The following is a 56502-nucleotide window of genomic DNA, read 5'->3' as shown; positions in this document are numbered from 1 at the left end:
CTGCTCAAGGGCGTGGAAGCGCGCATCCCGTTTGCCAGTGATATCGAGATCACCCTGGAAGCCAACCCCGGCACCTTCGAGCAAGAGAAGTTCGTCGCCTATCGCAAGCTGGGGATCAACCGCCTGTCCATCGGCATCCAGAGTTTCCAGCAGGAAAAACTTGAGGCATTGGGGCGTATCCACAACGGCGATGAAGCCGTGCGCGCGGCGGGTATGGCGCGCCAGGCCGGGTTTGATAACTTCAACCTGGACCTGATGCACGGTTTGCCCGATCAGTCCCTGGACGACGCCCTGAGCGACTTGCGCCAGGCCATCGCGTTGAAGCCAACGCACTTGTCCTGGTACCAGCTGACCCTGGAACCCAACACCGTATTCTGGAACCAGCCGCCCACGCTGCCGGAAGACGACACGCTGTGGGATATCCAGGAAGCCGGCCAGGCGCTGCTTGCCGAACACGGTTACGCGCAATACGAAGTGTCGGCCTATGCCCAACCGGGTCGCCCGGCGCGGCATAACCTGAACTACTGGAGCTTCGGCGACTTCATCGGCATCGGCGCCGGTGCCCACGGCAAGCTCAGCCACCCCGACGGGCGCATCGTGCGCACCTGGAAGACCCGAGCACCGAAGGACTACCTCAACCCGGCCAAAAGCTTTCAGGCCGGCGCGAAGGAACTGACCAATGAAGAACTGCCATTCGAGTTCCTGATGAACGCGTTGCGCCTCACCGAGGGCGTCGAGGCCAGGCTCTACGCCGAGCGTACCGGCCTCGATCTCGCGAGCCTCGATGAAGGCCGCCGCGAGGCCGAACAAAGTGGCTTAATGCAGGTCGAACCGTCACGCCTGGCGGCGACCGACCGTGGGCAACTCTTTCTCAATGACCTGTTGCAGACGTTTTTGAGCTGATCGCTCTTAAGGAAATCGAATGGATTTGGTACTCGACCTGCTCGCCACCGTGTCCCGCTGGAGCCGTAGCAACCTGTCGGAAATCTCACTGGCTCTCGTCGGCTGCCTGCTGGTGCTGTTCGGCGCAGATATCAAAGGCTGGGTGGAAGCGCGCTTGGGCAGCATCGCGGGCGCGTTGCGCGTACCGCTGATGGCGCTGGTGTGCATGATCGGCAGCGGCGCCGCCTTGATCTACGCCACGCCGTGGATTGTGCGGGGGTTGAGCCAGTTCAATAACTACAGCCTGGCGCCGGTGTTGGTGGTGGTGCTGGTGTTGATTGGCGTCGTTGCAGACCGGCGCTGATCCCAAAGCCAACACAGATACAAATGTGGGAGCGGGCTTGCTCGCGAATGCGGTGCATCAGTCAACATTTCCGGTGACTGACACTCCGCTTTCGCGAGCAAGCCCGCTCCCACATTTTTGACCGCGTTCCAAGCCAATAGCTTGTCAGTCAACCTTCTCAAACTTCAAATCCCATACACCATGCCCGAGTCGCTCGCCGCGACGCTCGAACTTAGTGATCGGACGCTCAGCCGGGCGTGGCACGCATTTGCCATCTTCGGCGATGTTGCGGTAGCCGGGGGCGACGTTCATCACTTCCAGCATGTATTCCGCATACGGTTCCCAGTCGGTGGCCATGTGCAGGATGCCGCCCACTTTCAGCTTGCTACGTACCAGCTCCGCGAAGGAGGCCTGGACGATGCGGCGTTTGTGGTGACGGGCTTTGTGCCATGGGTCCGGGAAGAACAGCATCAGGCGGTCGAGGCTGTTGTCGGCGATGCAGCGGTTGAGCACTTCGATCGCGTCGCAGTCATACACGCGCAGGTTGGTCAGCCCTTGGGTCAGCACGCCATTGAGCAGCGCGCCCACACCTGGGCGGTGCACTTCCACCCCGATAAAGTCCTGGTCCGGCGCAGCGGCGGCCATTTCCAGCAGGGAATGGCCCATGCCGAAGCCGATTTCCAGGGAACGCGGGGCCGAACGGCCGAACACCTGGTCGTAATCCACCGGCGCATCGGCCAGGGGCAATACGAACAGCGGCGTACCTTGCTCCAGGCCCTTTTGCTGGCCTTCGGTCATGCGACCGGCGCGCATCACAAAACTCTTGATGCGGCGGTGCTTGGACTCGTCGCCTTCTTCCAGGGTATTCGGCGTTTCGTTTGATTCAGTCATCAATGGCTCTTACTTGATCAGACCATCCAGCGGCGAGGAGGCGCTGGCGTAGAGTTTTTTCGGCATACGACCGGCGAGGTAGGCCAGGCGGCCCGCGACGATGGCGTGGTTCATGGCTTGCGCCATCATGATCGGCTGCTGGGCGTGGGCGATGGCCGAGTTCATCAGCACCGCATCGCAGCCCAGCTCCATGGCGATGGTCGCGTCGGAGGCGGTGCCCACGCCGGCATCCACCAGCACCGGAATCTTGGCTTCTTCAAGGATGATCTGCAGGTTGTACGGATTGCAGATACCCAGGCCGGAACCGATCAGGCCGGCCAGCGGCATGACGGCGATACAGCCGATTTCTGCCAGTTGGCGCGCGATGATCGGGTCATCGCTGGTGTAGACCATCACGTCGAAACCTTCCTTGACCAGCGTTTCAGCGGCCTTGAGGGTTTCGATCACGTTGGGGAACAGGGTTTTCTGGTCGGCCAGCACTTCCAGCTTCACCAGGTTATGGCCGTCGAGCAGCTCACGCGCCAGGCGGCAGGTGCGCACGGCTTCGATAGCGTCATAGCAACCGGCGGTGTTCGGCAGGAAGGTGTAGCGATCCGGCGACAGCACTTCGAGCAGGTTCGGCTCGCCTTCGATCTGGCCGAGGTTGGTGCGGCGCACGGCGAAGGTAACGATCTCGGCGCCCGAGGCTTCGATGGCCAGGCGGGTTTCTTCCATGTCGCGGTACTTGCCGGTGCCGACCAGCAGACGGGACTGGAAGGTACGACCGGCCAGGACGAAGGGCTTGTCGCTACGAACGATGCTCATGGGAAATCCTCGAAATGGGGTGAGGTTCTGCAGAATTCAGGAAGCTGCGCGACTAGCCGCCGCCGATGGCGTGGACCACTTCGACCTGGTCACCTTCGGTGAGCGCAGTTTCGGCGTGCAGGCTACGCGGGACGATATCCAGGTTGAGTTCCACTGCGACACGACGCCCGGTCAGGTCCAGACGGGTCAGCAGGGCCGCAACGGTTTCACCGTCGGGCAGTTCAAAGGATTCGCCGTTCAACTGAATGCGCATGCCACGGGCCGCCATCGTTTTAAGGGGCCCGCATTCTAGCGCGATTGGGACCTGAAGGTCAGCTCCAAGCGTCAAGCGGTCAGCTGCAAGCGCCAGGCTGCGAGGCCCAGGAAGAACCACCCAAGCAGAAATGCCAGCCCGCCAAACGGCGTGATAATCCCGAGTTTACTGATCCCGGTCAGGGTCAGCACATACAGGCTGCCGGAGAACAACAGGATACCGACAGTAAACGAGATGCCCGCCCAGCTGACCAACCGGCCAGGAATATGCGCCGCCAGCAACGCCACACCGAACAATGCCAGGGTATGCACCAGTTGGTAGGTCACGCCGGTATGGAAGATCGCCAGGTACTCAGCGCTCAAGCGGTTTTTCAGGCCATGGGCGGCGAACGCGCCGAGCGCGACACCGGTGAAGCCGAAAAAGGCAGCCAACATCAGAAAGCCACGCAACATGAGGAACTCCAGTCAGACTCAAAGGGCCGGGTCTGTATAATGGCCCGCTCAACGGGTTCGGCCAAGCCATCTCTATGCTGCGTCTCCTCTTCAAACGCTTTCTCAACGTCGTGAAATGGTTTGCCATCGGCAGTGTGCTGCTGGTGTTGCTGTTTCGTGTCGTCCCGCCGCCGTTCACCGCGCTGATGGTGGAACGCAAGGTTGAATCCTGGTTCGACGGCGAACCCATTGACCTGCAGCGCAGCTGGGTGCCGTGGGATGAGATCTCCGACGACCTCAAAGTGGCGGTGATGGCCGGCGAAGACCAGCGCTTCCCGCAGCATTGGGGTTTTGACTTCGGTGCGATCCAGGCGGCGATCCTGCACAACGAGCGCGGCGGCTCGATTCGCGGCGCCAGTACCTTGAGCCAGCAGGTGTCGAAGAACCTGTTCCTGTGGGCCGGCCGCAGTTATTTGCGCAAAGGCCTGGAAGCCTGGTTTACCGGGTTGATCGAGGTGTTGTGGCCCAAACAGCGGATTCTTGAGGTGTATCTCAACAGTGTTGAGTGGGATGAGGGGGTGTTTGGCGCGGAAGCGGCAGCTCGGCATCACTTCGGCGTGAGCGCTAAGGGATTATCGCGCCAGCAGGCCAGCTATCTGGCGGCAGTGTTGCCTAACCCTCGGGTGTGGAGTGCCAGTCATCCGACGGCGTATGTGGCGCGGCGCGCAGCGTGGATTCGGCAGCAGATGAGTCAGTTGGGTGGGGATGGCTATTTGGTCGAACTGAACAACTCGCGCAAAGCACCATGGTCTGACTGACCCTAAGTCCCAAACAAAAAATGCCCCGACCTTTCGATCGGGGCATTTTTTTGTCTTTTCGCTGCGTTTTAGGCGGCGATCGACAACTTCAGCTTGTTCATCGCGCTTTTCTCAAGCTGACGAATCCGCTCGGCCGACACGTTGTACTTCTGCGCCAAGTCGTGCAGCGTGGCTTTGTCTTCTGCCAGCCAGCGCTGGTAGAGGATGTCACGGCTGCGGTCGTCCAGCACTTCCAGCGCTTCGTGCAGGTTGTGGTTGGAGTTGTCGCTCCAGTCCGCATCCTCCAGTTGACGCGCCGGGTCGTACCGGTGGTCTTCCAAGTAGTTGGCCGGCGATTGGAAGGCGCTGTCGTCGTCCGCTTCAGCGGCCGGGTCGAAGGCCATGTCATGGCCGGTCAGGCGGCTTTCCATCTCGCGCACTTCACGGGGCTCCACGCCGAGGCTTTCGGCCACGCGGTGGACTTCCTCATTGTTCAGCCACGCCAGGCGTTTTTTCTGGCTACGCAGGTTGAAGAACAACTTGCGCTGGGCCTTGGTGGTCGCCACTTTCACGATGCGCCAGTTGCGCAGGATGAACTCGTGGATTTCCGCCTTGATCCAGTGCACAGCAAACGACACCAGACGCACACCCATTTCCGGGTTGAAGCGTTTCACAGCCTTCATCAGGCCAACGTTGCCTTCCTGGATCAGATCAGCCTGGGCCAGGCCGTAGCCGCTGTAGCTACGGGCGATATGTACAACAAAACGCAGGTGGGCGAGCACCATCTGCCGAGCCGCCCCCAAATCCTGCTCATAGTAGAGACTCTCGGCCAGTTCACGCTCCTGCTCGGGCGTCAGCAATGGAATGCTGTTGACCGTGTGCACATAGGCTTCCAGGTTCGCACCCGGGACCAAGGCATAAGCAGGTTGCAAAGAAGTGGTCATACGAAAAAACCTCCGACTCACATAACTCGTGCAGTGAAGCACTGCGAAAATTGACCGGGAACCGTAGGACAAGTTCCCTAAACCGCCAATACGGTCAATACAAACGAAACCACATTAATCTGACATTAACTACTTCGGTGCCAACTCGCGTAAATGACGAGCGACCGCAATCCAAGCACCGATATACCCCAACAATACCGCGCCAAGCAAGAGACTCAGACCATCGGCTACCGGCACACCGGCCAGCGCAAAATCACTGCCGTAGAGTCCGGCCAGCCCGACCACCGCGTCGTTCAGCCAGTCCAGGCCGAAAGCCAGCACGCCCCAGGACAAAATCCCGGCACCAAAGCCATAAAGCGCGCCCATGTACAGAAAAGGACGACGCACATAGCTGTCCGTGCCGCCGACCAGTTTAATCACTTCTATCTCGGTGCGACGGTTTTCAATATGAAGACGAATGGTATTACCTATCACCAAAAGTAATGCAGACACCAACAGCACCGTCAGACCGAACACAAAGCGGTCGCCCAGCTTGAGGATCGCCGCCAGGCGCTCTACCCAGACTAGATCAAGTTGCGCCTGTTGCACCTTGGGCATCTCTGCGAGTTTTTGCCGCAGGGCTTCCAGCGCCGGCTTGTCCACTTCATTCGGCGTCACCAGCACCACGCCCGGCAGCGGGTTCTGTGGCAGCTCTTTAAGCGCCTCGCCCAGGCCGGATTGTTGCTGGAACTCTTCAAGGGCCTGGTCGCGGCTGATGTACTCGGCATCCGCCACACCTGGGATGTTCTTGATGTCGTCGCGCAACGCTTCGCCGTCTTTGGCGCTGGCGTCGATGTTCAGGTACAGCGAGATCTGCGCCGCGCGCTGCCAGGAACCGCCGAGGCGCTCCACATTATTGAGCAGCAGCGACAAACCCATCGGCAGGCTGAGGGCCACTGCCATCACCAGGCAGGTGAAAAAGCTGCCGATCGGCTGCTTGCCCAGGCGGCGCAGGCTGTCGACCAGGCTGGCGCGATGGCTTTCGACCCAGGCGCGCAGCAGGGTGCTGAAGTCCGGGCCGTCATCGTCGTGATCGTGTTTTTTCTTCGGCGGCTGCGGATCGGCCGGTTTCGGCGCCACGCGCTCGGAGACTTTAGGGCTGCGGGTCGCACTCATACGCCAGCCTCCCCGTCACCGATCAAGCGGCCGCGTTGCAAAGTGAGCATGCGATGGCGCATACGCGCGATCAGCGCCAGGTCGTGACTGGCGATCAGCACGCTGGTGCCCAGGCGGTTGATGTCTTCGAACACGCCCATGATCTCGGCCGCCAGGCGCGGGTCGAGGTTACCGGTAGGTTCGTCCGCCAGCAGCAGGGCCGGGCGATGGACGATGGCGCGGGCGATGCCGACGCGCTGTTGCTGGCCGGTGGACAGGTCGCCGGGATAGAGGTCGGTCTTGTCCGACAGCGCCACACGCTCCAGGGCCGAATCCACGCGCTTGACGATCTCGGCCTTGGACAGTCCGAGGATCTGCAACGGCAACGCCACGTTATTGAACACAGTGCGGTCGAACAGCAACTGGTGGTTCTGGAACACTACGCCGATCTGGCGGCGCAGGAACGGAATCTGCGCATTGCTAATGGTGGCCAGGTCCTGGCCCGCCAGCAACAACTTGCCGGTAGTCGGGCGTTCCATGGCCAGCAGCAGGCGCAACAGGGTACTTTTGCCGGCACCGGAGTGCCCGGTTACAAACAGAAACTCGCCGCGACGCACTCGAAAGCTCAGCTCATGCAAGCCCACATGCCCGTTGGCATAGCGTTTACCGACCTGCTCGAATCGAATCATGAACGCTCCCGCTCGGCAAACAGTGCCTGTACAAAGGGTTCGGCTTCAAAGGTGCGCAGGTCGTCGATGCCTTCACCGACGCCGATATAACGAATCGGCAACCCGAACTGTTTGGCCAGGGCGAAGATCACGCCGCCCTTGGCCGTGCCGTCGAGCTTAGTCAATGCCAGGCCGGTCAGTTGCACCGTCTGGTTGAATTGTTTGGCCTGGCTGATGGCGTTCTGGCCCGTGCCCGCGTCAAGCACCAACAGAACCTCGTGCGGCGCGTCTGCATCGAGCTTGCCGATCACGCGACGGACTTTCTTCAGCTCTTCCATCAGGTTGTCTTTGGTGTGCAGGCGACCGGCGGTATCAGCGATCAACACGTCGATGTTGCGGGCCTTGGCGGCTTGCACGGCGTCGAAGATCACCGAAGCGGAATCCGCGCCAGTGTGCTGGGCGATCACCGGGATCTTGTTGCGCTCGCCCCACACCTGCAACTGCTCAACCGCTGCGGCGCGGAAGGTGTCACCGGCGGCCAGCATGACTTTCTTGCCTTCGGATTGCAGCTTCTTGGCCAGCTTGCCAATAGTGGTGGTCTTGCCAGCGCCGTTGACGCCCACTACTAGGATCACGAACGGTTTGTTCGGGGTGATCACCAGCGGTGCCTCAACAGGCTTGAGCATGGCGGCCAGTTCGGCCTGCAGGGATTTGTACAGCGCATCGGCGTCCGTCAGCTGCTTGCGCGCGACCTTCTGGGTGAGGCTCTGGATGATCACAGCGGTGGCTTCGACGCCCACGTCGGCGGTGAGCAGACGGGTTTCGATGTCTTCCAACAGTTCGTCATCAATGACCTTTTTGCCGAGGAACAGGCTGGCCATGCCTTCGCCGATGCTGGCGCTGGTCTTGCTCAGGCCTTGCTTGAGACGGGCAAAGAAGCCGGTCTTGCTGGTTTCGACGGCAGCTGCCACGGGCTCTGGCTCGATCACCGCGGGCGCAGCGACCTCGACCACAGCCGGAATCGGCGGAGTCACGTGCTCAGCCTGCACATTTTCGACCAGGGCCACGGGCTCTTCGGCCACCGGCAGTTCCGGCCACGGCTTGTGCTCTGGCTCTGGCTCCGGCTCCGGCTCAGCTTCGACCACCGGCTGCAACACCGGCTCGGCCATCGGCAACACCACCGGTTCCGGAGCTTGCGCGACCGGTTCGGCTTCTACTATAGGCTCAGGGATGGGTTCAGGTTGAACCGGCGGCTGTTCGTCGACGGTTTCCTGCGGCTTTTTGCGCAGCCATCCGAACAGGCCTTTTTTCTCGCCAGCCGCAGCTGGGGTCTTCTTGTCGTCGTTGGAACCAAACATGGAGACGGCTATCTCAAGGTAGCGACGCGCCAGTAGGCGCGTCGGTAAATAAAATTCGATGCGTAACAGACTGTTTTTTAGCCAGCTCGTTCATGCGCAACATTTTGAAGGCCAAAATAGGGCCTCAACAAGACAGCCGCAGTGGCCGTCACTCAGTCGGATCAGTATCCTAGCACCTCCTCGCCCGCCGACGCTAAGACCAAGCGGGCAGCCCAACAGGTTTAAAAACGAATGAATGCTCTAGCCCGCCGCGCCGCAGGCCTGCTGTTCAGCACAGTTTGTCTGCCTCTTTCAGCCTTGGCTGCCGACCCACAACCCACCCATGAATTCACCCTGGATAACGGCCTGAAGGTGGTCGTACGCGAAGATCATCGCGCGCCTGTGGTGGTTTCCCAGGTCTGGTACAAGGTCGGTTCGAGCTACGAAACCCCGGGCCAGACCGGTTTGTCCCACGCCCTGGAACACATGATGTTCAAGGGCAGCGCCAAAGTCGGCCCCGGCGAAGCCTCGCTGATCCTGCGCGACCTGGGCGCCGAAGAGAACGCCTTCACCAGCGACGATTACACCGCCTACTACCAAGTACTGGCCCGTGATCGCCTGGGCGTCGCCTTCGAGCTGGAAGCCGACCGCATGGCCAGCCTGCGCCTGCCGGCCGACGAGTTCAGCCGCGAAATCGAGGTCATCAAAGAGGAGCGCCGCCTGCGCACCGACGATAACCCGATGTCCAAGGCCTACGAGCGCTTCAAGGCCATGGCCTTCCCGGCCAGCGGCTACCACACGCCGACCATCGGCTGGATGGCCGACCTGGACCGCATGAAGGTCGAAGAGCTGCGCCACTGGTACCAATCCTGGTACGTGCCGAACAATGCCACCTTGGTGGTGGTCGGCGACGTCACCCCGGACGAAGTGAAAAACCTGGCCCAGCGCTACTTTGGCCCGATTCCCAAGCGTGACGTGCCACCGGCCAAGATCCCGATGGAATTGGCCGAGCCCGGCGAGCGCCTGCTGACCATGAAGGTGCAGACCCAGCTGCCGAGCGTGATCCTGGGCTTCAACGTGCCCGGCCTGGCCACCGCCGAAGACAAACGTTCAGTGCAGGCGCTGCGCTTGATCTCGGCGTTGCTGGACGGCGGCTACAGTGCACGGATCTCCGAACAGTTGGAGCGCGGTGAAGAGCTGGTCTCTGCCGCCTCCACCAACTACGACGCCTACACCCGTGGCGACACCCTGTTCATGCTGACTGCCACCCCCAACCAGCAGAAGAAAAAGACCGTCGCCCAAGCTGAAGCCGGCCTGTGGCGCCTGCTGGAAGAGCTGAAGGCCAAGCCGCCGACCGCCGAAGAACTGGAACGCATCCGCGCCCAGGTGATTGCTGGCCTGGTCTACCAGCGTGATTCCATCACCAGCCAGGCCACGGCCATTGGCTCCCTGGAGACCGTTGGCCTGTCCTGGAAACTGATGGACACCGAGCTTGCCGACCTGCAAAGCGTGACCCCGGACGATATCCAGAAAGCCGCGCGCACCTATTTCACCCGCGAACGTCTCAGCGTCGCCCATGTCTTGCCTCTGGAGACCGCTCATGAGTGATCGCAAAAGCAGCCGCCTGATTTTCCCCGGCCTGATCGTTGTCACCCTGATCGCCGCCAGCGCCGTGTATTTCCTGCGCCCGAGCGACTCTGTCGCCAGCCCGGCGCTGGAAAAAGCCCAGTCGAGCAACAAACTGCAATCCCTGGCAGAGCTGGACGACAAGGCACCGACCAACCGCAAGCTCGACGTACAAACCTGGACCACCGCCGAAGGCGCCAAGGTGCTGTTCGTCGAAGCCCATGAACTGCCGATGTTCGACGTGCGCATCCTGTTCGCCGCCGGCAGCAGCCAGGACGGCAACGTGCCGGGCCTGGCGCTGATGACCAACGCCATGCTCAACGAAGGTGTGCCGGGCAAGGATGTGAGCCAGATCGCCCGTGACTTCGAAGGCCTGGGCGCAGACTTTGGCAATGGCGCTTATCGCGACATGGCGCTGGTATCCCTGCGCAGCCTCAGCGACAGCGATAAACGTGACGCCGCCCTGAGCCTGTTTGATCAGGTGATCGGCAAGCCAACCTTCCCCGCCGACTCCTTGGCGCGGATCAAGAACCAGATCCTCGCCGGCTTCGAGTACCAGAAGCAGAACCCCGGCAAGCTGGCGAGCCTTGAGTTGTTCAAGCGCCTGTACGGCGATCACCCTTACGCACACCCGAGCGAAGGCACGCCAGAGAGCGTTCCGAAGATTACCCTGGCGCAGTTGCAGGCATTCCACGCCAAAGGCTATGCGGCCGGCAACGCGGTGATCGCGGTGGTGGGTGACCTGACCCGCGCCGAGGCCGAAGCCATGACCGGCAAGATTTCCGCCTCGCTGCCTAAAGGCCCGGCCTTGCCGAAAATCGCCCAGCCGACCGAACCCAAGCCAGGCTTGAACCGCATCGAATTCCCGTCCAAGCAGACGCACCTGCTGTTCGCCCAACTGGGCATCGACCGTGCCGACCCGGACTATGCGGCTTTGTCCCTGGGTAACCAGATCCTTGGCGGCGGTGGTTTCGGCACCCGCCTGATGAGCGAAGTGCGTGAAAAACGCGGCCTGACCTACGGCGTGTACTCCGGCTTTTCACCGATGCAGGTGCGCGGCCCGTTCATGATCCAGCTGCAGACCCGCGCCGAAATGAGCGGCGGCACCCTGCGCCTGGTGGAAGACGTGGTGAAGGACTACCTCGACAACGGCCCGACGCAAAAAGAACTGGATGACGCCAAGCGTGAGCTGGCTGGCAGCTTCCCACTGTCCACCGCGAGCAACGCCGATATCGTCGGGCAGCTGGGTGCGATGGGTTTCTACAACCTGCCGCTGACCTATCTGGAAGATTTCATGAAACAATCCCAGGCCCTGACCGTAGAGCAGGTCAAGGCTGCCATGAACAAACACTTGAGCGCCGACAAGATGGTCATCGTGACCGCCGGCCCGACGATTGCGCAAAAGCCACTACCGCCCCCCACTGACAAACCCGCCGAGCAGCCGCTCGGGGTTCCGGAGCATTAATGGCCAGTTCATCTCGCCCGAAAAAACCTGTCCACAACGTGCATAACGGTGTGGGCCAGCTGCGCATCATTGGCGGCGAATGGCGCAGCCGCAAGCTGAGCTTCCCCGACGTGGTAGGCCTGCGCCCGACGCCGGACCGCGTGCGTGAAACCCTGTTCAACTGGCTCGCGCCGTACATCGCGGGCGCCAAGGTGCTGGACCCGTTTGCTGGCAGTGGCGCGTTGTTCCTGGAGTCGCTGTCCCGTGGCGCCGCCCAGGCTCAGGCGCTGGATGCGAGCAATATCGCAGTCTCCAGCCTCAAGGAACACCTGGGCACCCTGCGCTGCACCAATGGCCAGGTGCAAACCGCCGACGCGCTGCGCTATCTGGAAACCCAGCCGGCCAGCCCGTTCGACGTGGTATTCCTCGACCCGCCGTTCAACCAGAACCTGCTGCCGACCGTGTGCACGCTGCTGGAAGAACGTCAGTGGCTGGCGCCGGATGCATGGATCTACACTGAAAGCGAGACCGCGCCTTCGACCCTGGGCCTGCCGGCAAGCTGGCGCCTGCACCGGGAACAGAAGTCCGGACGGGTGTATTACGCGTTGTGGCATCGCAGCGTCGCTTGACCTCTGTTTATGCAGGCCAGGCTGACTGTGCTAATCGGGCTTGTTGTGGCGAGCGGGCTTGCCCCGCGTTGGGCTGCGCAGCGGCCCCAGTAAACACACTGCGCACTGTCAGTTAAACCTCACCGCCAGGATTCAGGGCCGCTTCGCGCCCCAACGCGGGCGGTGCGACGATTCGACAAGCCCGCTCGCCACAGAGATTTGCATGAACCTTTGCGCTAATACCTTCACCCCCGCCTTCGGCCTCGGCAACCCCCACCTGCAAACACTGTGGGGGCCGCTGTGGCGTCCCACCACCCACATCGACCGCCAACGCGAACGCCTGTGGCTGGAGGACGGCGACTTCCTCGACCTCGACTGGCATGGCCCCCACGACGCGCAGGCGCCGTTGGTGCTGGTGCTGCACGGCCTGACTGGCTCATCCAACTCGCCTTACGTGGCCGGCCTGCAAAAAGCCCTGGCTGCGCAAGGCTGGGCCAGCGCCGCGTTGAACTGGCGTGGCTGCTCGGGCGAACCGAACTTGTTGGCGCGCAGCTATCACTCGGGTGCCAGCGAAGACCTCGCGGCAGCGATTGCCCATCTGCGCACCAAGCGGCCGTTGGCGCCGCTGTATGCCGTGGGTTATTCGCTGGGCGGCAATGTGCTGCTCAAGCATCTGGGCGAAACCGGCGCGGCATCGGGGCTGCAAGGTGCGGCGGCGGTGTCGGTGCCGTTTCGCCTGGACCAATGTGCGGACCGCATCGGCCTGGGCTTTTCGCGGGTGTATCAGAAGCACTTCATGCGTGAAATGCTGGCGTATATCCGCGTCAAGCAGCATCGCTTTCTGCAGGACGGCCAGGCAGATGGGCTCAAAACCCTGGAAGCCTTGGGCTCACTGGAAAAGATGCGTACGTTCTGGGATTTCGACGGTCGGGTCACCGCACCGCTCCACGGGTTTCTGAGTGCCGAGGACTATTACCGCCGTGCGTCGAGCCGCTATTACCTGAGCGATATCCGCACGCCCACCTTGATCATCCAGGCCGCCGATGACCCGTTTGTGTTCGCCCATAGCCTGCCCGAGGCGAGTGAATTATCGGCGTGCACGGAGTTTGAGCTGCTGGCCAAGGGTGGGCATGTCGGCTTTGTCGATGGCACCCTCAAGCGCCCCGGTTATTACCTGGAGCGCCGTATTCCCGCCTGGTTGCTCAGTCGCCGGTAGCGATTGCCCGCGCTGGATCAGTAATCCACTCGCTCCACGACCCCGCATACAACTTGCCCAACGGGTAACCCGCCAGACTCAGGGCGAACAGGTTGTGGCACGCCGTCACGCCGGAACCGCAATACGCCACCAGTTCATCCGGCGAGCGACCTTGCAGTTGCGCGGCGAAGCGCTGCTTGAGCTGTTCAGCCGGCAGGAAGCGGCCGTCCGCGCCCAGGTTTTCGTTGAAGGCCGCACATTGCGCGCCTGGGATGTGCCCGGCGATCGGGTCAATCGGCTCCACTTCGCCACGAAAGCGTGGTTGAGCGCGGGCATCGATCAGCGTCAATCCCGGCTGGCCCAGGCGTTTTTGCAGGTGTTCGGCGTCCAGCAACAAGCGGTTGTCCGGCGTACCGGCGAACGTCCCAGGCTCAACCAGCGGCGCGTCCAGGCTCAGCGGGAAACCTGCGGCGTGCCAGACCTTGAGGCCGCCATCCAGGATAAACACGCCATCGCGCTTGCCCAGCCAGGCCAGCAGCCACCAAGCACGCGCGGCATAGGCGCCGGGGCCGTCGTCGTACAGCACGATTTCGGTATCTGCGCTGATGCCCCACGCCCGCAATTGTTGAATCAAGGTGTCCGCCGCTGGCAATGGGTGACGACCGGTGACGCCCTTGGTCACCGGGCCACTGAGGTGTCGCTCCAAGTCGGCGTATTGCGCGCCTTCGATATGCCCTTCGGCATAGCTGCAACGCCCGTAGTCCGGGTCTTCCAAGGCAAAACGGCAATCCAGGATCACCACCCCGCCGGCCTTCTGGCGCTCGGCCAGTTGCTGGGGGCTGATCAGTTGGGCAAGCGGCATGACGGACTCCTAGTGAACAGATTCGGGAAAGGTCCTACTTCACTTCTTCCAATGCCTGATTCAACGGCACGTAAAACTCTTTGAACAATGCATCCACGGCGTCTTTGGCTTGAGGGGTGACAAACCCGGCCTCCAGCACCAGCACCTGATACACCCCACGCTTGATCGCCTCGGCGCTCAAATGGGCAGAGTTTTCATTGGTGGTGCACAAGAAACGCACCCAGGAGGTGAGGATGATCCAGGCGTTGAGGGTCAGGGCTTCGGTTTGCACCGGGTCCATGTTGAGGATGCCGGCATCGACAAACCCTTGGTAAATAGCCCCGCCCTGGGTCAGGCAGCGCTGGGAAAAGCGCCGATAGCCGGTGGCCAATTCCGGGTCGCTTTCCAGCAGGTGTTCGAGGTCACGGTGCAGGAAACGGTAGCGCCACATGCCGGCCAACACGGCCTGCAGGTAAAAACGCTTGTCTTCGACGGTGACGGCACGGCCTTGGGGCGGGCGCAGGAAACTGTCCACCAGCGCTTCATATTCGCGAAACAGCACGGCGATGATCGCCTGCTTGTTGGGGAAGTGGTAGTACAGGTTGCCCGGCGAAATTTCCATATGGGCGGCGATGTGGTTGGTGCTCACACTGCGTTCGCCCTGCTGGTTAAAAAGCTCCAGGCTAGTTTGCACAATGCGCTCGCTGGTCTTTACTCGTGGTGCCATAGGGGATCAGCTTCTGTACACGTGATGGAGCATCTTACGGCCTAATCTTGCGAGGATAAATCCGCATCTGCGTAATGATATTTGACAATTTAGAGCAATGACTCTAAAAATCCAGGCAGACCTATAACAATCGGGAACGCCGCCATGTCTGCCAACGTTGCCTATCTGCAAGATTCCCAGGTGCTGGACCAGCTCCAAGAGCTGTTCGACACCCAGCGCCGTGCCTACGCCGCCAACCCGATGCCGCCGGCCGCACAACGCCAGCAATGGCTCAAGGCCCTGCGCGACCTGCTCAGCGACGAGCGCCAGGCGCTGATCAACGCTATCAGCCAGGACTTCAGCCACCGCAGTGCGGACGAAACCCTGTTCGCCGAACTGATGCCCAGCCTGCATGGCATCCATTACGCCAGCAAACACCTCAAGGGCTGGATGAAACCTTCCCGTCGCGCCGTAGGCATTGCCTTCCAGCCCGCGTCAGCCAAAGTCATCTATCAACCCCTGGGCGTGGTCGGCGTGATCGTGCCCTGGAACTACCCGTTGTACCTGGCCATCGGCCCGTTGGTCGGTGCACTGGCGGCGGGCAACCGGGTGATGCTCAAGCTCAGCGAGTCGACACCCGCTACCGGCGAGTTGCTCAAGTCGCTGCTGGCGAAGATCTTCCCCGAGGACCTGGTGTGCGTGGTGCTGGGTGAAGCCGAAGTCGGCATGGCGTTCTCCAAGCTGCCCTTCGACCACCTGCTGTTTACCGGCGCCACCAGCATTGGCAAGCATGTAATGCGTGCAGCCGCCGAACACCTCACGCCGGTGACCCTGGAATTGGGTGGCAAGTCGCCCGCCATCGTGTCCGCCGATGTACCGCTCAAGGACGCCGCCGAACGCATCGCCTTCGGCAAAGCGCTGAACGCGGGGCAAACCTGCGTAGCACCGGACTACGTGTTGGTGCCAGAAGATCGCGTCGAGGGTTTCGTCGAGGCCTACACCCAGGCCGTTCGCGGGTTCTATCCGACCCTGGTCGACAACCCGGACTACACGGCCATCATCAACGAACGACAACTGGCCCGGCTCAACGCCTACGTCAAGGACGCGACCGACAAAGGCGCCACCTTGATTCCGCTGTACGACCAAGGCCAGGCGCGGCGCATGGCCCACAGCCTGTTGTTGAATGTCAGCGATGACATGACCGTGATGCAGGACGAAATCTTCGGCCCGGTGCTGCCGATCGTGCCCTATCGCGGCATCGACCAGGCCTTCGCCTACATCAACCAACGACCTCGCCCACTGGCCCTGTATTACTTCGGCTACAACAAGGGCGAGCAGGATCGTGTGCTCCACGAAACCCATTCCGGCGGCGTCTGCCTGAACGACACCTTGCTGCATGTGGCCCAGGACGATATGCCGTTCGGCGGCATCGGCCCGTCGGGCATGGGCCATTACCACGGCCACGAAGGCTTCCTTACCTTCAGCAAAGCCAAAGGCGTGCTGGTGAAACAGCGCCTGAACGCGGCGAAGTTGATCTATCCGCCCTACGGCAAATCGATTCAGAAGTTGATCCAGAAGCTGTTCGTCCGCTGAAACCGCCACCCACGGGATAACAATAACAATGAACCCTAGCCTGACTGAAACACCCGCGCTGTCGCGGCGCGGCGTCCTGAAAATCGGCCTGTGCGCCAGCGCCTTCCTGGCCACCGCCGGGCTGGGCGCCAGCCTCAGCGGTTGCTCCAGCAGCACGCCGGCCAGCGGTTTCGTGATGTTGCGTAGCAGTGACCTGCCGTTCCTGCGCGCGGTGATCCCGGTGCTGCTGGAAGGTGTGGCCAGTGCCCAGGCCGTTGCCAGCGGCATTGAAGACACTCTCAAGAAACTCGACTTCAGCCTGCAACGCCTGTCGCCGGAGATGTTCAAGCTCACCCAGCAACTGTTCGACGTGTTGGGCATGGCCATCACCCGTGGCCCGCTGACCGGGATCTGGGGCAGCTGGGAAAACGCCAGCAGCGAGCAGATCCGCAACTTCCTGCACCGCTGGGAAAACAGCTACCTCAACCTGCTGCGCATGGGCCAGGGCTCGCTGCTTAAGCTGGTGATCATGGCCTGGTACTTCCAGCCGGCGTCCTGGGCCCATTGCGGTTACCCCGGCCCGCCGAAAATTTGAATCGCCTCCCCCCACAATAAAAACTAGAGACGACCCTGATGCCCGTACCCGATCCCTTCCGCGACGGCATGGCCCGTGGCTGGAAAACCCACAATGGCGCCGCCCTCGACAACGACCTGACGCTGGAAGCCGATGTGGCGATCATCGGCAGCGGCGCCGGTGGCGGCACCACCGCCGAAATCCTCAGCGCCGCCGGCTACAAGGTGCTGCTGATCGAAGAGGGTCCGCTCAAGACCAGCAGCGATTTCAAGTTGCTGGAAGACGAGGCCTACACCAGCCTGTATCAGGAGGGCATCGGCCGCATGAGCAAGGATGGCGCGATCACCATCCTTCAGGGCCGTGCAGTGGGCGGCACGACGCTGATCAACTGGACGTCGAGCTTCCGTACCCCGGACGCCACCCTGAGCCACTGGGCCAGCGAATATGCGGTGAAGGGACATAGCAGCGCCGAAATGGCACCGTGGTTTGAAAAAATGGAGCAGCGCCTGGGCATCGCGCCCTGGGCCCTGCCGCCTAATCCCAACAACGATGTGATCCGCAAAGGCTGCGAGAGGCTCGGCTACAGCTGGCACGTGATCCCGCGCAATGTGCGCGGCTGCTTCAACCTGGGGTATTGCGGCATGGGCTGCCCGGTGAATGCCAAGCAGTCGATGTTGGTAACCACGATTCCGTCCACCCTGGAAAAGGGCGGCGAACTGCTCTACCTGGCCCGCGCCGAACGCCTGATCTACAGCGGCGACACGATCAGCAGCCTGGAATGCGTGGCCATGGATAACCTGTGCGTGACGCCGACTGGCCGCAAAATCACCGTGAAAGCCAAGCACTATGTGCTCTCCGGCGGCGGCATCAACAGCCCGGCGTTGTTGATGCGCTCGGATGCGCCCGACCCGCACAAGCGCCTCGGCAAACGCACCTTCCTGCACCTGGTGAATTTCTCCGCTGGGTTGTTCGACGAGGTGATCAACCCGTTCTACGGCGCGCCGCAGTCAATCTATTCCGACCATTTCCAGTGGCAGGATGGCACCACTGGCAAAATGTCTTACAAGCTGGAGGCACCGCCCTTACATCCTGCACTGGCCAGTACGTTGCTTGGTGGCTATGGCCCCCAGAACGCCCTGGACATGAGCCAATTGCCCAATACCCACGCGATGCTGGCGCTGCTGCGCGATGGTTTCCACCCCGACAGCCCCGGCGGCAGCGTGGAACTGCGCGGCGACGGCACGCCGGTGCTCGACTACCAGGTCTCGGATTACGCCTGGGACGGCTTGCGCCGTGCGTTCCACAGCATGGCCGAGATCCAGTTCGCCGCGGGCGCCAAGTCGGTCAAGCCGCTGCATCACGATGCGCGCTACGTAAAAACCGTGGGCGAAGCCCGCACGCTGATTGAAGGCCTCAACCTGGAACTGCACCGCACCTGCCTGGGCAGTGCCCATGTGATGGGCGGTTGTGCCATGGGTGAAGACCCGAAAAACGCAGTGGCCGACAGCCTTGGTCGCCACCACCAACTGCGCAACCTGTCGATCCACGATGGGTCTTTATTCCCCACCAGCATTGGGGCCAATCCACAATTATCGGTGTACGGTTTGACCGCCCAACTGGCGACAGCATTGGCCGAACGTCTGAAAACAGCGTGAAAAAACACGGTATTCGTGCTGTCTATAGTGCTTTCTTCTGCACAAGTTGACTTGGCCGACCGGGATGGCTGCGATACCATCCGGTTCCCCAACGGACTCCGCCAGGACGACGCGATGAACCGAGTGTTGTACCCAGGAACCTTCGACCCGATTACCAAAGGCCATGGCGATCTGGTCGAACGTGCCTCACGCTTGTTCGACCATGTGATCATCGCGGTCGCAGCCAGCCCCAAGAAAAACCCGCTGTTTCCCTTGGAACAGCGCGTGGAACTGGCGCGTGAGGTCACCAAGCACCTGCCCAACGTGGAAGTGGTAGGCTTTTCGACGCTGCTGGCGCATTTCGCCAAAGAGCAGAACGCCAATGTGTTCCTGCGCGGCCTGCGTGCGGTGTCGGACTTCGAATACGAATTCCAGCTGGCCAACATGAACCGTCAGTTGGCGCCGGACGTGGAAAGCCTGTTCCTCACGCCGTCGGAACGTTATTCGTTCATTTCCTCGACGTTGGTCCGTGAAATCGCCGCTTTGGGCGGGGATATCACCAAGTTCGTGCACCCGGCTGTAGCAGATGCGCTAACGCTGCGCTTCAAGAAGTAACACCGTTCAATCGGCGCCTGCTCGCACTGCGGGCGCCAATGCGGCACAATTGCGCGCATTAGTTTTCAGATGCCTTGGCTGACGGCCCTGGCAGGAGTTTCCATGTCCCTGATCATCACCGACGATTGCATCAACTGCGACGTCTGCGAACCCGAGTGCCCGAACGCTGCGATTTCCCAGGGCGAAGAGATCTACGTGATCGACCCCAACCTGTGCACCCAGTGTGTCGGCCACTACGACGAGCCTCAGTGCCAGCAAGTGTGCCCGGTGGATTGCATCCCGCTGGATGAAGCCCATCCGGAGACGGAAGAACAGTTGATGGCCAAGTACCGGTTGATTACCGGTAAAGCCTAAGACTGGCACTTGGGGCAAAACACGCTCGCGCGTTGCCCCAGCACCACATTGCGCAACTCGCTCCCGCAGACCTTGCACGCCTCGCCTCCCCGGCCATAGACAAACAGTTCCTGCTGGAAATACCCCGGCTGCCCGTCGCCGCCGATAAAGTCGCGCAGCGTGGTGCCGCCGCGCTCGATGGCAGCCGCCAGCACGCGCTTGATCTCGATTGCCAGCTTCAAGTAACGCGCCCGCGAAATGCCGCCCGCCTCACGACGCGGGTCGATCCCCGCCGCAAACAGCGCTTCGGTCGCGTAGATATTGCCCACGCCCACCACCACCGCGTTGTCCATGATGAACGGCTTCACCGCCATCGAACGGCCACGGGACAATTGGAACAACCGCTCGCCATCAAACAGATCCGTCAACGGCTCCGGCCCCAGGCGGATCAGCAGCTCGTGGTTGTGCGGGTCCTGGCTCCAGAGCATCGCGCCGAAACGCCGAGGGTCGGTGTAACGCAGCGCCAGCCCCGACTCCAACTCGATGTCCACATGCTCATGCTTGGCCGCCGGCATGCCGACTTCCACCAGGCGCAGGTTGCCTGACATGCCCAAGTGGCTGATCAAAGTGCCCACTTCGGCATTGATCAGCAGGTACTTGGCCCGCCGCTCCACCAGCACGATGCGCTGCCCGGACAGGCGCACATCGAGGTCTTCCGGGATCGGCCAGCGCAGGCGCCGTTCACGCACGACTACGCGGCTGACCCGCTGGCCTTCCAGGTGTGGCGCGATGCCGCGTCGGGTGGTTTCGACTTCGGGTAACTCGGGCATGTGTACCTCTTGAAGAAAGGGTCAGTGGGCGCCCAGCTCGCGGATCGACAACTTCATGCTTTCGAAGTCGTAGTCCGACAGGCCCACGTAGTCCAGCACCAGATGGCCGATGGCATTCCACTCATGGTCCACCGCCTGGTTGCCCAGCACGCGATAGGACGAGCAGATGTGCTCGGCCATCTTCAGGATCGCCAGCAGGTTTTTCAGCTGTGAATTGCGCGACGACTCATCGCTGAACACCGCCAAGGCGTTGTGGTGGTTGGCGATGGCGTCGGTCACGTGCTCCGGCAAGCGCCAGGACTTGGCGGTGTAGTAACCGACCACGGCGTGGTTGGTGTTGAACGCGTTGTTCTCGGTGTCGACCACGCGGCAGTCGGGGCCGGCATTGGCATACGCTTGCTCCAGTACCGACATGTAGTTGGGGAAACGCTTGAGCATCAGCGGCACGCCGCAATCGTGGAACAGGCCCAGGGCATAAGCCTCGTCCACCGCCTGGGCGCCGGTGCGCTTGGCCAGGGTCAGGCAGGTCATCGCCACATCCTGGGCGGTATCCCAGAAGCGGTTGAGGGTGACGATGGTGTCGTCGCTCATTTCGCCCTTGATCGACAGCGCGTTGATCAGGTTGATGATCGAACGGCTGCCCAGCAGGTTCACCGCGCGCTGGATCGAGGCGATCTTGTTGCTCAGGCCGAAATACGACGAGTTGACGATCTTCAGCAACGCGCCGGATAAGCCTGGGTCCTGGGCGATCAGCCGGGCGATCACTTCCAGGTCCGGATCGGGCATGTACTGCTCCATCTGCAAATCCACCATGATTTGCGGTTGGGGCGGCACGCTGATGCCTTGCAGGGCCTGTTGAATCTGTTCGGCGGAAAGCTCTTGGGACATAAGTACACACTCTGGGCTAGGCGAGGATTCTAACCCTTATCCGCCGTATGCCGACACCTTCCCGCACATCCGGCTACCCGGCCATTTCCTACACAACAGGGTATACTCCCGCTCTTTTTTCCGGAGCGACGTCATGTCCCTGCCAAGCCTGCGTCTCAAAGCCAACGCCGATCGTCGTTTGCGCAACGGCCACCTGTGGGTCTACAGCAACGAAATCGACGTGGCCGCCACCCCACTCCACGGCTTCCAGGCAGGCGACCAGGCTATCCTGGAAGCGGCCGGCGGCAAGACCCTGGGCATCGTGGCCATGAGCCCGAACAACCTGATCTGCGCCCGCCTGCTGTCGCGCGACATCAAGCTGCCGTTGGACAAGTCGCTGCTGGTGCACCGCCTGAACGTCGCCCTGTCCCTGCGTGATCGCCTGTTCGACAAGCCGTTCTACCGCCTGGTCTACGGCGATTCCGACCTGTTGCCAGGCCTGGTGGTCGACCGTTTCGGCGACATCCTCGTGGTACAGATCGCTTCGGCGACCATGGAAGCCCATAAAGAAGACGTGATCGCCGCGCTGACCCAAGTGCTCAAGCCGAGCGGCATTCTGTTCAAGAACGACTCCGCCGCGCGCGACGCAGAAGGGCTCAACCGCTACGTCGAAACCGTGTTCGGCCTGGTGCCGGAGTGGGTTGCGCTGGAAGAAAACGGTGTGAAATTCGAAGCCCCGGTGATCCAGGGCCAGAAGACCGGCTGGTTCTACGACCACCGCATGAACCGCGCACGCCTGGCCCCGTATGCCAAAGGCAAGCGCGTACTCGACCTGTACAGCTACATCGGCGGCTGGGGCGTGCAAGCTGCGGCCTTCGGCGCCAGTGAAGTGTTCTGCGTCGACGCCTCCGCCTTCGCCCTCGACGGCGTGGAGCGCAACGCCGCGCTGAACGGCTTTGCCGAGAAGATGACCTGCATCGAAGGCGACGTGTTCGAAGCCTTGAAAGAACTGAAAGCCAGCGAAGAGCGCTTCGACGTGATCGTTGCCGACCCACCGGCCTTCATCAAGCGCAAAAAAGACATGAAGAACGGCGAAGGCGCCTACCGCCGCCTGAACGAGCAAGCCATGCGCCTGCTCAGCAAGGACGGCATCCTGGTCAGCGCATCGTGCTCCATGCACTTGCCGGAAGACAGCCTGCAAAACATCCTGCTGACCAGCGCCCGTCACCTCGACCGCAATATCCAGATGCTGGAGCGCGGTGGCCAGGGTCCCGATCATCCGGTTCACCCCGCGATCGACGAGACGCGTTACATCAAGAGCATTACGTGCCGGTTGCTGCCGAATAGCTGATGCCGTTGGCCTGTAGGCGCTTTAGGGCTCCTACAGGCTTTTATGAAAGTTCGTACCGCTCCAGTCTTTGACTTTCCCTTACATAAACTTGATCCTCGACCGCCTCACGGAATCGAGGCCCGCCCATGTCGACGGCAATCACGCACGCTGAAAAACCCTTCATTGTTTTCTGGCTGATGACCATGACCCTGCTGGGCGTCTTCCCGCTTGACGTCGTGCTGCCTTCCTTTCCCGCCCTGGCGGAACACTTCTCCACCTCGACCACCCAGATCGCCCGCTCAGTCAGCCTGTTCGCCATTGGCTTTTCCTGCTCCATGCTGTTGATCGGCCCGCTGTCCGACCGGATCGGCCGCAAGAAGCTGCTATTGACCAGCATGGCCGTTGCTATCATTGGCGCGGCCGGGTGCCTGGCGGCCAGCAACACACCGCAATTTCTGTTCTTCCGTGTTATCCAGGCCATGGGCTGCGGCGGTTTCATATTGTCCCAAGCACTGGTGCAAGACCTGTTCTTCGGCAGAGAACAGGAGCGGTTGCGGATCGCAATGGTCACGGCCGGAGGCATCTTCATATCGATTTCCCCGCTGCTGGGCGCGTGGCTGCAACTGCACTGGGGATGGCAAGCCAGCTTCTATGTGTTTATCGCGCTGTGTGCCGCAACCTTGATCATGGCGCATCGGCTGCTCCACGGCGGCTTGCCTCAAGCAGCACCGAGCCACCAGAGCCTGCTCAAGGCCTACGCCAAGGTCTTCGCCAACCGCCACTTCGCCAGCTATGCCACGATCTCGGCCATTACGTTTGCCTGCCATTTCTCGTTCATCGTGGTGTCACCGCTGATTTTCATGGACCAATTGCAGCTGTCGCCCCATGAGTACTCCCTGACCTTGCTCCTCTACGGCGCCGCTTACGTAATGGGCGGAATCTGTGCAGGTTTCCTGCACAAACGGCTACCGGCTGCGGCCCAGATGGCCATCGGGCTGGTGCTGATCGCAATCTCTGGCGGGGTCATGTTGTTCCTGGCCTATCAGTTCGGCTTATCAATACCGACCGTGCTGGTGCCCATGCTGCTCTGCACGGCGGGCACCACCATCACCCGGCCCATCTCTAACTCTAAGGCCATGAGCTTGTTTCCAGACAATGCAGGTACGGCGGCATCAGCCGTTGCAGCGGTGCTGTTCATTGCCGGTGGCCTTATCAGTGCCTTCATCAGCACCTTTACCCACCACCTGAGCACTGCGCTGGGTCTGTGCTTTCTGATCCTGAGCATCGTCGCCCTGGTCTTGAACGCATGGGCGCGGCGCCACCCGCACGTCCCGTAGCCGCTATCTTCACGGTTTCGGCCATTCCCTCCAGCCGCCAGCGGTGTAGAATCGGCCTTATTCATCGCCAGTCATCCCCCGGCGGGTTTATGAGCTCGAGGCCCAAGCAAGCGGCGATCCCGCGACGCGAGTGGCAACTTCCGGACACACGGCCATTTTTCGGGTGTTCCTGACGTCAATTAGAAGCTCACTCCCCTTTGATACCGATTAGCCGCCCGGAGTGCTCCAATGCCTGATTACCGCTCGAAAACATCCACCCACGGCCGCAACATGGCCGGCGCGCGCGCACTGTGGCGTGCCACGGGGATGAAAGATGACGACTTCAAGAAGCCGATCATCGCGATTGCCAACTCGTTCACCCAATTCGTACCGGGCCACGTCCACCTCAAGGACCTGGGCCAACTGGTCGCCCGCGAGATCGAACGCGCCGGCGGTGTCGCCAAGGAATTCAACACCATCGCCGTGGATGACGGCATCGCCATGGGCCATGACGGCATGCTGTATTCCCTGCCGAGCCGCGAGATCATCGCCGACTCCGTGGAATACATGGTCAACGCCCACTGCGCCGACGCCATCGTCTGCATCTCCAACTGCGACAAGATCACGCCTGGCATGCTGATGGCGTCCCTGCGCCTGAACATCCCGGTGATCTTCGTGTCCGGCGGCCCGATGGAAGCCGGCAAGACCAAGCTCGCCTCCCACGGCCTGGACCTGGTCGACGCCATGGTCATCGCCGCCGATTCCAGCGCTTCTGACGAGAAGGTCGCGGAATACGAGCGCAGCGCCTGCCCAACCTGTGGTTCGTGCTCCGGCATGTTCACCGCCAACTCGATGAACTGCCTGGTGGAAGCCCTGGGCCTGGCCTTGCCGGGCAACGGTTCCACCCTCGCCACCCACAGCGACCGTGAACAACTGTTCCTGCAGGCCGGCCGTACCATCGTCGAGCTGTGCAAGCGCTACTACCACGACAACGATGAGTCGGTGTTGCCGCGCAACATCGCCAACTTCAAGGCGTTCGAAAACGCCATGACCCTGGACATCGCCATGGGCGGTTCCACCAACACCATCCTGCACTTGCTGGCCGCGGCCCAGGAAGCCGAGATCGATTTCGACCTACGCGACATCGACCGTCTGTCCCGCCACGTGCCGCAGCTGTGCAAAGTCGCGCCGAACATCCAGAAGTACCACATGGAAGACGTGCACCGCGCCGGCGGGATCTTCTCGATCCTCGGCTCGCTGGCCCGTGGCGGCCTGCTGCACACCGACCTGCCGACCGTGCACAGCAAATCCATCGCCGAAGGCATCGCCAAGTGGGACATCACCCAGACGGACGACGAAGCCGTGCACACCTTCTTCAAGGCAGGCCCGGCCGGTATCCCGACGCAAACCGCGTTCAGCCAGTCGACCCGTTGGGACACCCTGGACGACGACCGTGAAAACGGCTGCATCCGCAGTGTCGAGCACGCCTACTCCCAAGAAGGCGGCCTGGCCGTGCTGTACGGCAACATCGCCCTCGACGGCTGCGTGGTGAAAACCGCCGGTGTGGATGAGTCCATCCACGTCTTCGAAGGTCGCGCCAAGATCTACGAAAGCCAGGACAGCTCGGTTCGCGGCATCCTCGCCGACGAAGTGAAAGAAGGCGACATCGTGATCATCCGCTACGAAGGCCCGAAAGGCGGCCCAGGTATGCAGGAGATGCTGTACCCGACGTCCTACCTGAAATCCAAAGGCCTGGGCAAAGCCTGTGCCTTGCTGACCGACGGCCGTTTCTCCGGCGGCACCTCGGGCCTGTCCATCGGCCACGCTTCGCCAGAAGCCGCTGCCGGCGGCGCGATTGGCCTGGTGCAGGATGGCGACAAGGTGCTGATCGACATTCCGAACCGTTCGATCAACCTGTTGATCAGCGATGAAGAACTGGCGGCACGCCGGGTCGAGCAGGACAAGAAAGGCTGGAAGCCAGTGGAGAAGCGTCCGCGCAAAGTGACGACCGCGTTGAAGGCTTATGCCCTGCTGGCCACCAGTGCCGACAAGGGTGCTGTGCGCAACAAGGCGATGCTTGACGGTCTGTAAGCTGCGCTCATAAAAATGCCCCGCCAAGTGCGGGGCATTTTTTTGCCTGGCGTTCTGACGCTGTAGTTTTTCATACGCCAGCCGATAACAGGCGCAACTATTTCTCAAGGAACTTACCCGCATGGATGCCCGCTCTACCGCTCTACACCCGGCTGCATGGGCGCTTTCCCTATTGGCGTTGGCCGGTTGCAGCTCGCTGCAAAAGCCTCAGGTGGACCCAGGCCTGGCACTCTTCAACGAAGCCATGACACTGCCGGCGCTCGACTACACCATCCTGCGCAACGGCGACAGAGTCGCGTACTCCGTCGATTTGCAGCAAAACCCGATCTCTGTGCAGTTCGACGCCTATTGCACACAAGGCCCTGGAAGGATGTTCTACCCCACGCGCTCGGGCCTGCGGGCATTTACTCCCTCACCGGCAACAGGCGTCGACCTGCCGACGGTACAGGCCCACCAACTGCAGCAAAGCGCTCAATTGCAGAGCGTATGCAAGGCACGCCCCGTCCCCGACTGGCGGGTGCTGCAAGCCTCTGTCGATCAGAGTTGGCTGCTGATCGACCGTAACAGCGTGCAGCGCCAAGGCAGTCAGATATCCGTCTGGGCCGCCCAGGATTACCTGCACTATCAGGTCGCCAAGAATGCATCGTTGTTCACTCAACGGCAGGAGCGGCTGAGGCTGGATTGCACACAACGCACCATTACGTTGATGAGCCAGTTCAACCTTGATGAAACGCGCCAGATGATCAACGGCGAAATCCGTCGACAATTCAAGCCGCAAGCCTTGGATCAAGCTTCCGGCGAACATGCCCAGCTCTTCAAGGCTCTATGCCAGGCGCCGGTGGAGCTGGCCCATTTACCCGCTTTCAAGGCGCGCCAGCCATTGCCACCCGTTGCCAGCGCAACCAATGCCAACCCGGCCGTGCTGGCGGCCATCCGAGCGCTCGGCCTGCCTGCGCCAACCCGCACCCTGAGCGAGCTGGCGTATGACTATGACGCCGTGCTCTTCAACAACACCCGAGTGGGCGACCAGACCAAACAGGCATTTATCAGTGTCGACAACGCATCCGGCCAGACGCTGGTACAAACGCGCGACTCGGCACTCGGTTTTAACCAGGAGCTGACCTTCCAAGGCCTGTTTGATCTGGACAGCCAAGGTCTCGACCGCAAAACCGGCAGTGACAAGGTGAAGACCCGTCTCTTGGTTGGCCTGAGCTTTCAAGGCGATTGGCGTAACTTGCCCCTCGCCAGTGAGGTGAGCTACACCCAGACATGGTCAAAATCCATCAACCCCGATGGCAGTCCTTCGCCAGAGACCAGTGAACCAAGAACCGTGACCTGCAAGGTCGCTCGGGAAATCCCGGCTGCCAACCTGACCCCGGACCTGAAGGGGCAAGCCAAGGTACTCGACTGCGTTCAGATGAAAGGTTGGACTTATCAGGCAGCCTACCTGAGCGACTATGGGCTGTTCATCAAATTGCGTGAGAACGCGTTGGTTGCGCAATGGAACTGGCATCTGAAATCAATCAAGTGAGCCCTGTATAGGAGCCGGGTTCTAGAACTGCGGCTTGTACGTCACACTGAACATCATGTTTCGCGGGTCGCCGAAGTAGTTGTTGCCCACCAACTGGCTGTAGGACGGGATGTAGTAACGCTTGTCCAAGAGGTTGTTGAAGTTCACCGCCAGGGTGACTTCATCACTGGCGTCGTAGGCGACTCGGGAATTGAAAATCGCAAAGCCGGCCTGGCCAAAGTTACGGTCAAAGCTGGTGGTCGCCGTTTGTGCATTAACCCCTGCACCCAGGCTGACGCGGCTTAAGTCCCCCGGCAGTTTGTAATCGCCCCAAATCCGCAGCATGTGCTTGGGCACCGCCGTACTGAAGACCTTGCCTTTGAGTTCGGTGTCTTTCAAAAACACCGTTGTGTTGTAGGTATAACTGCTGCTGACCTGCAAACCTGGCGCCAATTGGCCGCTGACCTCCGCCTCAAGCCCTTGGCTGCGCACCTTGCCCGAGGCGGTGGAGCAGTACCAGCCACTGCAGGCGTTTGGGCCATCAATATCGGTGCTGAAGTCGGTAACGGCACGGTTTTCGTGGATATAGCGGAACATCGCAAGGGATGTATTGAGGCGTCCATCCATCAACTCACCCTTGATACCCACCTCGTAGTTGCGTCCCTCGATGGGCGGCAATCCCGTCTTTTGCTGGGTCAGTTGGGTCTGCGGGATAAACACCTCGGCGTAGCTGCCATACACCGACCATTGGTCGTCCAGCGCATACACCAAGCCCGCAAAGGGAGTGACCTTGCCATTGCTCTTGACCGAGTTTTTCTCACCGCCCTCTTCGTACTGACGGGCGTAGTAGTTGTCCTGATCGAAGGCAAAGTCATACCAACTGGTGCGGGCGCCGAGGATCAAGGTCAGGGGCTCCGTCAGGTTGACCCGCCAGGTGCCGTAAAGTCCTTTTTGAGTGATGTCGTAGGTACTCAAGGCCAGGTTGGCGCGGTCGGCAATGCTGTTATAAGTCGGCTGAGGGCGGTGATGGTCGATGGCACCGATGTCCGCTCCTGGCGTGAATGCACGGGCATAACCATCATCAGTGTTGTACTTGGAATAGTTGGCGCCCACTACCAGGCTCTGCTTGAACGACAGGGCTTCAAAGTCGCCGCTGACGTAGGCATCGATACCACGGTTCTTGCCGTAGAAGTCCGTGGAATAGTCGGCGTACCTGCCGCTTTGGGTACTTCCCACCGGCACCGCACCGACAATGAATTGGTATGTCGCCTCGTTGGATTCATTCATTGCCAGCGCCGAGGCCTTGAACTTCCACTGATCGTTAAAGCGATGCTCAAGGTCCAGATACACCGCCGTCTGATCATTGAACGAACGGTTCCAGCTCGCACCGGTATAGGTCGAACGCGATACATCCAGCGCGCTCCCATCGGTGTGACGCGGCAAGGCAATCAAGTACGGCCGCCCATGGCTCTTCTTGTTGCTGAATCCGACGCCCAGGGTCGTGTCATCGTCCAAGTCAAAGTCCAGCGCGCCGTAGACGGTCTGTTCCCAGTTCCACACGTAGTCGGTGAAGGAGTGGCCTTTCTCATAGTTGACCACTGCCCGACCACGGATCGTCCCGGCCTCGTTCAATGGGCCGCCGACATCCGCCTGGGAGGCATAACGGTCCCAACTGCCAGCCTTGGCACTCAAGGTCACCGTAGGCACGGCCTGTGGGCGTTTGCGCACCAGGTTCACGGCACCACCTGGGCTGTTGGCGCCTTGCAACAGGCCGGCGGCGCCGCGCAGGACTTCCATGCGGTCGTAGATCACCATGTTCTCGGTGATGTAGCTGCCCAGCGCATACACGTTGCGGGGGACTGGCACACCGTCGTATTGCAGCGATTCAATCTCAAAGCCGCGCGCAAACATAAACATCCCAGGGCCCGGCGACTTGACCGACGCCATGCCCGGCACAGCTTCAATCGCTTGAGTCAGGGTGGAGATGTTCTGGTCATCCATGGCTTTGCGGGTCAGCACACTGACGGACTGCGGGATGTCCTTGAGCTTTTGCGTACCCTTGCCGATGGTCACCGCACCAGTGGTGTAGGAACCGCTGCCTTCGGTGGTCGTCCCCAGGTGCTCAGCGCTGATGGTGGTGGCACCGACTTCAAGGGCGCCGCCTGTGTCTACACGTTTTTCCAGGGTAACGGTGTCGGCATTGATAAACGCTGCACTCAACCCCGTGCCGCCCAGCAGTTGGCCCAAGGCTTCACGTTGCCCCAGGCTGCCCTTCACGCCCGGTGACACCACCCCCTGGGTCAACTCCCCCGATACCAACACCTGCACCCGTGTCACTGCTGAAAACGCCGCCAGCGCACCGTCCAGGCTTTGCCCCGGAATATCAAAACGATAGGTCTGGGTCTGGGTGGTCTCGGCGGCCTGCAAATACAGCGGCGCAGTGCCGCAGGCCATGGAAATGGCCAGTGCCAGCAAGGGCTGTGCGGCGTATCGGTGTGCCATGGATGGTGCTCCCCGGTGCAAAAAAGTCTGTGATCGGCGCCGCACTACTTGAGAGTGCTTACTATTTGCGCCTCAGTGATCAAGGACGATGGGTTGCGGGGAAACCCTGAAACTATTTTGAAAAAGTTGTCGTCAGGACGCTTTGCCTTCGCGCAACACCAGCAAATACGGGGTGTAGTGCTCGGCTTGCAGGTTGAGGGTGTATTCCAGCGCCTTGATCACGGCGTCGGGTTTGTCGATCTCGAACACGCCGGACACCACGCGATTGCGCAGCGCATCGCCCAGCACCAGGGTCTTGCCGGGCCAGTAGCGATTCAACTCGCTGACCACTTCCGACAGTGGCTGCTGGCGGAACACCAGTTGCCGTTGGCGCCAGGCGAAACCGCTGGCCGGGTCGAAACCGTGGACCTCGGCAAGGCGATGGTCCTGATATTCCACCGCCCGGCCCGGCTCCAGATAGACCGGATCACCACTGCCCGCACTGACCTGCACTTTGCCCTGCGCCACCTGCACCCGCGTCTGCGCATCGCGCCGCGCCACACTGAATTGGGTGCCGATCACCTTCACCCAGCCATCGCCGGACTGCACCACGAAAGGTCGTGCCGGGTCCTTAGTCACGCTGAAAAACCCTTCACCACGCAGCAGACGAATCTGACGTTCACCGCCGCTCATGCGCACTTGAATCGCGCTGTCAGTGTTGAGTTGCAACTGGGAGCCATCGGCCAGTTCGACGGTGCGCGACTCGCCGGTGCGGGTGGCGTAGTCCGCGCGCAGGCGGTCGAGCCAGGGGGTGTTCTGTACGGTCAGCCCCACCGTCAGCAGCACGGCGGCCGCACAGGCCCAGCGTCGCACCGGCTTGCGCCAGGCCGCCTGTTCGGCACGGCGGATCACCCGTGCTGGCTCACGCAAACCGCCGAGCATGGCCTGCACTTCCTGCCAGGCGTCATCTTGAGGCTGGCCCTGTCCGAGCCAGGCGGCAAAGGCGTCCATTTCGGCTGCCGTGACATCTTCGGCCTGTAGGCGGAAATACCAGCCGGAGGCTTCTTCGAACAGCTCGTCGGCAGGGTGTGTAGCAGTCATGACCGACGTCCTTGTGTGTCGCTGGTGAGCCGCGTCTTGATGTAGGCGCGGCATTCAATCAAGGCGCGACGCAATTGGTATTCCACACTGCGCGGGGTGATCGACAGGCGTTCGCCAATCTCGCGGTAGGAAAGTTCGTCGACATGATAGAGCAGGAAGATCTGCCGAGTCGCCTCGGGCAACGCCAGGATAGCATCCTGCATCAGTTGCTCCTGCTGATAGGCGGCCAACTGCTCATCGGCACCTGGGTTGGTGCACGGCAGTTCTTCACTGGGTTCACCGGCATCCAGGCGCTCGCGGCGGATGGCCTGGCGTTGGTGATCACGCACCAGGTTGCTGGCGATGGTAAAGAGGAACGCGGGGAGGTTGTCGATCTTCTCGCCGGAGTCCAGGCGGGCCAGGCGCAGGAACGATTCCTGAGTCAGGTCGGCGGCCACCTGAGCGCTGCCGGTGCGGCGGGTGACGAAGGCTTCGAGGGCTTTCTTCTGCTCCGCGAACAGGCGCGCGATCTGCGAATTCCAGGAGGACACAGCACTACCTTGAGAAGAACGGAGGGTTCAGGAAGTGCGCACGCTAGCAGAGGATGAGATTGGTTCGCAATTGATATCTATTTTTTACTGTGGGTTATGCGGTGTTTTTGAGGCCGTCTTCGCGAGCAAGCCCGCTCCCACAGTGACCGAGTTCTAACATAAGAATGCGGTCAAAAAAATGTGGGAGCGGGCTTGCTCGCGAATACAGGCGACTCGGTATTACTGGATCTCGTCAGGCTTGACGATCACCCAGTTCTTGTCCGCCGTCACCGGCAACCCTTCCTTGGCCTGCGCCGCCGCATGCTTGGCGATCATGCCGTTCAGTTGGGTCATGTATTTGTCCTTGCGGTTGATCCACAAATGCACGCCGCCCTTGGCCACGTCCACATCATGGAACAGCATGTAGCCATCGCTGCTGGGCGTGTCACCGCCGACGATCACCGGCTTTTTCCATTCGTCGATGTAGGTGAGGATCGCCGCGTGTTTGCCAGCCATCCAGGTTGCCGGGGTCCACAGGTACGGGGTGAGTTCCAGGCCGAGGTTGGCCTTTTCGTCATATTTGCCGGCAGCGATCTGCTTGCGTGCGGTGGTCAACTCGCCGGTGGTGCGGTCTTTGAGCAGGGTGGTCACGCCGATGACGTTCTCGGGCTTGACGTTGTAGCCGTACTTCGGATCAGCAGCGACCATGCGCACCAACTCTTCCGAGGCGGCGGTCATCACGTACACCTCGATGCCGTTCTCCATCAGCTTGTTGTATAGCTCCTGTTGGCCGGTGAAGACCTTGGGCGGCTGGACTTCGGAGGTTTTCACCGCACCCCCTTCGAAGTAGCTGACCGGCACCGGCTTGCCGGAAGCCATCAGCTCATCCACCTGCACCTTGAGTTCCTTGAGGGTGAAGCCCGAGAACACTTGGGCAACCCACGGGTAGCAGACCATGTCGTCCACTTCGCACAGGCGATAGTAGTAACTGAACAGGCTCTCTTTATGGTCGGCGCTGTCTTTGAAAGGCATCAGTTTGAGCGAAGGGTCGAGGCTGTCACGGGTGATCAGGCCCTTGTTTTCCATGTAGGGCAGCAGGGATTCTTCGAGGTCGTAGCGGTAGCTGGTGTTGTCCATGTCGAACACCGCGAAGTTACCCTTGTTGGCGTTGGCGGCGATCATGTCGTTCAGTTGCTTGGCAGCAGGCGCTGGCCAATGCTTCAACTCGGTGGCGGCCATGGCTTGGCCGGCAAGGCCCAGGCCCATGCAAAGCGCAGCGGCAAACAGTCTCGAAGCGAGCTTCATATGCGTTTTCTCCCTGAGTGAAAGACACCGACGCTAACAAATCTGTGTGACGGTAAACACCCGAGCACGACCGCTTACGTCGTGATCGCGCCAATGCCGTGTGCCTGAGCGCCAAAGGCTTATTCCAAAAACGACAGTCACCATTCCATCTTGTTATTAATTCATTAGATATCAAGCTGTTAGGCTTTCCGGTTCGCAATCGCAGGCTCACGCGATTGGCAGCCTCTAACGGAGCTTCAATGAATCTGCCCCTGATTCTCAACTTACTGGTGTTCGCGGCCCTGTTACTGGGCCTGGCACAAACCCGCCGCACAAACTGGAGCCTGGCCAAGAAGGTGTTGTTTGCCTTGGTGCTGGGCGTGGCGTTTGGTGTGGCGCTGCATAGCATCTATGGCGCCGGCAACCCGGTGCTCAAGGCCTCCATCGGCTGGTTCGACCTGGTCGGCAACGGCTATGTGCAACTGTTGCAAATGATCGTGATCCCGCTGGTATTTGCCTCGATCCTCAGCGCCGTGGCACGCCTGCACAATGCCTCGTCCCTGGGCAAGATCAGCTTCCTGACCATCGGCACGCTGCTCTTCACCACGGCGATTGCGGCGCTGATCGGTATCGGCCTGACCAACCTGTTCGGCCTCACCGCCGAGGGCCTGGTGGCCGGCACCCAGGAAATGGCGCGCCTGCAAGTGATCCAGAGTGATTACGCGGGCAAGGTCGCCGACCTGAATATCCCGCAACTGCTGCTGTCGTTTGTGCCGGCCAACCCGTTTGCCGACCTGGCACGGGCCAAGCCGACCTCGATCATCAGCGTGGTGATTTTCGCTGCCTTCCTGGGGGTTGCCGCGCTGCAACTGCTCAAGGATGACGTGGAAAAAGGCCAGAAAGTCCTTAACGCCATCGACACCCTGCAAGCCTGGGTGATGCGCCTGGTGCGCCTGGTGATGAAGCTCACGCCCTACGGTGTACTGGCGCTGATGACCAAGGTGGTGGCCGGTTCCAACCTGCAAGACATCATCAAGCTCGGCAGTTTTGTGGTGGTGTCGTACCTGGCGCTGGGCCTGATGTTCGTGGTGCACGGCCTGCTGCTGTCCCTGGCCGGGATCAACCCGCTGCGTTTCTTCCGCAAAGTGTGGCCGGTGCTGACGTTTGCCTTCACCAGCCGCTCCAGCGCGGCGGCGATCCCGCTGAGCATTGAAGCGCAGACCCGTCGCCTGGGCATCCCGCAATCCATCGCCGGTTTCGCTGCCTCGTTTGGCGCGACGATTGGCCAGAACGGCTGCGCAGGGCTTTACCCGGCGATGTTGGCGGTGATGGTAGCGCCGACCGTGGGCATCAACCCGCTGGACCCGCTGTGGATCGCGACCCTGGTGGCAATAGTGACCTTGAGTTCGGCAGGCGTTGCCGGCGTGGGCGGCGGTGCAACGTTCGCCGCGCTGATCGTACTGCCGGCCATGGGATTGCCGGTGTCACTGGTGGCGTTGCTGATTTCCGTGGAGCCACTGATCGACATGGGTCGTACGGCGCTGAACGTGAATGGTTCGATGACGGCGGGGGCGATTACCAGCCAGGTCATGGGGCAGACGGATAAAGCGCTGTTGAATGCCGATGAGCATGCGGAATTAGCGCAGGCTTAATGAAATCGGCTAGCAGGGATCTTGCTCCCTGCTAGCTCAACCGGTCGGCAGCCTTCCGATAGACCTCTTCACGTTCACGCTTGTCGACAGCAACGACAAATACCGTGATCTCCTGATCAATCACTTGATACACCAACCGGTAGCCACTGCTACGAAGCTTGATCTTGTAGCAATCGGGCAAGCTGTACAGACGGCTGGCTTCGATACGTGGGTTGATCAAGACTGCGGCCAAGTTCTTTTTAAACTGTTGGCGAACGGTATCGCCAAGTTTGTGCCATTCCTTTAAAGCGCGCGCATCGAAGTCGAGTTCATAGGTCATCCAATGAGACCTTCACTCGTTGAGGCGCAGCCAACCGCTCCCGAACAGTTGCCAACAAAGCCTCGTCATCTTCAGTCATGAGCACAGGTTTGAAGGGTAACTGACCGCGCTCTGCCACGTACTGCAAAGCTTGGCGCATTAACTCCGATGGGGTGACGCCGAGTTTTTCCAGCTCGTGATAAGCACGAGCCTTAAGATCGTCGTCGATACGTACGTTAATAGAGGCCATGGGAAAACTCTCACCGTAAAGACATTAGTCATTACAGTGAAGCATGACAGTTTCTTTTGCAAGTCAAGCTTATCCGGTGCCGATCAGGCCTTTTCCCAAACCTCAAAGCTGTACGCCGGTTTTTCACCCTCAGGCGCATTCTCTACATTCGACACTAGCTTCCACTGGCTCGCCTCAAACTCCGGAAACCACGCATCCCCTTCCGGGCTCAACGCCACCCGCGTCAGATAAAGCCGATCCGCCTGCTCCAGCCCCTGCGCATACAACTGCGCACCGCCGATCAGCATCAACTCATCCACACCCTGCTCCAGTGCCCACGCCTCGGCGCGTTCTACCGCAGCCTCCAGTGACGGAAAAACTTCCGCACCTTCCAGCGCCAGATCGGTCTGACGGCTAACCACCAGGTTCAAGCGCCCCGGCAACGGTCGACCGAGGGAATCCCAGGTCTTGCGCCCCATGATGATCGGCTTGCCAAGCGTGGTGGCCTTGAAATATTTGAAATCCCCCGGCAAATGCCAGGGCATGCTGTTGTCGACGCCGATCACACGGTTTTCACCGAGGGCTGCGATCAGGCTTAAAGGGAGAGTTTTTTTCATGCCGACGAGAATACCAGAGCCCCGAGCCAGGGGTTATGCTCCAGGCTCACAAACACAACAGGACAGCGCGTGACTCCTCTGCACACTCTCTGGCTGACAGAAACCGTGCGCCTGCGCGAAGAACACGCAGGCCCGCTGGAAGATCTGGAGGCCAATCGCCTGGCCCGCACGGCCGGCGGCGATCTGCCGACGCGCATCCAGCAACGCGCCTTGCACCTGGCCGAGCGCGACGGGCTCACGAATGCCCTCACCCGCTGGCTGCAAGGTGCACGTCTGGCGTTGGTGCTGCTAGCGATAGTCGCCGTGATCAGCGGCGCTGGACTGGCGTTTGCTGCATTGGGCAACGGCCCGACGCCAGTCAACGTGTTCTGGGCGCTCGGCAGCTTGCTCGGGTTGAATCTCATCCTGTTGATCAGTTGGGCCCTGGGCCTGCTGTTTGCCGGTGAACACAGCGCCAGCCTCGGGCGACTGTGGTTATGGCTCAGCGAAAAACTCGCCCGAGATGCCAAGGCCGCACAACTGGCACCTGCACTGTTATTGCTGCTGCAACGGCAAAAACTCAATCGCTGGGCCGTGGGCGTGCTGGTCAACAGCCTGTGGTTGCTGGCATTGCTCAGCGCCTTGGTAATTATTCTTACGCTACTCGCCACCCGTCGCTATGGATTCGTGTGGGAAACCACCATTCTCGGTGCCGACACCTTTGTCGCCGTCACCCAGGCCCTCGGCACCCTGCCCGCGTTGCTGGGTTTCAACGTGCCGACCGTCGAGATGATCCGCGCCAGCGGCGACTCCGCCCTGAATATCGAAAGTGCCCGCCAAGCCTGGGCCGCCTGGCTGGTCGGTGTGCTGCTGGTCTATGGCCTGCTGCCCCGCCTGATCCTCGCCCTGCTTTGCCTGTGGCGCTGGAAACGCGGGCGCGCCGCCCTGCGCCTGGACCTCAACCTGCCCGGCTATAGCCAATTGCGCGAACGCCTGATGCCGAGCAGCGAGCGCCTTGGGGTCAACGATGCCGCGCCCGAGCAACTGCACCCCATCAGTGGCGGCGTCAGTGAATTGGAAAGCGACGGCGCCCTGCTGGTCGCCATCGAACTGGACGACCAACATCCCTGGCCGCCCAAGCTGCCCCCCAGCGTGAAGAACGCCGGCATCCTCGACAGCCGCGAGTCACGCCACAAACTGCTGGAACAACTCACGCGCTTCCCGCCCGCCCGCCTGGCCATCGCTTGCGACCCACGCCGCTCGCCGGATCGTGGGAGCCTCGCGCTGATCGCCGAACTCGCGCGCAGTGCCACCGATACCCGCGTCTGGTTGCTGCAAGCCCCGCCCGGCCAGGCGCTGGACGCCGAACGCCTGGGCGACTGGCACGCCGCGTTGCAGCAACTTGAGCTGCCGTTCGCCGATTGCGCGCCGTTGAACTGGCTGGAGACGGGTCATGACTAAGCCGCTGAAACTCGCCGTGGTCGGCCACACCAATGTCGGCAAGACCTCGTTGCTGCGCACGCTGACCCGAGACGTAGGCTTCGGCGAAGTCTCCCATCGCCCCAGCACCACCCGGCATGTCGAAGGCGCGCGCTTGTCGGTGGATGGTGAGGCTTTATTGGAGTTGTACGACACACCCGGCCTGGAAGACGCCATCGCCCTGCTCGATTACCTGGAGCGCCTGGATCGCCCCGGCGAACGCCTCGACGGCCCGGCCCGCCTGGCGCGCTTCCTCGATGGCAGTGAAGCCCGCCAGCGTTTCGAACAGGAAGCCAAGGTGCTGCGCCAACTGCTGGCCTCGGACGCCGGCCTGTATGTGATCGACGCCCGCGAACCGGTGCTGGCCAAGTACCGCGACGAACTCCAAGTGCTGGCCAGTTGCGGCAAGCCGTTGCTGCCGGTGCTCAATTTCGTCAGCAGCAGCGACCATCGCGAGCCGGACTGGCGCGAAGCCCTGGCTCGCCTGGGCCTGCATGCGCTGGTGCGATTCGACAGTGTGGCGCCCCCGGAAGACGGTGAACGTCGGCTGTATGAAAGCCTCGCCCTGCTATTGGAAAGCGCGCGGCCACAGTTGGAACGCTTGATTCTTGATCAGGAGGCTCTGCGTCAGGCCCGCCAGCAAAGTGCTGCGCGACTGATCGCCGAATTGCTGATCGACTGCGCCGCCTGTCGCCGCAGTGTGGTCACCAAAGATGAACAACAAGCCATCGGCGACCTGCGCAAAGCCGTGCGCCAACGTGAACAGAAATGCGTGGAAGCCCTGCTCAAGCTGTTCGGCTTCCGACCGCAGGACGCCGCCGCCAGCGACTTGCCCCTGCTCGACGGGCGCTGGGGCGATGACCTGTTCAACCCGGAAACCCTCAAGCAACTGGGCGTGCGCGTCGGCGGCGGGATCGCCGCAGGGGCGGCCGCCGGTGCGGGTGTAGATTTGTTGGTCGGTGGATTAACGCTGGGCGCCGCCGCCCTGGCCGGTGCAATTGCCGGTGGCGCGCTGCAAACCGCGCGCAGCTATGGCAGCCGGTTGCTGGGCAAAATCAAAGGCCAACGCGAGCTGACCGTCGACGACAGTGTGTTGCGCCTGCTCGCCCTGCGTCAGCGCCAGTTGCTCAAGGCCCTGAACCTGCGCGGCCATGCGGCGATGCATAGCATCAAGGTCGACACGCCCCAGGACAAAAACTGGCGCGAAGGCAAGTTGCCGGACGCGCTGCATAAGGCGCGCGCCCATCCGCAATGGTCGTCCCTCAATCCTCACCCCAAGCTGAGCCAGGCTGAGCGCCAGGAACAGGTCGAGGCATTGGCGGCCAAACTCGACGACGCCGACTTCAAGGCTTCTTGAGCGGCGGCGTGTGCCAAGCGAATGCCAGGAAAGCGTTGCACAACACTTTGATTGCCGCCTTGTCCTGGTGGTCGGCAATACCGTTCTGGTCAAGATCGCTGTTGGTAAACGACTCCAGCACCCCATCACTGTCACCGTCATAGCCCGCAGCGGTATACACCAGGATACGTTTGCCCCGGGGCGAACAGCACCGATGAAAACTCAACTTGATCGTATTGGGTATGCCGCTCTTCGCCCAATGGCTGACTTGCATCGTCAGGTAACACCGCCAGGTGTCCCCGGCATTGAACCAGCCTTGCTTCAGGAAGGTATCGGCAAATGCCTTGAGCAGTGCCTTATCCTCCGCCGATTTGCAGCCATCAAAATTGATATCGCCGGGTAACAGAATGTCGGCGACTCCGTCGGCGGTGATATCAATCGCCACCGCCTCATGGACCAGTTCGTCAGGTTCGTTCGCCGTCTGTTCAAAAAACTGCAGGATGACCATGTCAGCTTTGCCATTGCCGCTACGGTCCTGAGCGGTGGCTTTCAAGTAACGCATCACATACTCCCTTTCATGGCTGAAGAGCCCAGAAGAGTAATGATCGATTCGCCGACGCCTCTAGCCACCGCTTCCGGGTTGAGCGTACGAATTCACGTCAGGTCTCATCAGCAGGCGCAGTGCCCTGGCCTTGAGGGGTGCCAGATCCAGCACCGGCACGTGCAAGTCCTTAGCCTGCTCATCCCAATGGCGCATGCGCAAACTCACCGTATACAACGGGTCCTGTTCAAACGCCTGGGCCTCCTCGGCGCTCATCACACCGCCCTGATAGGCCAGGGTGCGCCGGCTGGCTTCGCTCAAGCGCGCGTAATAGTCCGGCTGGCTGAAGGTCAGATAGCGCTTGGCCTGCACGTGATACTCCACCAACTTGGCCATGCGCTCACTGAACCCTGCACGACGCAGATAATCTGCGCCCAGCCGTTCATGGCTGACCACGCCATAACCGCCCATGTTTTCCCCGCCTTGGCCGCAGATGTGCCCGATGTCGTGGAAAAACGCCGCCAACACCACCTCATCATCAAAGCCTTCGGCCATGGCCAGTTGCGCAGCTTGGGACATGTGCTCGATCTGCGACACCGGCTCGCCGATGTAATCCGCGGTGCCGTGCTGTTCATACAAGCCGAAGACGTCGGCGATGGTCTGTTCCGGGTTCATCACGCCGCTCCCCACAAGGTACGGATATTGCGCTCGGCCATCGCCGGCCCCACGCTCATGCCCACGCCGGTGTGCATCAACGCCGCGCTCACTCCCGGCGCCGCGCGCAGGAATGAAAACGGTCCCGGCCCCCGCGAGCCGTACACTCCCTGCCAACGCTCCACCACCTGGATTTTGCAGCTCAAGGTCTGTTCAGCCAGTTCGATCATCCAGTCATCCACCTGCTCGGCGTTGAAGGGCGATGCGTCACTGCCGTAGTCATGGGAGTCACCGATGATCAGTTCGCCGTGGGGCGTGGGGCTGATCAGCAGGTGAATGCCGTGTTCGTGCAGGTGCGGTGCATCGCGCAAGATCTGCGCCTGCACCGGCGCCGCCTCGGGCAGGTCGGCGAAAGCGCCGTAATGCACGCAGCTCAAGCCGGTGAGCAACGCGTGTTGCAGGTTCAGGTTGGCCGCTGGCCGCGCGCGCAGCATTTGCAGGCGGCAGATGCTCGGGTTGAGTTCGGCCATCGCGTCGGCCAACAAGGTTTGATAGTCGTGACCGGCGCACACGATGATCTGCTCACCGCGAAAGCTTCCCGCCGTGCTGTGCAACTGGCCCGGTTCGACGTCGCGCACCAAGGTGGAGAAGTAAAACTCCACATTCAGCTCTTGCGCCAGGTAGTTGATCAGCGCCGGGATCGCTTCACGGGAATACAGTTGCTGGTCGTCCTTGCCGTGCAGCGCAGCGCGGTGATGGCGGAACTGGCCGCCATACAAGTCCTTCATCGCCGCGCCTTGCAGCAATTCGACGTTGTAGCCGTGCTCTTTTGCCCGCCCCTCACAGAAGGCTTCCAGCAAGTGCTCTTCCGCTTCGGTGCGAGCGAACAGGTACGCGCCGTTACGCTTGAGTTGCAGCCCCGCGGCCTGCGCCCAATGGCCCCAGATTTCACGGCTTTCCCGCGCGAGGTCGAGCATCGGCCCCGGCGGTTGGCCGGTGACCAGGGCCTGGCCGAAGTTGCGTACCGAGGCGCCCAGTGGCGTGGCGCTGCGCTCGAACACCTTGACCTTGAGGCCGCGCTTGGCGGCGGCGAAGGCGTGGGACAGGCCGAGGATGCCGGCGCCGATGATCAGTAGGTCGCTTTGATAGTTCATCCTAAGGTGCCACCTTCTCCGACTTGCCGTCATAGCGCTTGCGCCATTCGGTCAGGATGCTGTCGCGGTTTTTCGAGGCCCAGGCGAAGTCGTTCTTGATCAAGCGCTGTTCATAGTCGGCCGGCAATTCGGTCTGCGGCTTGGCAATGCCAGGCTGGGCGAGGACGGCGAAGTTGTCCTTGTACAGATCCATGGCAGCCGGGCTGGCGGAGAAATCCGCGAGTTTTTTCGCGGCGTCGGCGTTGTGGGTGCCTTTCATGACGGCAGTGGCTTCGATGTCCCAGCCCAGGCCTTCTTTCGGCAGGATGATGTCCAGCGGCGCGCCCTGGCGTTTCAACTGCACGGCCGGGTATTCGAAGGAAATGCCGATCGGGAACTCACCCGAAGCCGCCAGCTTGCACGGCTTGGAGCCGGAGTGAACGTACTGGCCGATGTTCTGGTGCAGGTCATCCATGTACTGCCAGCCCTGCTTCTCGCCGTAGGTCTGCAGCCAGGCACTGACGTCCAGGAAACCGGTGCCGGACGAGGCCGGGTTGGGCATGACGATCTTGCCCTTGTACTCAGGCTTGGTCAGGTCCTGCCAGCTCACCGGCTTGGTCAGACCCTGCTTTTCGGCTTCGACGGTGTTGAAGCAGATGGTCGCGGCCCATACGTCCATGCCGACCCAGGCCGGCGGGTTGGCGGCGTCGCGGTAGTTCTTGCCGATCTTGTCCAGGTCCTTCGGTGCGTAGTTGTCCAGCATGCCCTGCTGGTCGAGGATCGCCAGGCTGGAAGCCGCCAGGCCCCAGACGGCGTCGGCTTGCGGGCGGTCTTTCTCGGCCAGCAGCTTGGCGGTGATGATGCCGGTGGAGTCGCGCACCCATTTGATTTCGATATCGGGGTTGGCCTGTTCAAAGGCCTTTTTGTAGGTCTTCAACTGCTCGGCTTCGAGGGCCGTGTACACGGTCAACTCGGTCTTGGCGAAGGCATTCAGGCTGAATGCAGTCAGTACGGCAGCGACCAGCGCCAGGGGCTTGAACATGGAGCACCTCCTTCAGGGATATTTATTGGCCGGGTGCGCTCTGGCGCCAGGCTTGGGAGCGGCGCAACGCGCCACGTGAGGCCCACGCCAGCAGCAGCGAGACGCCGGCCGAAGTGAACAGAATCAAGGTCGACATGGCCGCCGCGCCGCCCACGTTGCCGGCGTCGTCCATGTTCAACACGGCGACGGCGGCGAGGATGGTGTCGGGGCTGTAGAGGAAGATCGCGGCGGACACGGTGGTCATCGCCGACACAAACAGATAGCGCACGATGTCCAGCAATGCCGGCAGGCAAATCGGCACCGTGACTTTCAGGTAATGGCGGTACAGCGGCGCCTTGAGGGACAAGGCGGCGGCTTCGAACTCGGCGTCCAGTTGGCGCAGCGCCGTGGTGGCGGTCATCTGCGCGGTGGTCAGATAGTGAGCGATGGTGCACACCACCAGCAACGTCATGGTCCCGTAGAACACATGCAGCGGGTTGCCATTGAGGTTGAAAAAGAACACGTAACCCAGGCCCAGCACCAAACCCGGTACGGCCATCGGCACAAAGCTGAGCATGCGCAGGGCCAGGTTCAGACCCTTTTGGCCCTTGGTTTTTTCCATCAGGTAGGCGCCGGTGAAAATCAACACGCTGCCGATCAATGCGGTGCACAGCGCCATGGTCAGGCTGTTGCGATAGGCCAGCCAGCCGCCGCCGGCCGTGTCTTCGAACTGGTAATGGCTGAGCGACAACGACAGGTTGTACGGCCAGAACTTCACCAGCGACGAATACACCGCCATGCCGAACACCAGCAGCAACACGGCACAGATCAGCAGCACGATGGCCAGGTAGCAGCCGTCCCTCATGCGCGATGGCGCCGGTTGGAACACTTGGGCACGGCCGCTCATGGAATCGCCATGACGGCGGCGCAGCCAGGCATCCACCCCAAAGCTGAACAGCGCTGGCAGCAGCAACACCATGCCGATCAACGCGCCGCGGCCGAACTGTTGCTGGCCGACCACTGCCTTGTAGGCGTCCAGCGCCAGCACCTGATAATCGCCTCCGACCACCACGGGCACGCCGAAGTCGGTGATGGTCAGGGTGAATACCAGGCAGAACGCAGCGAACACCGCCTGACGCGTGGCCGGCCAGGTAATGCTGCGAAACGCCCGCGCCGGGCTGGCGCCCATGCTGGAGGCCGCATCGAACAGGCGCGCATCCGCCAGGGACAACGCCGACAGCAGAATCATCAAGGCATGTGGGAAGGTGTAGATCACCTCACCCAGCACAATGCCCCAGAAGCCGTAGATATTGTCCGAGAGCAACCCGCGCAGCATGCCCTGGTTACCGAACAGGTAGACCAGCGCAATGCCCGGCAACATCGATGGCGCCATCAACGGCAGCAACGACATGCCGCGCCAGATCGCCTTGCCGGGGATCAACGTGCGTTGCAGGGCGTAGGCAAACAGGTAGGCCAGCGGTACGACGATAGCCGCCACGCTGAGGGAAACTTTCAGGCTATTGCCCAGCAACCAATGGAAGTTGGCGCTGGTGATCAGTTCCTGTGCAGCCACCAGGCCACCGCCCTGCCCGGCTTCACTGCTGAAACCGCGCCAGAAGATCGCCAGCAACGGCATCAACACCGTGAGGCCCAGCAACAACAGCCACAGCAGTTTGCCGCCGACGACGAAAATTTTGTCGCCGGTTTCGGCGCGGGACACCGGTCGTGGCAGCGTCATGACAGCGGCCATCTCAGGCAAACACCTGCAGGCTGCGCGGCGGCAAGGCCACCCAGATGTCCTGGGCGCCCAGGCGCGGCATGGCTTCCGGGGCCAACTCGGCCAGCAGTGCATGGCCGGGCAATTGCTCCAACTCGAAACTCATACGGCAGCGATTGCCGAGGAAAGTGATCTCGCGGACTTTGGCCGGGAACAGGTTTTCTTCATGCACCGGCGGGTTGACGCTGATCGCCTCCGGGCGACAGAACAAGCGGCCGGACTTGGCCACGCCGGCATCGTCGGCCAGGCGCATGTTCATCCCACCGACCTGGGCATGGCTGGCACTGTTGCGGCTGAACGGCAGCCAGTTGCCCTGGCCAACAAACTCCGCCACAAACGGCGTGGCCGGGCGGTCGTAGATTTCCTGGGGCGTGGCGTATTGCTCGACCTTGCCGTTGTTCATCACGGCGATGCGGTCGGCCATCAGCATGGCTTCGTCCTGGTTGTGGGTGACCATCAACGTGGTGATGCCCAGGCGGCGTTGCAGTTGGCGCAGCTCGGTGCACAGATGCTCACGGACGCGGGCGTCGAGGGCCGACATCGGTTCATCCAGCAACAACAACGAAGGTGCAGGCGCCAAAGCACGGGCCAGGGCGACACGTTGTTGCTGGCCACCGGAGAGTTGGCCGGGGTATTTCTTTTCACTGCCGACCAGGCCGACCAATTCCAGCATCTGCCCGACGCGCTTGCGCACTTCATCGCGACCGCTGCCGGTGAGGCCGTAGCCGATATTCGCTTCGACAGTCAGATTGGGGAACAACGCGTAGGACTGAAACAGAATGCCGTAGTCCCGCGCCTGGGGCGGCAGCAGGGAAACATCACGGCTGCCCAGGTACAGTTCGCCGCTGTCCTGGCGCTCCAGGCCAGCGATGCAGCGCAGCAAAGTGGTCTTGCCGCAACCGGACGGGCCCAGCAGGCACACCAGCTCGCCGGCAGCGACGTCCAGGGAGACGTTATCCAGCGCAGTAAAAGCGCCGAAGCGTTTCTGGATACCGCGCACTTTCATCGGCGCGCCGGGTTGGGTCAGGGCTGTGTTCATGCAAGGCACCTCATCGAACTGATGAAGCCCATGCTAGGCAGGCAATGCGTCCCTCATGTGGCAGAAAGGCAAAACGCGGTGATAGTGGTATTGGTGGATTTGGGTAGGACGCGGACACCCTTGTGGTGAGCGGTTTCTGTGTGGCGAGCGGGCTTGTTGTGGCGAGCGGGCTTGCCCCGCGTTGGGCTGCGGAGCAGCCCTAATAAGGCCACCGCATTTCTCCTGGTAGAACTGAGGGCCTGGTTTTAGGGCCGCTTCGCAGCCCAGCGCGGGGCAAGCCCGCTCACCACAGAGATAGTGCTCGACCGTTAGAGCGGTGACATTTCCTGCGCCAACCCCAGAAATGCCGCCGGCAACCGTGCGCCTTTTCGTTCCTTGAGGCAGTACAAATACTCCGGAATCTGCGGCGCATTCTCGAAAGTCAGCACGCGCAATTGTGGATCGTGTGGCACTTCCTGACGCGCAATGATGCTGATGCCGATGTTGCGCAGCACCGCCTCACGGATCGACTCGCGGCTGCCGATTTCCAGCAACGGGCCGTAGCTCACGTTGGCGCTTTGCAGGAGTTCTTCGGTGAGGCGTCGCGTGGTTGAACCCGCTTCACGCATCAGCAGGGTGTGCCCGGCCAAAGCGCTCTGCGGCACGTGATCCAGCTTGGCCAGGGGATGGTTGCGATGCACCGCCAGCACCAGCGGGTCGGTGCCCAGCACACGACGAATCAGGCGCGGGTCTTCCAGCAGTTGCGAGGAGGCGGCGACGTCGACGCGGTAATCATCCAGCGCTTCGAGCACCTGCTGGGAGTTGCCGATTTCCACCGACACCTCCACTTGCGGCAGGCGTTCGCGAAAGGCTTTGACCAGGTCGAGGATGTAGTAAGGCGCCGTGGCGGCAATCCTCAATGCGCCCTGGACCTGGCCATTGTTGCGCAGGAAAAACTCGATGTCCGCTTCTTGCTGCAACAGCGCCTTGACCATCGGTAGCAGGCGCGCACCTTCGTCGCTGACGGTGAGGCGGCGACCGCCGCGGTAGAACAGCTCGACGCCGTACTGGCTTTCGAGGTTACGGATCTGGGTGGTGACCGTGGGTTGGCTCAGGCCGAGTTTTTTCGCCGCCTGGGTGATGCTGCCCAGGCGGGCGACCATGAAAAAAGCCTTCAGCTCGGCACTCAGCACACCACCCTCTCATCTCTATTTGCGCAACAGGCGCAGGCCATTGAACACCACCAGCAGGCTCACGCCCATGTCGGCGAACACCGCCATCCACATGGTGGCCAAGCCCAGGAAGGTGACCGCCAGGAAAATCGCCTTGATCACCAACGCCAGGGCGATGTTCTGCTTGAGGATACTCGACGTTTGCCGCGACAGACGAATGAATGCCGGAATCTTGCGCAAATCATCGTCCATCAGCGCCACGTCGGCGGTCTCGATGGCAGTGTCGGTGCCCGCTGCGGCCATGGCAAAACCGATCTCGGCACGGGCCAACGCCGGGGCGTCATTGATGCCGTCGCCGACCATACCCACGCGGTGGCCTTGGTCATAGAGGGTTTCGATGGCTTGCAGTTTGTCGGTCGGCAACAGGTCACCCTGAGCCTGGTCGATGCCAACCTGGGCGGCAATCGCCTGGGCGGTGTGGGTGTTGTCGCCGGTGAGCATCAGCGTCTTGATGCCCAACGCGTGCAGTTGTTGGATGGCTTCGCGGCTGCTGTCCTTGACCGTGTCGGCCACGGCGAACAGCGCCAGCGGGCCGGACTTGTCGAGCAGCAGCACCACGGACTTGCCCTGCTTTTCCAGGGCGAAGAGTTTTTCTTCAAGCTCCGGCGAGCACAGGCCCAGGTCTTCCACCAAGCGGTGATTGCCCAGGTGGTAGGTTTCGCCGTTGATGTCGCCACGCACGCCTCGACCGGCCAGGGCCTCGAAGTTATCCACAACATGGGTGGGCAGGTTCTTATCCACAGCCGCGTTAGCAATCGCCAACGACACCGGGTGATCGGAACGTCCAGCCAGACTGGCGGCCAAGGCTGGCGCGCTGTCTGCAACATTGGGGAACAGCGCCAGGTAATCAGTTTGCACCGGCTTGCCGTGAGTGATGGTGCCGGTCTTGTCGAGGGCCAGGTAGTCGAGCTTGTAACCACCCTCCAGGTACACGCCACCCTTGATCAAGATGCCTTTGCGCGCCGCCGCCGCGAGGCCGCTGACGATGGTCACCGGGGTGGAAATCACCAGCGCACACGGGCACGCCACTACCAACAGCACCAGGGCGCGGTAGATCCAGTCAAACCAGGCGCCCGCCATGAACAGCGGCGGAATCAGCGCCACGCCGAGGGCAAACAGAAACACCGCCGGGGTGTAGATTTTCGAGAAGCTGTCGACAAAGCGCTGGGTCGGCGCGCGGGCGCCTTGGGCCTGTTCCACCGCGTGAATGATGCGCGCCAGGGTGGAGTTGTTGGCCGCGGCGGTGACTTTGTATTCCAGGGAGCCGGCCTGGTTGATGGTGCCGGCGAAGACTTTATCGCCCACGGTTTTCTCAATCGGCAGGCTTTCACCGGTGATCGGTGCCTGGTCGATGGTGGATTGGCCGGCGGTGACTTCACCGTCCAGGCCGATGCGCTCCCCGGGCTTTACCCGCACGATTGCACCTAATTCAATGCTTTTGACTTCCTGTTCAGCCCACGAACCATCGGCCTGCTGCACCGTGGCCTGCTCCGGCGTCATCTGCATCAAGCCGCTGATGGCATTGCGCGCACGGTCCAGGGACTTGGCTTCGATCAACTCGGCCACGGTGAACAGGAACATCACCATGGCGGCTTCCGGCCATTGCCCGATCAGGATCGCACCGGTCACGGCAATGCTCATCAAGGCATTGATGTTCAGGTTGAGGTTTTTCAGGGCAATCCAGCCCTTTTTGTACGTGGTGAGGCCGCCGCTGAGGATTGACACCAGCGCCACCAACGCGATCACCCAGGTGGGCGCGACGCCGCTGAAGTGCAGCACTTCGGCCCCCAACGCACCCACGCCGGACAACGCCAGCGGCCACCAGTGTTTCTTGGCCGGAGGCTCAGCGGCTGGGGTGCCTTCTTCGATGGGATCCGCCTGCATCCCAAGGGATTTGATGGCGTCGATGATCGGCGCAGTGCTTGGCAAGTCATGGGTGACGCCGAGGATGCGGTTGATCAGGTTGAACTCAAGTTGCTGCACGCCGGCCAGCTTGCCCAGTTTGTTCTGGATCAGCGTCTGCTCGGTGGGGCAGTCCATGGCTTCGATGCGAAAGGTGCTCAACCGCGAGCCGGCGGTGGGCGCCTCGCTCAGTTGCACCAACGCCGGGGCCGGCGTTCCGGAACAGCAGGAGCCGCCGTGGCCGTGGTCATGCACAGGCGTGAGTTTTTTCGGGCCATGATCGTGGTCGTGATCATGCTCGTGTTTATGCGGGGTGTGGATGGAATCGCTCATTCTGTCGCGTCCGTAAAGGTGCCTGTTGCCAAGTAAAGACCCTGTAGCCACTATAGGGTCAAGCACCCATTTGGAGATTGCTGCGATGAAGATCGGCGAACTGGCCAAACTGACCGACTGCCCGGTGGAAACCATCCGTTACTACGAGAAGGAAGGCCTGCTGCCGCCCCCGGCGCGCACCGACGCCAACTACCGCGTGTACACCCAGGCGCACACCGAGCGACTGGTGTTTATCCGCAACTGTCGCAGCCTGGACATGACCCTGGAAGAAATCCGCAGCCTGCTGGGCTTGCGCGACAGCCCACAGGACCAGTGCGAAAACGTGAATGCGTTGATCGACGAGCATATCCACCATGTGAAAGCGCGGATCGATGGGCTGTTGGCGTTGCAGGAGCAATTGCTGGACCTGCGCCAACGCTGTGGTGGCGGACCGGAGTGTGGGATCTTGCAGCGGCTGGAAGTCAGCGGGAGTGTGGCGGCCAGCGAGGCTGAGCCCTCACATGTAGGGCGCAGCCATGGGCATTGATCAGATCGCCACGTCGGCCTTGATGCTTGGATCGGCGTCGTAACCGACGATTTCGAAGTCTTCGAACTTGTAGTCGTAGATCGATGCCGGTTTGCGCTTGATCACCAGCTCCGGCAGCTTCTTCGGCGTGCGCGCAAGCTGGGTGCGGATCTGTTCCATGTGATTGCTGTACGCGTGGGTGTCGCCGGTGGTGACGATGATCTCGTGAGGGATCAGGTCGCACTGCTGGGCCAGCATATGTGTGAGCAAGGCCAGCGCGGCGGTGTTGTACGGCAGGCCGAATAGCTTCACCCCCCACTTTTACTGCACATTACGCTGACTTGTAATGCCTTCCAAGCAACTTGGTATATGTGCATTATAGCTTTTGCACATTACCTGCGCAACCCCTAATACTGGATAAACCACCAGTTTTCTAAAGTCCTTTCCAAAGCTCATCTTCTCCTGAAGCCCCCGAAATACGGGGCCTCTAGCCAAGAAATTGACTCATCCTGGCAATGTGCTATCCATGGTGTCGGGGAAATCAATCGCCCTAGGATCAGCTCCAGCGCTTCCGCAGACGCTAAGACGCAAACAGCAGGGAGAATCGATGCGCCTAGATCAGATGCCATACCACTCAATGCCCACCTTGGCAGTTCTTCCGTTCCGGCAATTCCGCATCGGATGGACGTGGCAGCTGCGAGCACTAAAGCTCTTCCCCGAGTCCCAGCTGTCCTGGAAGCGTTACTTCTACGATAACGGCAGTGGCCATGCGAGGGCGGCTGTTTTCGCCTCCTACGAGGAGGCCATGGAAGCGGCAGACGAGTTCAACAGCCGCACCAATGAACTGGTGGCTCAGGCGGTACCAGATCCTGTGCTTCAGAGCTCAACCACCCTGAAAGTCGAGAAAGCACTGACGGCGGCGCGCCGCATCCAGGGAGAAGAGGAGCTCATGGAGCGCGAGGCGATCAAGCGGAACGCCAATCTGCCCCGGCTCCCCGCGCAAGAGCTGAAATTGCACAATACGATGGAGAGCTTGCTGCAACCGCTCCACGAGGAGCTTGAGCGTGCGCCTTACCTAGAAATAGTCGCCATACCGAGATTCAACATGTGCCTTCGCCGTGTCGATGACCAGACATGGGAACAGATCGGAGCCTTGTCTCCCAAACGCTCGCAGATCTGTCTGCGCGAAGTGACAGCCAAAGGGTTTGGTCTTTCGGGAGCCGACCACTGGGGAAGAACCAAAGCGCAGATACGCGCACTCTTACTGCCCCGAGCCAATCAGTTGCTGCAGTTAGCGAGCGTCAAGCAAATGCTCGCCGAGGCAAGGATGCGCGGCCAGAGGGTGCTGGTCTGCGGTGGCTTCGTGTTCTGGTATGAGGACGATGGGGTACCACGGTGGGTGGTGAAAAACACGGGTGGCGAGTCCAGTAGCGATGAAGGAAACACCTTGTGGCACGAGGGCACGATCCTATCCAGGAACCATGGCCGGATCGTCGTGCTTCCCTACATCAAGGAGAACGGGGAAAAAGTTCAAGGGCACACAAAGAATGCACCACACGATGGAAAGGCCATACCTCGGCACCCTGACCAGTACGTCACCCTGCCTTTTGAGATCCTGGATGGTGACCTCATGATCGGACTGTTTGGTGAACTCCACTATGAGTAACCCACAGACTAATCGGACATACGCGCACCCCACATCCCAGAAACAACGCATTAAGGCTTCTATTGAGTGGCCAAGTGCTATCTTACCAATCTCGACCTGCCGTCTCGCTGGGAGCATGACGTCGGCCAGTGGCAGTGGGCAAAACCGACATGTTCCGTATGTCGACGCTCGCTGATTGCCGGGGCCTGTGACTCGCCATGCCTTCAGCATTACGGCGAAACCGGTTTTCACAACATGCAAGGAGTGCAAGATGCAGTACGTGGCTTGTTTACGAGTTGGTCAGAATGACGTTAAGGCGCTGATAAATCTGGAAGACCACAGGCGGGAAGTCGTGGCTCCGCTGTTGGACATGCGAGGTGACGACGACAGACACCTTCAAACATTCCTAGCGAGTTGGACTGGGATCCTTTTTTCCTAGACGTTTCAAGAATAACGAAGGACGTTGGTGAAGAATTCATTACTACCAACGACCTGCACAATCCTCATGGCGCGTTTGAGAACAAACGTCGATTTTTCTCCGATGTGGCAGGCATCAACCAGAACGTCATACCAGTGGTTTCCTGGGTTGATGACGACCCCCAACGAGCAGTCATCCAAAGTGCACTGGCTCTCCAGAGCGATTTCCCACATATAGCTATCAGGGTTACCTGCCCGGAAAACCCCACTTCCACTTCATGGAACAGATTGCTGTCAATCCTGGATGCTCTTGAAAACCCGGACACCGCGACGGTGATTTTGGACTTCGGTGCCACAGCTCCGGCCAACACTGCCTCGGGGTCGGATTTCAATGTATCCCTGCGTCAACTCAACAGCTATCAGATACGAAATCTGGTTCTGATGAGCACCTCCTTCCCTATCGATAAGCCGGCCTCAAACACCTCACGTTCCTCCGCCTGCTACGACGTTGCGTGGCAAGCAAGGGTCGATACCAGTGGCATAGAGTCGGATATTGTCTACGGGGATTACGCCGCCACCAACCCAACCGCCTCGATGGAATACATACGAGGCATGCCTGTGCTTCCTTTTGCCTGCTATTACACGCCAACGGAATGGTGGCAACGACGCAAAGGTTCGGACAAGGAATTTGTGCGGTACATCGAAATTGCCCAGGAGATTAGAGGTTTGCCGGGTTATCACGGCGACGACTTTTGCTGGGCCACTCGCGAGTACAGCAGAATTGTCGCCACATCTACCGGCTACGGGAACAACGGAACATGGAACGGATTCAGAATCAATCAGCATATCTGCGCCATGATCCAGTCCATAGTAGATACTGACGGCTTCGATGACCTCGATGCCGATGACTTACTCTAACGGTAACGTTGTTTCAGGCTGACCAATACATGTGACCTGATCACATTCATGGGAAGGGCGTCGCTGAGCTGGCGGCGCACTTCTTTTATGAGGTCGCGACTTTTCGTTGGCACCCCATGCTGGTTCGCGAGTGCATCCAACTCGCTACGCCACAAAAATCCCGTAAGGTGGAATTTATCCTGGAGCTTGTTGGGCTTCGCCTTTCGAATCATCGCCATGCCGGAATAGTCATCGACGACGAGTACGCCAACATTCGGCAGACATGACTCAAGAGCCTTCACCAAGTGCTTTGAATGGCAGCATAGCCAGACTTCGTCAAAGCACGCCATATACGCCTGCTGCTGGCCCTCCCAGCGAGTCAAGGTGTCGGCATGGGACTTGATCTCAAAAGCGGTTAGCTTCCCATTGGCATGAACGAGATCGGCGCGTCTGGCCTTATCGATGAAGCACAGCTCCTCGATGAAGACGTCACTCTCTTCATGGGACATCGCTTTCGCGACCCACTGCTTGAGGATTGGGCGGATTTCGGTTGGATTCAACATGCGCGGATTATAGACAGACAGTTGAGGCTTCTCACGCTAAAAAAGCGCCCAGTCGTCGATCACCACAGGGCCCGCACGTGCGTGATACCTGTCCGGCACGGCGTGAAGACGATGACGCAAAGCCAAGCTTGGGCTAGGTAATTCCTGGCTTGACCAGCTTACCCCTGGCCGACCTCAGCCCCTAACGGTGGTCGATTCATAAGGCAGGCGACGCCTGCGAGCACGTGGTGAGTGGACGATCGTTTATTCCAACTGTAGCCGCCGAAACAGCTGGCTTGCCGAGCCAGCCGGTGCTTCCAGTATGAGTCACAACCTCATATGGCCATTGATTCGAGAGCAATTGCCATCATAATGACAGCGCTACGGCGGGCAGCCAAAAGGCCTGCTTGTACCCTGCTGTAGAAGCCTGTTAGCCGGAGATCAAGTCCTCTGGTTGAGGGTCGATGCGTAGGCGCGCTCAAAGGTATTCGAGAAACACTGATCCGTCGTGGTCTGTACGAAGGAACGAGATTTCGTCAGGGTAACCGTCTACGCCCATCAGCTTAACAATTCCATCTGCGTGCTCGTGCATACAGACCAAGGTGCACGTAGCTACATCTGTGGGAACCAGAGCCTCATGGAGGGTGTAGCGCTCAATGCAGTAGAAGTCTCCGACTTCAAGATTGAGCCTATCGGTTTCACTTACAGCTTCCCGTACCTCTGATTTGCGAAGTGTGTTCGCTGTTTTCTGAGCGTATCGGTTCCCATCATAGATGACTTCATACACAGGTTTACCTGAGGGGCAGTCTGACGTGACCGGCGTGCTTGTGTATTGGATGTTCGTCAGCGCGCCTGTGAGAATCCGGCTACTCACGTGAGTGTCGTGCAGGTGGATGCGCGCCGGCATTCCTGTTATTTCTCGATGACCGTTGGGCCACAGATGAAGTCGCCACTGCTCATCGACTGAGCGCTTTAGCAGCATCACATAGAAGCCATGCGGATGCTTCAGGCACCGTGGTTTGCGCTCGGCGATCCACATACGCAGTGCTTCCTTTATAGAGTGCGTGGGCGTAGTGGTCAGATGCTCTCTATCGAGGAAGCTAAGGTCAGTATGCATAAGGGGAGCCTGCACCTACGGCTGCCTCTGCTTTTGCAATGACTTTTGCAGGGATGGTGCCCAGGCCGAACATCTTTTGCAGAACCTCGGTAGGCGCCACGTCCATGGCTATTTCAATCGCTGAAGCTTCTGTGCGGATCAGGCCTAGCTCATGCGCATACGCTGCGTAATCGCGATGAGATCGGTGGTACCGGTATGCAAAGTCTTTCGGGTCTTCACGCGTGACGATGATCTCTTGAGAGGAGCCTTCGATACGGAATGTGGACAGGCGCTTGCTTAGGTAGAGCTGTACGTTCAGCAGAAGCGGATATTCCGCCTTGGCGCGTGCGATCGCGAGGATCGTAGCCAAAACCTCGGATTGAACGTACTCAACGTCCCACAGACGACTGTCGAATGTCGCGCTTTGCCGAAACCGGACGTACTGCTCACAAAGGGAGGCGTCTCTGAAATCCAGCAAAATGGCGTCAACACGGATTGGTTGCCGGTGTCTTTTGGCTTGCTCAAGAAGCTTTTGAAGCGTATCCGCTCTGAAATGCCGTCCCGTGCGCACGCTGATCTGGTAGTCGACAGAGTCCGCGACGATTCGATCAAGGTTCTGCGAAATGTCTTGAGGTAGAACGACGGCAGCTTTCTGCACCTCATTCGGATCGACGAAAAACGAAATGTACAGTGTCGAGAGAATGGCGAACGCGCCGCTAGCTACGACTGAGGTCAGGAAGCTGTTGAAAGCGACGAGCGCAGGGGGTTGATCAGGGCGATTGGCAATCCACACGATCGCCAGGAAGCAAAGGAGCAGCAATCCGCAGCTGGCGAGTAGGAAGCTTCTGCGCTGATGAGCAGAGCTGAAAATTCCCGAGAGAGACACGCTGGTTACCTTCTGAAATCCGTTTCGGTCGCGGATTTTGCTCGGCATGATGGCGCAATGCAAGTACGCTTCGCCTAGCGTCTTGATTTTCTCACGGCGCAAAAACGAATCGCAGTGCGAATTCGAAAGCATGAGCTAGGCTCTCACCGAGGCGATTTACGTCATCGAATCGCGAAAGAAAATGGTGAACCGGATGCGAAAAACGATGCGCGAAACGCGTCAGTAAACGTGTGACATGTCACAGCTACCTATTTCGTTACGTGATTCCTTTGTGCCATACTCGATTCACAACCTGTTTTTCAGCCTGGTTGATCGCCTAAAAGCTGCTGCTTACTTAAGCAGTACGATGATCAAAAAATGCTAAACCGGAGGCAAGCCGCTTCTGTGACCCGTACTGAATCTACTGAAGCACTTGCATGGGGTATGGTGCTTTAGGTTGAACGTTACCGCAGGTATTGAGTCGATGCAGTGAGGAAAGGCCGTTCGTCGGTCACTTGAGAAGGGGGCTGACGACGATCTGGATGGATTCGTATAATCCACCGCCTCACGAACCATGGCGAGTCATACACGCTTCGGCCGCGTAGCGTATTCCGATGTGAGACCGCGACCACCGGGAAGTGGAAAAAGGGGATAGAAAATGAGCGTTGAGCTTTTGTATGAGAAGGCCAGGAGCCAGATGGGTGCGACGGAAGCGGAGCGCCTGCGTAAGGCACGAGCCCGTACCGTTCTGATGACCAAAATCCTTGCTGCCCAAGCCAGAGCCCAAGCTGTTAACAGTGAGATGCTTGCTCGTACTTGCAGCCTGTAAATTTTTTATTTCCTAAAGCAGCCCTAGCGGCTGCTTTTTTTTGCGCGAAGAACAATGACTCCTTACCTCGTAACCGAATTTCAGCGCGAGACGCTGAGTGCCTTGATCCGCGAATGCTTCGGGTATGAATACCTGCAGATTTTTGACAAGGAGCAGGTGAAATATCTCTATGGCTACCTCCGCTCGCTCGGCGCGAAGACCATCCTCCTGGAGCCACGGTATACGGATCGAGATTTCCTAGAGGACTACTCTCGCTACTACGTCAAACGGTTCCGAAACGACGGTGAGGTATGTGGCCGGCTTCACTTCTTCAGTTGCAAGCTTGACCACAAGTCGTTCGACAGCATGATGCTCGATAGCGCGCGCCAGGACGTGTCTCGGGGTTGGCTGCAGGACAACTACTTGGGCTTCGTCCTGATCAAGCCCCTGAATAAGACATTCATCGGTAAGACCTGCCTGCGAACTGCAGGTGACTCCGGTACCGGCCCAGGTACCAAGAAGAAAATTTCTAAGCGCTACGACGTCAATTTATTCGGCATCAACCTTTCCGTTGAATCCATTGCATTCCAAGAACAGGACAAGGTTGTGGCTGCCTGCGCGACCACTGCGATTTGGACTGCCCTTCATGCTTTGCCTGGGCGTAACGTCAAGACCATCCCTTCTTGCAGCGAAATCACGATCTCAGCACTGAATTTTGTTGACGGCTCAAACAATGGATTTCCAAACAAGCATCTGACGCACAAGCAGATTCAACGTTCACTGGACGTAGAGGGCCTGCGTTATCACTCTTCGACACTCACTGAGACACCGAAGAAATGGTTCCAAGGCTATGCCTGTGCTCACATTGACAGTGACATACCGGTGATTCTCGCAGGCTTTGTCTATGGGCCTCAAAAGGCTAAAGCTAGCGAGGCAGAGCCAGAAGAGGACGCGCTTTCTGAAGCTGAACGTCTCTCTGTCCTTGAGGAATACGGTGACGGCCTTTCGGATGAAACGCGTGCACAATTGCTGGCTGGTAACGGGGCCACTGTAGGGCAATCGGTCTGCTTGAAGGGGGGTCATGCAATCACTCTTCTTGGCTACGACTTCCGCGATAGCGCGCAGTGGATCTATGTCCACGATGATCGCCTCGGCCCGTACGCGAGAGCTCAATTGATTGAGGCCACCAGCTTCATTGATCTTCACGCCGGTAACGGTTTTGAAGCTAGCGATGAGGTGAAAAACTCTCTCAAAAATCGCTGGGCGTTGGCATTCAGTCAGTGGGATGACGAAAAGCAGGTGTGGCTTTCTCCTCACGAAATTCTTGTGCCTGACATGGGCATTGTGCCGACTGATAAAAAGGCGCGACTTGAATTCCGCTACGCGCATGACACCGCCGCAATTCTCCTTGGTCATATCAAAAAGTGGATGGCCGAGATCTGTGACAGCTCTGAGCTTGAGCATCAGGATTGCCGCTACACTATCAAGCTGTCTCCCATTTCCCAGATTCGCAGCGAAATCGTGGGGATGAATCGCCCCGGGTTTCCTAGACACTCTCCAGGCTCGCTGCGTAAC

52 protein-coding genes and 2 pseudogenes (1 of these 54 only partly in view) are annotated in these 56502 nt (G+C 60.3%); 23 read left to right on the top strand and 31 right to left on the bottom strand.

The features are described from left to right. On the top strand, positions 1 to 903 hold the 3' portion of the coding sequence (hemW, locus tag H096_RS04735) for a radical SAM family heme chaperone HemW (RefSeq protein WP_033897052.1). It extends 300 nt beyond the left edge of the window; 903 of the gene's 1203 nt are visible here — the last part of the coding sequence; its start codon lies off the left edge, out of view; the stop codon is at positions 901 to 903. 19 nt (positions 904 to 922) lie between these two features. Beyond that, positions 923 to 1246, top strand: a complete 324-nt coding sequence (locus tag H096_RS04730) for a DUF3392 domain-containing protein (RefSeq protein WP_016972961.1) — start codon at positions 923 to 925, stop codon at positions 1244 to 1246. 144 nt (positions 1247 to 1390) lie between these two features. Here H096_RS04730 and trmB read toward each other — a convergent pair whose 3' ends face one another. From trmB to H096_RS04710, 4 genes are all read right to left on the bottom strand, one after another. Beyond that, a complete protein-coding gene (gene trmB / locus H096_RS04725) occupies positions 1391 to 2116 on the bottom strand; it encodes a tRNA (guanosine(46)-N7)-methyltransferase TrmB (protein ID WP_033897051.1) in 726 nt (241 codons plus the stop codon). 9 nt (positions 2117 to 2125) lie between these two features. Next, positions 2126 to 2920, bottom strand: a complete 795-nt coding sequence (locus H096_RS04720; protein ID WP_016976029.1) for a thiazole synthase — start codon at positions 2918 to 2920, stop codon at positions 2126 to 2128. A 52-nt stretch (positions 2921 to 2972) separates the two neighbouring features. Further along, entirely contained in the window at positions 2973 to 3173 is a 201-nt protein-coding gene (thiS, locus tag H096_RS04715; RefSeq protein ID WP_015886354.1) for a sulfur carrier protein ThiS, read from the bottom strand. Between the two features lie 71 nt (positions 3174 to 3244). After that, positions 3245 to 3625: a DUF423 domain-containing protein gene (locus tag H096_RS04710; RefSeq protein WP_033897049.1), complete on the bottom strand. Its 381-nt coding sequence runs from the start codon at positions 3623 to 3625 to the stop codon at positions 3245 to 3247. A 74-nt stretch (positions 3626 to 3699) separates the two neighbouring features. On the opposite strand from H096_RS04710, the gene mtgA reads away from it, so the two are divergent. Continuing rightward, the gene (gene mtgA / locus H096_RS04705; RefSeq protein ID WP_016976027.1) at positions 3700 to 4422 is read left to right on the top strand and encodes a monofunctional biosynthetic peptidoglycan transglycosylase; all 723 of its coding nucleotides are present in this window, start codon (positions 3700 to 3702) and stop codon (positions 4420 to 4422) included. 68 nt (positions 4423 to 4490) lie between these two features. Here mtgA and rpoH read toward each other — a convergent pair whose 3' ends face one another. The 4 genes from rpoH to ftsY form a co-directional block, all read right to left on the bottom strand. Then, entirely contained in the window at positions 4491 to 5345 is an 855-nt protein-coding gene (gene rpoH / locus H096_RS04700) for an RNA polymerase sigma factor RpoH (protein ID WP_016972967.1), read from the bottom strand. 129 nt (positions 5346 to 5474) lie between these two features. Continuing rightward, on the bottom strand, positions 5475 to 6500 hold the full coding sequence (gene ftsX, locus H096_RS04695) for a permease-like cell division protein FtsX (protein WP_033897048.1): 1026 nt from the start codon (positions 6498 to 6500) through the stop codon (positions 5475 to 5477). Then, entirely contained in the window at positions 6497 to 7168 is a 672-nt protein-coding gene (gene ftsE, locus H096_RS04690; RefSeq protein WP_003234627.1) for a cell division ATP-binding protein FtsE, read from the bottom strand. The genes ftsX and ftsE overlap by 4 nt, the downstream gene beginning before the upstream one ends. Then, entirely contained in the window at positions 7165 to 8505 is a 1341-nt protein-coding gene (gene ftsY, locus H096_RS04685; RefSeq protein WP_033897046.1) for a signal recognition particle-docking protein FtsY, read from the bottom strand. The genes ftsE and ftsY overlap by 4 nt, the downstream gene beginning before the upstream one ends. 231 nt (positions 8506 to 8736) lie before the next feature. Between ftsY and H096_RS04680 the strand changes: the two genes are divergently transcribed. From H096_RS04680 to H096_RS04665, 4 genes are all read left to right on the top strand, one after another. After that, the gene (locus H096_RS04680; RefSeq protein ID WP_016976024.1) at positions 8737 to 10092 is read left to right on the top strand and encodes a pitrilysin family protein; all 1356 of its coding nucleotides are present in this window, start codon (positions 8737 to 8739) and stop codon (positions 10090 to 10092) included. Next, on the top strand, positions 10085 to 11575 hold the full coding sequence (locus H096_RS04675) for a pitrilysin family protein (protein WP_033897045.1): 1491 nt from the start codon (positions 10085 to 10087) through the stop codon (positions 11573 to 11575). Before H096_RS04680 ends, H096_RS04675 begins: the two co-directional genes overlap by 8 nt. Beyond that, positions 11575 to 12183, top strand: a complete 609-nt coding sequence (gene rsmD / locus H096_RS04670) for a 16S rRNA (guanine(966)-N(2))-methyltransferase RsmD (protein WP_033897044.1) — start codon at positions 11575 to 11577, stop codon at positions 12181 to 12183. Before H096_RS04675 ends, rsmD begins: the two co-directional genes overlap by 1 nt. Before the next feature lie 202 nt (positions 12184 to 12385). Continuing rightward, positions 12386 to 13378 (top strand): hydrolase, encoded by a 993-nt coding sequence (locus H096_RS04665; protein ID WP_033897043.1) that lies wholly within the window; start codon positions 12386 to 12388, stop codon positions 13376 to 13378. Here the strand turns inward: H096_RS04665 and H096_RS04660 are convergent. Beyond that, positions 13365 to 14219: a sulfurtransferase gene (locus H096_RS04660; RefSeq protein WP_033897042.1), complete on the bottom strand. Its 855-nt coding sequence runs from the start codon at positions 14217 to 14219 to the stop codon at positions 13365 to 13367. The genes H096_RS04665 and H096_RS04660 overlap by 14 nt on opposite strands. Before the next feature lie 34 nt (positions 14220 to 14253). Continuing rightward, on the bottom strand, positions 14254 to 14925 hold the full coding sequence (locus H096_RS04655; RefSeq protein ID WP_010207263.1) for a TetR/AcrR family transcriptional regulator: 672 nt from the start codon (positions 14923 to 14925) through the stop codon (positions 14254 to 14256). Positions 14926 to 15069: 144 nt separating this feature from the next. On the opposite strand from H096_RS04655, the gene H096_RS04650 reads away from it, so the two are divergent. The 5 genes from H096_RS04650 to H096_RS04630 all read left to right on the top strand — a co-directional run bounded on the left by H096_RS04650 (position 15070) and on the right by H096_RS04630 (position 19653). Further along, positions 15070 to 16497, top strand: coding sequence for a coniferyl aldehyde dehydrogenase (locus tag H096_RS04650; RefSeq protein WP_033897040.1), 1428 nt, complete (start codon positions 15070 to 15072; stop codon positions 16495 to 16497). Positions 16498 to 16525: 28 nt separating this feature from the next. Further along, positions 16526 to 17071: a hypothetical protein gene (locus tag H096_RS04645; protein WP_033897039.1), complete on the top strand. Its 546-nt coding sequence runs from the start codon at positions 16526 to 16528 to the stop codon at positions 17069 to 17071. Between the two features lie 38 nt (positions 17072 to 17109). Next, positions 17110 to 18705 (top strand): GMC family oxidoreductase, encoded by a 1596-nt coding sequence (locus tag H096_RS04640; RefSeq protein WP_033897038.1) that lies wholly within the window; start codon positions 17110 to 17112, stop codon positions 18703 to 18705. A 114-nt stretch (positions 18706 to 18819) separates the two neighbouring features. Beyond that, a complete protein-coding gene (coaD, locus tag H096_RS04635; protein ID WP_003176711.1) occupies positions 18820 to 19299 on the top strand; it encodes a pantetheine-phosphate adenylyltransferase in 480 nt (159 codons plus the stop codon). 102 nt (positions 19300 to 19401) lie between these two features. Then, positions 19402 to 19653: a YfhL family 4Fe-4S dicluster ferredoxin gene (locus H096_RS04630; protein ID WP_017139475.1), complete on the top strand. Its 252-nt coding sequence runs from the start codon at positions 19402 to 19404 to the stop codon at positions 19651 to 19653. On the opposite strand, the gene mutM is transcribed toward H096_RS04630, so the two are convergent. Both mutM and H096_RS04620 read right to left on the bottom strand, forming a co-directional pair. Then, complete coding sequence (mutM, locus tag H096_RS04625) at positions 19650 to 20462, bottom strand: bifunctional DNA-formamidopyrimidine glycosylase/DNA-(apurinic or apyrimidinic site) lyase (protein ID WP_016976014.1); 813 nt, start codon at positions 20460 to 20462, stop codon at positions 19650 to 19652. The genes H096_RS04630 and mutM overlap by 4 nt on opposite strands. Before the next feature lie 21 nt (positions 20463 to 20483). Next, positions 20484 to 21296 (bottom strand): HDOD domain-containing protein, encoded by an 813-nt coding sequence (locus H096_RS04620; protein ID WP_177002757.1) that lies wholly within the window; start codon positions 21294 to 21296, stop codon positions 20484 to 20486. Between the two features lie 187 nt (positions 21297 to 21483). On the opposite strand from H096_RS04620, the gene H096_RS04615 reads away from it, so the two are divergent. The 4 genes from H096_RS04615 (at position 21484) to H096_RS04600 (ending at position 27597) form a co-directional block, all read left to right on the top strand. Continuing rightward, positions 21484 to 22680, top strand: a complete 1197-nt coding sequence (locus tag H096_RS04615; RefSeq protein WP_033897037.1) for a class I SAM-dependent rRNA methyltransferase — start codon at positions 21484 to 21486, stop codon at positions 22678 to 22680. 125 nt (positions 22681 to 22805) lie between these two features. Continuing rightward, entirely contained in the window at positions 22806 to 23996 is a 1191-nt protein-coding gene (locus tag H096_RS04610) for an MFS transporter (protein WP_033897036.1), read from the top strand. Between the two features lie 228 nt (positions 23997 to 24224). Continuing rightward, positions 24225 to 26066 (top strand): dihydroxy-acid dehydratase, encoded by a 1842-nt coding sequence (gene ilvD, locus H096_RS04605; RefSeq protein WP_016976011.1) that lies wholly within the window; start codon positions 24225 to 24227, stop codon positions 26064 to 26066. Between the two features lie 121 nt (positions 26067 to 26187). Continuing rightward, positions 26188 to 27597 (top strand): surface-adhesin E family protein, encoded by a 1410-nt coding sequence (locus tag H096_RS04600; protein ID WP_033897035.1) that lies wholly within the window; start codon positions 26188 to 26190, stop codon positions 27595 to 27597. Positions 27598 to 27618: 21 nt separating this feature from the next. Here H096_RS04600 and H096_RS04595 read toward each other — a convergent pair whose 3' ends face one another. From H096_RS04595 to H096_RS04580, 4 genes are all read right to left on the bottom strand, one after another. Beyond that, a complete protein-coding gene (locus H096_RS04595) occupies positions 27619 to 30078 on the bottom strand; it encodes a TonB-dependent siderophore receptor (protein WP_033897034.1) in 2460 nt (819 codons plus the stop codon). 132 nt (positions 30079 to 30210) lie between these two features. Then, positions 30211 to 31158, bottom strand: coding sequence for a FecR family protein (locus tag H096_RS04590; protein WP_033897032.1), 948 nt, complete (start codon positions 31156 to 31158; stop codon positions 30211 to 30213). Continuing rightward, positions 31155 to 31688 (bottom strand): RNA polymerase sigma factor, encoded by a 534-nt coding sequence (locus tag H096_RS04585; RefSeq protein ID WP_033897031.1) that lies wholly within the window; start codon positions 31686 to 31688, stop codon positions 31155 to 31157. Before H096_RS04585 ends, H096_RS04590 begins: the two co-directional genes overlap by 4 nt. Before the next feature lie 219 nt (positions 31689 to 31907). After that, positions 31908 to 32972, bottom strand: coding sequence for a hypothetical protein (locus H096_RS04580; protein WP_033897030.1), 1065 nt, complete (start codon positions 32970 to 32972; stop codon positions 31908 to 31910). A gap of 239 nt (positions 32973 to 33211) precedes the next feature. Between H096_RS04580 and H096_RS04575 the strand changes: the two genes are divergently transcribed. After that, entirely contained in the window at positions 33212 to 34603 is a 1392-nt protein-coding gene (locus H096_RS04575) for an L-cystine transporter (protein ID WP_033897029.1), read from the top strand. A gap of 31 nt (positions 34604 to 34634) precedes the next feature. Here the strand turns inward: H096_RS04575 and H096_RS04570 are convergent, their stop codons facing one another. The 3 genes from H096_RS04570 to H096_RS04560 form a co-directional block, all read right to left on the bottom strand. Then, positions 34635 to 34922: a type II toxin-antitoxin system RelE/ParE family toxin gene (locus H096_RS04570; RefSeq protein WP_033897028.1), complete on the bottom strand. Its 288-nt coding sequence runs from the start codon at positions 34920 to 34922 to the stop codon at positions 34635 to 34637. Beyond that, positions 34912 to 35151, bottom strand: coding sequence for a type II toxin-antitoxin system RelB/DinJ family antitoxin (locus H096_RS04565; RefSeq protein WP_033897026.1), 240 nt, complete (start codon positions 35149 to 35151; stop codon positions 34912 to 34914). Before H096_RS04565 ends, H096_RS04570 begins: the two co-directional genes overlap by 11 nt. Positions 35152 to 35234: 83 nt before the next feature. Further along, on the bottom strand, positions 35235 to 35747 hold the full coding sequence (locus H096_RS04560) for a dihydrofolate reductase (RefSeq protein WP_033897025.1): 513 nt from the start codon (positions 35745 to 35747) through the stop codon (positions 35235 to 35237). Between the two features lie 69 nt (positions 35748 to 35816). Between H096_RS04560 and H096_RS04555 the strand changes: the two genes are divergently transcribed. Beyond that, on the top strand, positions 35817 to 37187 hold the full coding sequence (locus H096_RS04555) for a DUF2868 domain-containing protein (RefSeq protein WP_033897024.1): 1371 nt from the start codon (positions 35817 to 35819) through the stop codon (positions 37185 to 37187). Beyond that, positions 37180 to 38562: a DUF3482 domain-containing protein gene (locus H096_RS04550; protein ID WP_033897023.1), complete on the top strand. Its 1383-nt coding sequence runs from the start codon at positions 37180 to 37182 to the stop codon at positions 38560 to 38562. Before H096_RS04555 ends, H096_RS04550 begins: the two co-directional genes overlap by 8 nt. Here the strand turns inward: H096_RS04550 and H096_RS04545 are convergent. The 8 genes from H096_RS04545 to H096_RS04510 all read right to left on the bottom strand — a co-directional run bounded on the left by H096_RS04545 (position 38549) and on the right by H096_RS04510 (position 48152). Continuing rightward, a complete protein-coding gene (locus H096_RS04545) occupies positions 38549 to 39103 on the bottom strand; it encodes a hypothetical protein (RefSeq protein ID WP_033897022.1) in 555 nt (184 codons plus the stop codon). The two genes, H096_RS04550 and H096_RS04545, sit on opposite strands and share 14 nt — an antisense overlap. A gap of 60 nt (positions 39104 to 39163) precedes the next feature. Beyond that, complete coding sequence (locus H096_RS04540) at positions 39164 to 39757, bottom strand: phosphonate degradation HD-domain oxygenase (RefSeq protein ID WP_033897021.1); 594 nt, start codon at positions 39755 to 39757, stop codon at positions 39164 to 39166. Next, the gene (locus tag H096_RS04535) at positions 39757 to 40890 is read right to left on the bottom strand and encodes a TIGR03364 family FAD-dependent oxidoreductase (RefSeq protein ID WP_033897020.1); all 1134 of its coding nucleotides are present in this window, start codon (positions 40888 to 40890) and stop codon (positions 39757 to 39759) included. Before H096_RS04535 ends, H096_RS04540 begins: the two co-directional genes overlap by 1 nt. A 1-nt stretch (position 40891) precedes the next feature. After that, a complete protein-coding gene (locus H096_RS04530; protein ID WP_033897019.1) occupies positions 40892 to 41911 on the bottom strand; it encodes a putative 2-aminoethylphosphonate ABC transporter substrate-binding protein in 1020 nt (339 codons plus the stop codon). A 22-nt stretch (positions 41912 to 41933) separates the two neighbouring features. Beyond that, complete coding sequence (locus tag H096_RS04525) at positions 41934 to 43640, bottom strand: putative 2-aminoethylphosphonate ABC transporter permease subunit (RefSeq protein WP_033897018.1); 1707 nt, start codon at positions 43638 to 43640, stop codon at positions 41934 to 41936. A gap of 1 nt (position 43641) precedes the next feature. Continuing rightward, complete coding sequence (locus H096_RS04520; RefSeq protein WP_033897017.1) at positions 43642 to 44706, bottom strand: putative 2-aminoethylphosphonate ABC transporter ATP-binding protein; 1065 nt, start codon at positions 44704 to 44706, stop codon at positions 43642 to 43644. 308 nt (positions 44707 to 45014) lie between these two features. Continuing rightward, complete coding sequence (locus H096_RS04515; RefSeq protein WP_033897015.1) at positions 45015 to 45878, bottom strand: LysR family transcriptional regulator; 864 nt, start codon at positions 45876 to 45878, stop codon at positions 45015 to 45017. Positions 45879 to 45893: 15 nt separating this feature from the next. Beyond that, the gene (locus H096_RS04510) at positions 45894 to 48152 is read right to left on the bottom strand and encodes a heavy metal translocating P-type ATPase (RefSeq protein WP_033897014.1); all 2259 of its coding nucleotides are present in this window, start codon (positions 48150 to 48152) and stop codon (positions 45894 to 45896) included. A gap of 85 nt (positions 48153 to 48237) precedes the next feature. Here H096_RS04510 and cadR point away from each other — a divergent pair, with 85 nt between their 5' ends. Further along, complete coding sequence (gene cadR / locus H096_RS04505; RefSeq protein ID WP_016979028.1) at positions 48238 to 48678, top strand: Cd(II)/Pb(II)-responsive transcriptional regulator; 441 nt, start codon at positions 48238 to 48240, stop codon at positions 48676 to 48678. Here the strand turns inward: cadR and thyA are convergent. Continuing rightward, positions 48679 to 48957, bottom strand: a pseudogene (gene thyA, locus H096_RS04500) (thymidylate synthase); the annotation flags it as partial. Positions 48958 to 49264: 307 nt separating this feature from the next. Here thyA and H096_RS04495 point away from each other — a divergent pair. Together H096_RS04495 and H096_RS04490 are read left to right on the top strand one after the other, a co-directional pair. Further along, on the top strand, positions 49265 to 50323 hold the full coding sequence (locus tag H096_RS04495) for a hypothetical protein (protein ID WP_033897013.1): 1059 nt from the start codon (positions 49265 to 49267) through the stop codon (positions 50321 to 50323). A 393-nt stretch (positions 50324 to 50716) separates the two neighbouring features. Next, positions 50717 to 51637 carry a hypothetical protein gene (locus H096_RS04490; RefSeq protein ID WP_191982992.1) on the top strand — a complete coding sequence of 307 codons (921 nt, stop codon included), beginning with the start codon at positions 50717 to 50719 and terminating at the stop codon, positions 51635 to 51637. On the opposite strand, the gene H096_RS04485 is transcribed toward H096_RS04490, so the two are convergent. From H096_RS04485 to H096_RS04475, 3 genes are all read right to left on the bottom strand, one after another. Further along, the gene (locus H096_RS04485; RefSeq protein ID WP_033897012.1) at positions 51634 to 52179 is read right to left on the bottom strand and encodes a sce7726 family protein; all 546 of its coding nucleotides are present in this window, start codon (positions 52177 to 52179) and stop codon (positions 51634 to 51636) included. The genes H096_RS04490 and H096_RS04485 overlap by 4 nt on opposite strands. A gap of 457 nt (positions 52180 to 52636) precedes the next feature. Next, entirely contained in the window at positions 52637 to 53197 is a 561-nt protein-coding gene (locus H096_RS04480) for a hypothetical protein (protein WP_033897011.1), read from the bottom strand. A 67-nt stretch (positions 53198 to 53264) separates the two neighbouring features. Continuing rightward, positions 53265 to 54272 (bottom strand): hypothetical protein, encoded by a 1008-nt coding sequence (locus H096_RS04475; protein WP_033897010.1) that lies wholly within the window; start codon positions 54270 to 54272, stop codon positions 53265 to 53267. Between the two features lie 730 nt (positions 54273 to 55002). Here H096_RS04475 and H096_RS04470 point away from each other — a divergent pair. After that, positions 55003 to 56502: pseudogene (locus tag H096_RS04470) on the top strand (hypothetical protein); the annotation flags it as partial.

This window comes from Pseudomonas sp. FH1 (assembly GCF_000510895.2).
In the GTDB taxonomy this organism is placed as follows: Bacteria; Pseudomonadota; Gammaproteobacteria; order Pseudomonadales; family Pseudomonadaceae; genus Aquipseudomonas; species Aquipseudomonas azotoformans_A.
This window is presented reverse-complemented; position numbering and strand designations above follow the sequence as displayed.

What these genes read in the sequence shown, in the direction of transcription:
- mtgA (WP_016976027.1), top strand. Translation starts at nt 3,700, where the DNA reads ATGCTGCGTCTCCTCTTCAAACGCTTTCTCAACGTCGTGAAATGGTTT.
- H096_RS04525 (WP_033897018.1), bottom strand. Translation starts at nt 43,640, where the DNA reads ATGGCCGCTGTCATGACGCTGCCACGACCGGTGTCCCGCGCCGAAACC.
- H096_RS04580 (WP_033897030.1), bottom strand. Translation starts at nt 32,972, where the DNA reads ATGAAGCTCGCTTCGAGACTGTTTGCCGCTGCGCTTTGCATGGGCCTG.
- H096_RS04475 (WP_033897010.1), bottom strand. Translation starts at nt 54,272, where the DNA reads ATGCTTTCGAATTCGCACTGCGATTCGTTTTTGCGCCGTGAGAAAATC.
- H096_RS04645 (WP_033897039.1), top strand. Translation starts at nt 16,526, where the DNA reads ATGAACCCTAGCCTGACTGAAACACCCGCGCTGTCGCGGCGCGGCGTC.
- H096_RS04680 (WP_016976024.1), top strand. Translation starts at nt 8,737, where the DNA reads ATGAATGCTCTAGCCCGCCGCGCCGCAGGCCTGCTGTTCAGCACAGTT.
- H096_RS04675 (WP_033897045.1), top strand. Translation starts at nt 10,085, where the DNA reads ATGAGTGATCGCAAAAGCAGCCGCCTGATTTTCCCCGGCCTGATCGTT.
- H096_RS04560 (WP_033897025.1), bottom strand. Translation starts at nt 35,747, where the DNA reads ATGAAAAAAACTCTCCCTTTAAGCCTGATCGCAGCCCTCGGTGAAAAC.
- H096_RS04480 (WP_033897011.1), bottom strand. Translation starts at nt 53,197, where the DNA reads ATGTGGATCGCCGAGCGCAAACCACGGTGCCTGAAGCATCCGCATGGC.
- ftsE (WP_003234627.1), bottom strand. Translation starts at nt 7,168, where the DNA reads ATGATTCGATTCGAGCAGGTCGGTAAACGCTATGCCAACGGGCATGTG.
- H096_RS04520 (WP_033897017.1), bottom strand. Translation starts at nt 44,706, where the DNA reads ATGAACACAGCCCTGACCCAACCCGGCGCGCCGATGAAAGTGCGCGGT.
- H096_RS04575 (WP_033897029.1), top strand. Translation starts at nt 33,212, where the DNA reads ATGAATCTGCCCCTGATTCTCAACTTACTGGTGTTCGCGGCCCTGTTA.
- H096_RS04530 (WP_033897019.1), bottom strand. Translation starts at nt 41,911, where the DNA reads ATGTTCAAGCCCCTGGCGCTGGTCGCTGCCGTACTGACTGCATTCAGC.
- thiS (WP_015886354.1), bottom strand. Translation starts at nt 3,173, where the DNA reads ATGCGCATTCAGTTGAACGGCGAATCCTTTGAACTGCCCGACGGTGAA.
- H096_RS04590 (WP_033897032.1), bottom strand. Translation starts at nt 31,158, where the DNA reads ATGACTGCTACACACCCTGCCGACGAGCTGTTCGAAGAAGCCTCCGGC.
- H096_RS04650 (WP_033897040.1), top strand. Translation starts at nt 15,070, where the DNA reads ATGTCTGCCAACGTTGCCTATCTGCAAGATTCCCAGGTGCTGGACCAG.
- H096_RS04540 (WP_033897021.1), bottom strand. Translation starts at nt 39,757, where the DNA reads ATGAACCCGGAACAGACCATCGCCGACGTCTTCGGCTTGTATGAACAG.
- H096_RS04485 (WP_033897012.1), bottom strand. Translation starts at nt 52,179, where the DNA reads ATGTTGAATCCAACCGAAATCCGCCCAATCCTCAAGCAGTGGGTCGCG.
- H096_RS04665 (WP_033897043.1), top strand. Translation starts at nt 12,386, where the DNA reads ATGAACCTTTGCGCTAATACCTTCACCCCCGCCTTCGGCCTCGGCAAC.
- H096_RS04595 (WP_033897034.1), bottom strand. Translation starts at nt 30,078, where the DNA reads ATGGCACACCGATACGCCGCACAGCCCTTGCTGGCACTGGCCATTTCC.
- ilvD (WP_016976011.1), top strand. Translation starts at nt 24,225, where the DNA reads ATGCCTGATTACCGCTCGAAAACATCCACCCACGGCCGCAACATGGCC.
- H096_RS04730 (WP_016972961.1), top strand. Translation starts at nt 923, where the DNA reads ATGGATTTGGTACTCGACCTGCTCGCCACCGTGTCCCGCTGGAGCCGT.
- H096_RS04615 (WP_033897037.1), top strand. Translation starts at nt 21,484, where the DNA reads ATGTCCCTGCCAAGCCTGCGTCTCAAAGCCAACGCCGATCGTCGTTTG.
- trmB (WP_033897051.1), bottom strand. Translation starts at nt 2,116, where the DNA reads ATGACTGAATCAAACGAAACGCCGAATACCCTGGAAGAAGGCGACGAG.
- H096_RS04630 (WP_017139475.1), top strand. Translation starts at nt 19,402, where the DNA reads ATGTCCCTGATCATCACCGACGATTGCATCAACTGCGACGTCTGCGAA.
- H096_RS04660 (WP_033897042.1), bottom strand. Translation starts at nt 14,219, where the DNA reads ATGCCGCTTGCCCAACTGATCAGCCCCCAGCAACTGGCCGAGCGCCAG.
- H096_RS04655 (WP_010207263.1), bottom strand. Translation starts at nt 14,925, where the DNA reads ATGGCACCACGAGTAAAGACCAGCGAGCGCATTGTGCAAACTAGCCTG.
- H096_RS04545 (WP_033897022.1), bottom strand. Translation starts at nt 39,103, where the DNA reads ATGCGTTACTTGAAAGCCACCGCTCAGGACCGTAGCGGCAATGGCAAA.
- H096_RS04710 (WP_033897049.1), bottom strand. Translation starts at nt 3,625, where the DNA reads ATGTTGCGTGGCTTTCTGATGTTGGCTGCCTTTTTCGGCTTCACCGGT.
- rsmD (WP_033897044.1), top strand. Translation starts at nt 11,575, where the DNA reads ATGGCCAGTTCATCTCGCCCGAAAAAACCTGTCCACAACGTGCATAAC.
- coaD (WP_003176711.1), top strand. Translation starts at nt 18,820, where the DNA reads ATGAACCGAGTGTTGTACCCAGGAACCTTCGACCCGATTACCAAAGGC.
- H096_RS04610 (WP_033897036.1), top strand. Translation starts at nt 22,806, where the DNA reads ATGTCGACGGCAATCACGCACGCTGAAAAACCCTTCATTGTTTTCTGG.
- rpoH (WP_016972967.1), bottom strand. Translation starts at nt 5,345, where the DNA reads ATGACCACTTCTTTGCAACCTGCTTATGCCTTGGTCCCGGGTGCGAAC.
- mutM (WP_016976014.1), bottom strand. Translation starts at nt 20,462, where the DNA reads ATGCCCGAGTTACCCGAAGTCGAAACCACCCGACGCGGCATCGCGCCA.
- cadR (WP_016979028.1), top strand. Translation starts at nt 48,238, where the DNA reads ATGAAGATCGGCGAACTGGCCAAACTGACCGACTGCCCGGTGGAAACC.
- H096_RS04720 (WP_016976029.1), bottom strand. Translation starts at nt 2,920, where the DNA reads ATGAGCATCGTTCGTAGCGACAAGCCCTTCGTCCTGGCCGGTCGTACC.
- H096_RS04600 (WP_033897035.1), top strand. Translation starts at nt 26,188, where the DNA reads ATGGATGCCCGCTCTACCGCTCTACACCCGGCTGCATGGGCGCTTTCC.
- H096_RS04510 (WP_033897014.1), bottom strand. Translation starts at nt 48,152, where the DNA reads ATGAGCGATTCCATCCACACCCCGCATAAACACGAGCATGATCACGAC.
- H096_RS04550 (WP_033897023.1), top strand. Translation starts at nt 37,180, where the DNA reads ATGACTAAGCCGCTGAAACTCGCCGTGGTCGGCCACACCAATGTCGGC.
- H096_RS04495 (WP_033897013.1), top strand. Translation starts at nt 49,265, where the DNA reads ATGCGCCTAGATCAGATGCCATACCACTCAATGCCCACCTTGGCAGTT.
- H096_RS04565 (WP_033897026.1), bottom strand. Translation starts at nt 35,151, where the DNA reads ATGGCCTCTATTAACGTACGTATCGACGACGATCTTAAGGCTCGTGCT.
- H096_RS04535 (WP_033897020.1), bottom strand. Translation starts at nt 40,890, where the DNA reads ATGAACTATCAAAGCGACCTACTGATCATCGGCGCCGGCATCCTCGGC.
- ftsY (WP_033897046.1), bottom strand. Translation starts at nt 8,505, where the DNA reads ATGTTTGGTTCCAACGACGACAAGAAGACCCCAGCTGCGGCTGGCGAG.
- H096_RS04570 (WP_033897028.1), bottom strand. Translation starts at nt 34,922, where the DNA reads ATGACCTATGAACTCGACTTCGATGCGCGCGCTTTAAAGGAATGGCAC.
- H096_RS04640 (WP_033897038.1), top strand. Translation starts at nt 17,110, where the DNA reads ATGCCCGTACCCGATCCCTTCCGCGACGGCATGGCCCGTGGCTGGAAA.
- ftsX (WP_033897048.1), bottom strand. Translation starts at nt 6,500, where the DNA reads ATGAGTGCGACCCGCAGCCCTAAAGTCTCCGAGCGCGTGGCGCCGAAA.